The organism is Corynebacterium comes (assembly GCF_009734405.1).
Classification (GTDB): domain Bacteria; phylum Actinomycetota; class Actinomycetes; order Mycobacteriales; family Mycobacteriaceae; genus Corynebacterium; species Corynebacterium comes.
The window spans coordinates 1-57,222 of sequence record NZ_CP046454.1 but is presented as its reverse complement, the minus strand read 5'-3'; the positions used below and the strand labels follow the sequence as shown (position 1 = coordinate 57,222).

Sequence of the window (57,222 nt, the reverse complement as noted above, 5' to 3'; positions counted from 1 at the left end):
TCACCGAGGCCCAGGCGAAGAAGGCCCCGGTGCAGCGCCTGGTCGACCGGATCTCTGCGGTCTTCGTGCCCGTGGTCATCGTCATCTCGATCCTCACGCTGTTGACCCACGTCTTCCTCCTCGACGCCGGACTGGCGACGGCCTTCACCGCCGCGGTCGCGGTGCTGATCATCGCCTGCCCGTGTGCCCTGGGTCTGGCCACCCCGACCGCCCTGCTGGTGGGTACGGGCCGTGGTGCAGAACTGGGTCTACTGATCAAGGGCCCCGAGGTGCTGGAGTCGACCAAGAAGGTGGACACCATTGTCATGGACAAGACCGGCACCGTGACCACCGGCGTCATGTCTGTCACGGGCGTCACCGTTGCCGACGGATTTGACCGTAACGATGTTCTGACCAAGGCCGCCGCCGTCGAGTTCGCCTCCGAACACCCCATCGCCCAAGCCATCGCCCGGGAAGGCGGACGCACCCAAACCCTGCCCGAGGTGACCGACTTCGCCAACACCGCCGGCCGGGGAGTCACCGGCACGGTGGAAGGCCACAGTGTGACCGTCGGACGCCCCGCCGGTGAACTGACCGGCCCCCTGCAGGGTGCCTTCACTCACGCCCAAACCCTGGGTGGTACCCCGGTGGTCGTCCAGATCAACGGCCGCAACGCCGGGGTGATCACCGTGCGTGACACCGCCAAGCCGACCTCCGCCGCCGCGGTGGCCGGCCTGAAGGAGCTGGGTCTGACCCCGATGCTGCTCACCGGTGACAACGCCGGGGCCGCGCAAGCCGTGGCGGCCGAGGTCGGCATCGACCCGGCCCACGTCATCGCCGAGGTCATGCCGGAGGACAAGGTCCGGGTCATCGAGAGGCTGCAGAAGCAGGGCAAGAATGTCGCCATGGTCGGCGACGGCATCAACGACGCCGCCGCACTCGCCCAGGCTGACCTGGGCCTGGCTATGGGGGCGGGCACCGATGTGGCCATCGAGGCCTCTGACATCACCCTGATGAACAGCGACCTGCGCTCCGCGGTCGACGCGATCCGGCTGTCACGCCGCACACTCGGCACCATCAAAGGCAACCTGTTCTGGGCCTTCGCCTACAACGTTGCCCTCATTCCGGTGGCCGCCATCGGCCTGCTCAACCCCATCCTCGCCGGTATCGCGATGGCATTTTCCTCCGTGTTTGTCGTGTCCAACTCCCTGCGACTGCGTGGTTTCACGTCCAGTCACGGTGCGACAGCCCCCGCATCAAACACGACTGAGGCCAGCCCCCGACAGCCGGTCAATGCCTAATCCACCTTCCCTCACGCCTGCCATCCTGATCGAACTTCTCACTAACCCCACGACTTACCAGCCGGCCCCTTTTTAGCAAGGAGACCCCCATGAATGCCCTCACCCCTGATCAGACCGTCCCTAGTGACGAAGCGGCAGGCACCTGCCATACCACTCACGGCTACATCAACGATAAGGACCGCTACCTTGCCCGCCTCAAGCGCATCGAGGGCCAAGTCCGGGGCATACACCGCATGGTCGACGAGGAGCAGTACTGCATCGATATCCTCACCCAGGTCTCCGCGGTCAACTCCGCCCTGCGCAATGTCGCCCTGGGCCTGCTCGATGACCACATGAGGCACTGCGTGCGCGATGCCGCCCAGTCGGGAGGCGAGGCTGCAGACGCGAAATTTCAGGAAGTCACCGATGCCATCGCCCGCTTCGCCCGCTCCTAACCGAACGAACAAACTAGCTCACGAACCCCCGCATATCAGGGTGGCCCGCAGATCCGTGGATTCAGCGGAGAAGGTGGCGCGTCCCCGGTGACCGTCGCAACAGTTTTCGCCGCGAGACGGCAGAACACGCACGGCTGCGTGGGGCGCGAGGCGAACCCGGACCTTGACGGCCTGGGCACGGCGCATTCAGCGAACAGATCTTCGCCCCTGAGAAAGGAGTGAGATCTAGGGACAGTCAATGCGCATCACTGCCCGCCAGGGGTTCGACGTGGATGAAGGTCTCTGTCCCGGGCAGAGCCGCGGCGATGGCGTCCTCGAGATCGTGGGCCAGCTCGTGGGTCATATTCACGCTCCAGTCACCGGGGACCGCCATCACCACGAAAGCATGTCGGTGACGGCCTGACTGTACGGTCCGCGCGGATGGAAATGCCACGCCGCATTCCTCCCGGAAGTCAGCCAGGGCCGCATTGAGGGTGGTCAGCTCCTCCTCGGGGAGGGACCGGCTGAGCAGGTTGCTCAGTGGGCTGCGCAGCAGACGGTAGCCGGTGAACAAGATGTTGGCGCCGACCAGCAGGGCGATGATCGGGTCAAACCACAGCCAGCCGGTCAGCCAGACAGCGGCGATCCCGACGAGCACGCCGACTGAGGTCCACACATCCGTCATCAGGTGCTGGCCATCGGCCTGGAGGGTGACCGAGCGGTGCCTTTTACCCATCCGGATCAACACCATCCCAACGATGAGGTTGATGACGGGGGCGGCCGTGGTCAGAACCAGACCGATCCCGACCTCTTCCAGGGGTGCGGGGCCAGCAGTCGTTGCCCTGAGGTCCAGATGATCAGCACCGCCGCGAGGAGGATCATGGCACCTTCGACCAGTGCGGAGAAGTACTCGGCTTTCCCGTGGCCGAAGTTGTGGTTGGCATCCGCGGGACGGGCGGCGACAGTCAAGGCGATGACTGCAATGACCGCCGTCACGAGGTTGACCACCGATTCCAGAGCGTCGGATAAGAAGCCCACGGACCCGGTGACGGAGGCCGCAATCATCTTCAATCCGATGGTCACCACCGCCGCCGCCACGGAGAGATACATGAACCGGATGAGCAGCAGGTAGTCATTGTGATGATTACTGCCGAGAGACTTCATGGATGTCAGATCCTTCCAGGGGCTACCGCCTGGTTGTGATGGACGGGTGCGTGGGGGTGGGTCGGGGGTTCGGGCCCCAGGCCACGACGGCCCAGACTGTCCCGAGCAGTCCGAGGCCGGCCAGGATGAGTGCGGTGACGGACAGCCCCAGCCAGGCCCCGAGGGCTCCCGCGGCAGGATAGGTGAGCAGGAAACAGGCGTGGGACAGGGAGAACTGGGCGGCGAAGACCGCCGGACGGTTGTCCTCGGTGCTGGCACGGCGCAGCAGACGGGCCGACGGGGTGAGAACCAGGGAGGTCGCTGCCCCGAGCGCCAACCAGACGAGGAGCAGTCCCGCCCACTGTCCCGGGCCGGTGGGCAAAGCGATCGCAGCGGCGACTGACACGAGGCCCACCGGCAGGAGGATGGCCCCGGGGAGCATCACTGGCCGCTCATCAGCCACCTGGTCCAGGAGCCAAGGGACGACCAGGGCGATGATCATGGATCCGGCCCCGTAGGCGGCCAGCAGCAGCGCGACATCGGCCTCCGAACGCTGCAGATACCCCTGGACCAGAACGACGGTATTGACGATCACCATGGCGCTGGCGGCCGCCACGACCAGGTTCATGGCCAACAGACTGCGTAGCTGTGGGGTGCGCCAGAAAATTCGGGCCCCCAGCGTCAACCGGTCCATGAAGGGGACGGGCTCGGTCGGAGGCACAGCCGGGAAACGGGTGACCAGCACCAGCACAGTGGAGGTGAGAAACCCCAGGGCGGTGCCCAGGAAGAGATTGTTGTAGACCATCACCGTCAGCAGCGCCGCCGCGATCACCGGACTGAGCAGGGACTCGAGGTCATAGGCCAGCCGGGACAGCGACAAGGCACGGGTGTAGTGGCGTTCATCAGGCAGCACCTCAGGGATGACTGCCTGGAAGGCCGGAGTGAACGTCGCGGAGGCGGACTGCAGGATGAAGATCAGCACGTAGATCTGCCAGGCCTGATCCACCATCGGCAGGGCCAGGGCCACCACCATGCGCAGCAGGTCAGAGCTCACCAGCACCGGCTTGCGGCGCAGGCGGGCGGTCAGCGCGGACATGACCGGGGAGACGGTGACGTAGGCGATCATCTTGATGGTCAGCGCGGTACCGAGCACTACTCCGGCGTTGCCGCCGGCAATATCGAAGGCCAGCAGACCCAGGGCCACGGTCAGCAGCCCGGTGCCCACCAGGGCGATGATCTGGGCGGAAAACAGTTTCGCGTAGGAGGGGTTACGCAGTACCTCGATCATGATCCGGCCTGATCGCTGAGCCTGGTGGCCGGTGCCGGAAAACTCTGCCGGTGGTGGTGGGGTTCGGCTTCCACGGCGTGCTCGGCCTGGAAGATCGCATCGGTCACCAGTTGGCGGGCATGTTCATTGGCCAGGCGGTAGAACACCCGCTTGCCCTCCTGGCGGGTGGCCACCATCCTCGCCAGACGTAACTTGGCCAGATGCTGGGAAACCGCCGCCGGGGACTTGGCCACGATCTCGGCAAGCTCACCGACAGATAGTTCCGTCTCCTGCAGGGCCAGGATGATGCGCACCCGGGTCGGGTCGGCCAGCATGGCAAACATTTCCACGGCCAGCTCCACGTAGTCACTGTCCGCGGCGACACTCGGATGATCACCTGCATTCATATGCATATGATTTCATGATCTGGGAGGCAGGGCAAGGGTTTAACGACTCTTTACGATTTGGAGGGCGTGGCTGACTATGGGGCTGGATCCGGTGTGGCACACAAGGCTGACCACCTGGTGGCGGATACCCGGATAGACGACTCAGCCCCAGCAAGGGGAGCGGTCACTGGGAGAAGGTAAACCGGATCTCCTTCGGCATGATGTGGACAGCCTTAAACTCTGGATCTGCCATAATCTCGTGCCAAACCTCAGCAGGAATAACCAGACTGTTTCCCGCACTGATCCCATGATCGGTGTCAGGGAAATGAACAATACATCGCCCCTCGGTGACGACGAGCACTGATTCGACGGAGGCCCGGTGCCTGGGCCAGGAAATTCCCGCCGTCGCTTCCATCCGTTTGGTGACAAACAGCCTTCCTTCTTCCAACGGCGTCACTCTGGGTCGTCCTGCAGATTCCATCTTGATTCCTTTGTCACACGTCAACCACTGGAAGGGACCTCGTCCCCGACTTGCCATGCAACCACCCTGCCGGGCCGACCGACCCCAGTTTGCCGGATCGCAAGGCATATTCCAGAGGTGCTGGGAAGGGGTATTGCACCTCTTACCCGATGAGCCTGTCCAGACCCCTTAGCTAACGTCATCAGTTCTTGACCTGGCATTTTATAGCACATCCACGGATGTCTCAGTTCCTGGGGAACCGAAAAACCTAATCCGAGGCACTTTTGGAGGGCCCCGTTTTGCCCGCAACTGAGAAATGATCGCCCTATGGGGCGAAGGCGATCATTTCCCGGCTTGGCGGAGGTCAACTACAGGTTCTGGAGCATCTGCTCCATCTCGGTGATTTCGGCTTCCTGAGTGGTGATCATCTGCTCCGCCAGGGCGATGGCCTGGGGGTTGGCGCCGTTGTTGACCTGGTTGCGGGCCATGTCGATGGCCCCTTCGTGATGGGGGATCATGTGCTCGAGGTAGAGACGAACTGCCTCGGTGCCTTCCGCATTCTCCAGTGCGGTCATACCCTCCCGGTCCATCATCCCGCTCATCCCGTCCATGTTGCCGGGCCCCATCCCGTCCATGTTGCCGGGCCCCATCCCGTCCATGTTGCCGGGCCCCATCCCGTCCATGTTGCCGGGCCCCATCCCGTCCATGTTGCCGGGCCCCATCCCGTCCATGTTGCCGGGCCCCATCCCGTCCATGCTGCCCATGTTGCCGGAGCCTGGTTGCCGGTCCCAGGTCTCGAGCATGGCGTTCATCTGGTCGATTTCCGCGGTTTGGGTATCAAACACCCGCTGGGCGAAGGCGGCAACCTCACCGGGGATGTTGTCCTTGGCCAGGAGGATTTCGCTCATCTCCACGGCCTGCTGGTGATGAGGGATCATCATGCGGGTGAACATGACGTCCGCGTTGTTGTGCTCGGGGGTAATCTCTCCCGGGGCCTGGGCCGTGGTCGTTCCGGTGGTGGTCTCTGTGGAACGGGTAACCGTCTCGGCACTGGTGGTCAGGGTGCCAGTGTCCCCGGTCTCGGTCCCCTGGCTACAGGCGGCCAGGGTCAAGGCGGCGAGCAGGGGAAGGGTGGACAGTGTGATGGTGCGCTTCATCATGGTGCCTTTCGGGATCAGATATCAGGCGAGGACTACACGATTCATCGAACTAGGCCTTCTCACAGGCCCAACCACGGCCACATAACCACGCCTGCCCCGGGACCTGGCCCTCGGCCACGGGTCAGGGTGGCGAAGACCGGCTTAGGCATCACTGATGGCTTCCAGCGCTGCCTGCAGTCGGGCGTCAGCATCGTCGGCGACCTGGCGGACCTGGTCACTGTCGCTGAGTTTCACCATGGTCTGCGGGTCGATTGCCTCCACCGTGGTCCGCTCATCCCCCGGCCCCCGGCGGACTACGACGTTGCACGGTAGCAGGGCACCAAGCTCGGGCTCAGCGGCCAGCGCCTTACTGGCCAGGGCGGGATTGCAGGCACCGAGGATGACGTAGTCCCCCACAGCCTCCCCGGCCGCAGCCCCGAGCTTCTTGGTGAAGGTGGCCTTGATATCGACCTCGGTGAGCACGCCAAATCCCTGTTCGGCCAGCGCTTCCCGGGTGCGTGCGATGGCATCCTCGTAGGACAGTGCCACGGTGACAGTGTGGGTGTAGGACATGCTCTGACTCCTTAAAACGTGGCGGTGACTTCGCAATGACTCGACGCCTTCAGCCTGACAGCGTCGGGTGGATCAGGCAAGAGAGAAGAAGAGCTTTTCCTCTTCTTTTTCCCGTGAACTCCTCCGGGGTGGTCAAGCTGGAGGCGTGCCTTCGTCGTATACAGACTGGGGCATTTTCTATACCCCGGCCCGTATAGGGCCGGGCGAGAATGAGGGAGAGATACGGTCCTTCATCCGGGAAACCTACCCATCCCGCACAGGTACGACCGATCACTGCCTCCCGGGGGGCCGACCGGGAGACGAAGGAATGTCGAATCAGGGGCCTTTTCCGCCGAGGGCGCCTCGCTTCTGCCCTGGGATCAGGGGAGAAGCCTTAACCAAACAACGAGCCGACGCCATAGGTGATGGCCAGGCCGAGGGCGCCTCCGAGCACCAAACGAGCACACGACCGCATCCGCGAGGTGCCGGAGAGGACAGCGGAGATAAACCCGGTCAACGCCAACGCCACGAGGGTGACCACGGTGACCACGACAACCGCAGACCCCGCCGGGGCAAAAAACACCGACAGCAACGGCAGGAGTGCCCCGAGCACAAAGGAGATGGCCGACGAGACAGCAGCAGCAACCGGGCTGGTCAGTTCCTCACTGTCCATTCCCAGCTCCAGCTGGAGATGGGCCGCCAACGGGTCCTTCTGGCCAATCTCCCGGGCGGCCTGGTCGGCCGTCTCTGGCGAGATGCCGTACCCGGTGAGGATGCCAACAAGCTCCTGGCGCTCTTCTTCCGGCTGCTCCGCCAGTTCCCTGCGCTCCAGGGCCAAAAGTTTCTTCTCGGTGTCCCGCTGAGCAGAGACCGACACATACTCACCCAACGCCATGGACACCGCACCCGCGATGGTCGAGGCCACCCCGGCAAGAAAAATCGCCCCCTCCCCCATGCCTGTGGCGATAACACCGAGCAATAAGGCCGCAATGGAGACTATGCCGTCATTGGCGCCGAGAACACCGGCACGCAGCCAGTTCAACCGGGCATGATGGCCTGTTCCATGGGGTTCGTCACGGTGTCGAATGGGAGCAGACATCCAGTAGGTTCTCTCTGCCGGTGATCATCGTCGCGGGTAGGTCCGTTCTGAGGATCATCCTAAGCCTCAACCCACCGTCTGGTATCCCGAAAACTGCTACCACCGTGGTCACTATCGGAAACCTTCTCCCCGAGGGCATCACACCTGACCACAGCTCAGAGGCAGATATTTTGTCTCCGTCTGCTGGTTACGACCCCCTTCCTCCCGGGGTGGTCGCGACAACAGCACCGGCCGATCACCAGGATCAAAGAGTGATGAAATCCGAGTAGAAACTGAAAAACACCGAGGCTGCGACGGCGACGTAGATCACGGCGATCAGGGTGCCCGCCCATTGGGAGGAAAACCGCACCACAGCAGGGGAAGCGGGGAAGAGTCCATGAGCGAGGTTGCGCACGGTAAGCAGGATGAACAGCGGAACCATCATGGCCCACACCACCATGCAGTACAGGCAGAGAATATGGATGACGAACAGGGCCTGGTACCACAACCAGACGATGAACAGCAGGCCCACGGTCACCCCTGCCTGCAGAGCCCCCCAGTACCAGTCGGCGAAGCGGGCCCCGGATAGCATGGCCATCGCCGTGGTGATGACCACGGCGAAAGCGACGATGCCGATCAGGGGGTTGGGGAAGCCGAGCAGTTCGGACTGCCAGGTGCCCATCACCTTTCCACAGGAAACCAACGCGTTGATGTCGCAGGTGGTGACATGTTCGGCGTCCTCGTAGAGGGCCAGGCGTTCGAGCACCAGGATGCCCGAGGCCACCCATCCGATCACACCGGTGATCAACAGGATGAGGGCGAAAGGACGGTTCCGGGCGACGGCCGGCAAAGAGGGGTCAGTGTTCGTCTCGGTCACGAGAACCTCAGTTTCGTCTTCGGCGGTGGGTGAGTGCGTCATGGGTTCGGGTTAGTCGGCGGCAGCCGCGTCGACCTCGGCCCGGAACTGCTCCAGGGAGTCCGGAGTCAAAAGCTGGCCGTCGAGGAAAAAGGTCGGGGTGCCGGGCACACCCAAAGCCTTGCCGTCGGCCACATCGAGCTGGACCCGTTCCTCGGTGGCCGGATCGGCGACAGCGGCGTCATAGGCGGCCATGTCCAGTCCCAGATCCTCGGCGAAGCCGCGGAAGACCGCGCTGTTGTCCTCCGAGGACTCGCCCCACTCGGACTGAGTCTCGAACATCCGGTGATACATCGCTTCGTACTGGCCCTGCTGGCCGGCGGCCTCCACTGCCACAGCCGCCGGCAGGGAGTTGCGGTGACCCGGCAACGGGAAGTAACGATGGATGAAGGTGACGCTGTCGGAATACTCTGCGCGCAGGTCCTCCACGAAGGGGTACGCCGCCCGGCAGGCCTCGCACTCGAAGTCGAGGAACTCCACCAGCACAGCCTTCTCGTTCGGCGCCTGGGACAGCACCCGACTGTTGTCCCTCACCACCTGGCCCGCATCACTGGCCACAGTTTCGGGGGCGGGCGCAGAAGTGGAGTCCGCCCGGCCGAGGAGGAAGGCCACGATCCCGGCGATGACGACGACGGCCAACAATGCCCAGACAATGATCTGGGCTTTTCTCCAGTTTCCCGACGGCCGGGTGGAGGTGGTGGGGTTGGTGGGAGTGCTCACGAGGGTTCCGTTCTATCTTTCGTGGGAATCAGGAGTGTCAAGGCAGCAGGCCCAGGGTCGCCCGGCAACCTGCCGACGAAGTCTCTACCTGGGAGGGTCATGAACAGGTGCATCCATCCGGCGAGCAGCAGGCCGGATCAATGGTGACCACCAACTCAAGCAACTCGCCCAAGGCGTGACCCAGCCGAGGGTCAGCCAGCGAATACCAGACGTTGCGCCCCTGCGGGGTGGAGACCACTAGTCCGCATCCGCGCAGGCAGGCCAACTGATTCGACATCACCTGCTTGGAGACAGCCAACTGCCGGGCAAGCTCGGATGGTCGAGCCGGCCCGTGGCGCAGGGCCAGCAAAATTCCGGTCCGGGTGTCATCGGACAGGGCATGGCCCATCCGGGACAAGGCGGAGATGTGAGGCAGGGTCACCGTGCTCATAACGATAGACAGTACACAGTCCCCTGTACTAGGCCTCGAGGCACTCAGCGCACTAACCCACGATCAGCGGGGGGCTGTTCGACACCCCGGCCACAGACGCGGCCCTGAGGGCCAGGGCCGGGTTTTCTTGCCGGTGGGGTGGGGTTAGAAGGTGATGCCGTGCTGGGCGAACCAGGGGGCAGGGTCGACGGCGCCGCTGCCGGTGGGGTAGAGCTCAAAATGCAGGTGGGACCCGGTGGAAAAACCTCGGTTACCCATACCGGCGATCTTCTGGCCGGCGGTGACCTGCTCGCCGACGCTGACGTCGAGGGTTTCCATGTGGCCGTAGACGGCAATGGAGCCATCGTCGTGCTGGATGCGGATCCACTGGCCGAAACCGGAGGCCGGACCGGAGTCGATGACGGTGCCGCCCATGGCGGCGAGAATCGGGGTACCCACGACGTTGGCGATGTCGAGGCCGGCGTGAAGGCTGCCCCAGCGCATACCGAAACCGGAGGTGAAGGTGCCCTCGGTGGGCTTGACCACAGAGGCGGACGGGGCCTGCGCGGCGGCAGCCTCAGCAGCGGCGGCTTCGGTACGCTCAGCGGCGTACTCCACCGCCTTGTCCAGCTGCTCCTCGAGGTTGGCTACCGGCTTATACTCCGAGATCGCCAAGATCTGCGGTGCCACCTGCGTCGCATCTAAGGGCAGGGCGGTGTCAGTGGCGGCCAACTCCACATCGACGGCGGCGACCTCCGAAGATGCCGGGGCCTGATCCTGAGCCTGCAGCGTGGCAGCGGTGGCCCCACCGATCCCGGCGGTGGAGACCGCGCCGGCGGCCACGGCCACCAGGGCCACGCGCCCCGTGGTCTGCGAGGTGGTGATCTTGCGGTGTTTCCCTCGGGCCGGTCGCTGAGCCGTCAGTCGCATGAATCTTCTTCCGTCGTTGTCCGTTGGCCCGCACCCCAGCCCACCGCTATGCACGGTGGAGACCAGAATGTGACCGTTCCGTTATTTACGGACGTAACACTAGCGTCTCACTCCCCAAGAAATCCAGCCGGAAGACGAACTCTGTGCTTCTTCCACCTTCTTCACAGCCCGATCGCCGGGGATTGTCAGGGATTAGCGAGGACGACGCTAATGTGCCCGAAGAGCTCTTGCCTGCTCCTAGCTGACCTACCTAGAAATCGGGCACGGCCAGGGGCAATCCGGGCAGGACTGTAGCCACCGGCGGCGTCCCGGCCGCTCCTGGCGAAATCCCACCGGTACTACTTGGCGGGCGGGGACAGGGAGGGTGTACCGGTTCCTCCGGTGTCGGGGGTGGCCACCTCCTCGACACCCCGGGTGCTGTCGCCACTCCCCCGCACCTGGCGGCTGAGCAGAAAAACGACGAAGGCCAGCGGGATGACACCTGCGGCCCAGGCCAGGACGGCGGCGCGCTGGTCGGCGAGCAGATCCAGCTCCCAGGGCAGGAGCAGTGAGCGGTAGAACTCTTCACCCACGATGGTGTTGAGCTGGAGGAGATAGACGCCGAAGAGCAGGTGGACCGGCAGGGAGGCGATCAGCCATCCCAGGCGGACCGCGGCTGGGCGGCGGTGCGGAAGGGGATCAGGTCCACACATCCCCCAGAAGTAGAAGCAGCCGGAGACCAGGAGCACGGTGTTCATGATCAGATGTCCTGCGTACTTGGAGATCAGCAGCTCATAGAGCGGGATGAGCAGGTACATCACGTAGAAGAAGAACAGGAACTGCATGGTGTTGACCACCGGATGAGTGATTATTCCCACCCACCGGCTGCGAGTGAAGGCACACACCCAGTCATGGATGCCGGGGTGGCCGGCCGGGCCGGAGTCATAGGCGGTCATCAGCAGGGTCAGCGGGGCGCCGAGCACGAGGAAGATGGGGATGACCAGCGACAAGATCATATGGCCGAGCATGTGCACCGAGAAAGTAGCGGGCATGTTCATCCCGATCCCCGAGCTCATCGTCACCAGCAGGCTCACGCATCCGGCCAGCCACCAGACGGTGGAGGTGGTCGACCAGGTTCTGCCGGCCTGGCGGGTGCGCCACACCGCGTAGAGGTAGCCGGCGGCCAATAGCAGGGCGAGGGTGCCAAAGAGCAGGTCAAAGCGCCACATGCTCCACACGTTGAGGGCGGTGGGTTTCTCGGACAGCTCGTAGCCGAGCTTGGTGGCCATCTGCGAGAGGTTCGGGATGCGCGGTGGGGGCGGCGGGGTGCGCCCCATGGTGATGGCGATACCGGTGACCGCCGCCATGACAATCACCTCGACGATGGCGACCTGGCGGAACAGGCGGCGATCAGCGGGGTTGGCCTGCACCTTCGGAATGACCCACGCCCGGTGGATCCACCCGAAGACACCGAGGATGATCACGCCGATGGTCTTGGCCACGATGATCAACCCGTAACGGGTGATCAACAGATCCGTCAGCTCGATGCGGATGGCAGCGTTGACCAGCCCGGACACGGCCATGACGATGATGGAAACCAGGGCGATCATCGAGTAGCGGCGCAGCGCAATATCCAGGTCAGGTCCCAGGCGACGACCGTGGGCGAGCAGGGCCATGAGTCCGCCGACCCACAGGACTAAGAAGACCAGGTGCCACAGGTAGGAGTTGGTGCCGTGGTCATGGTTACCGCCCGAGGAGGAGTGCCCTGTCAGGCCCAGGGGGATGATCATGAGGATTGACCCGAGGAGCAACAGTGGTTGGGTGATCCACGCCCGGCTCATCAGGCCCGTACAACCGGTGACCAGGGCAATAAGGGCGACGATCAGCCACACCTGGGCCATGGCCACCTGCTCGACGGCCACCGTCAGGGTCTCCAGGCCCAGTGTCTGGGCCAGGGGGGTGCCGGAGACATCTGAGAGCACCAGCGGGATCATCAACAACGCGATCAGTCCGAAGCAGATGGCCGCGACCGCACCGGTACGCGAGGCCAGGTGCCCGTCCACACTCAACGAGGCCTGGTGCAGGCGGTCGTTATCACCGCCGGGCAACCGTGGGGAGATGAGGAAAGCGGAGAACAGGAAAGAACCGGCCGACAGGGCAGCGAGCATCCAACCGACCGCGCGGAAAAACGGCAACCCGAAGGTGGTCGCGATGCCCGGGTTGGGGATCCCCAAGGCCGCGAGGGATTCGCCGAGGAAGCTGTAGGCAACCGTCCCGCCGACTGCACCGGCGACGGCGAGAAAGAGCAAGTACAACGGCCACGTGGGGCGTACCCGCTCCTGAGGCCGGCTCCCGATGGTGGGGGTCTTCCCTGCGGTCGTATCCGTGGCAGTGGGGGTGTCATTTACCGGGTGGGTCATCTGTGTCCATTTCGCCGTCCATGCCGCCTCCGCTCTCCTGATGCGTTCGGAAGCTGGCGTGGGGTTCACCCTAATGGGGCCTGCTGGTGTTCTTGTAAATTGCCCAGGGACCAGTATCTTCCCCCGGTTCACCCCCTGCAGGGGTGCATCTACCTGTGAAGAACAACACCCGGTGAAGGCGGCGTGGCCGGGAACTTTCCCCCCGTCCGTTCCGACCACTCTCTTGGTACCTCCCGCAAGCAGGTGCCTTAGTCGCTCACATCCGGTTGAAGAGCCGGCCCAGTCCAGGAGGACTTTCGTGATCATCTCTCCCATGCTCCCTCGTCGTGTCATCGCCGCTGTGGTGGCGGTCGGTGCCCTGAGTGTCGTAGCCACCCCGGCTGCCCTTGCGCATGACTCGGTGATCGGTGGCAATCCCGCGGACGGTGAGGTGGTCGAGGAGTTCCCGCGCAGCATCGAACTGGAGTTCTCGGGGCTTCCCCAGGAGGGTTTCAGCACCGTGGCCATCACCGATCAGGATTCCGGTGACCTCCTGTTCAGTGGTGAGCCGACCATCAAGGATCGACTGGTGACCCTCGACCTGCCGGCGGATATCAGTGGTGGACCAGGCGACTACACCGTGGGCTTCCAGATCCTCTCCTCCGACGGCCACGCCACCCGCAGCTCAACCACCTTCACCGTCGCCGGCGACGCGGCCGCTGCCACCACGGGTGACGCCGAGCCGGTGGAGGAGACCCCCGCTGCCGAGAACACCGCCGAGGAAGACACCTCCGGATGGAGCGATCTGATAGTCCCGACCCTCGTGGGACTGGCCGTCTTCGGGGCCATCGCCGGTGCCGGTGTCCTGGTCGTCCGACGTCGTGACGCGCGTTAAAGAGTGAAAGAGGCACCCGGTACATCCTCCCGTGCAGATGTGCCATGCCACGGGCCCCTCTTCCTGCCTCCGGATATGTCTCAGGACCCCCACCTGATGCTGGCCAGGTACCCGAGGACGACCCCGCCAGGGGATGCTTGCAGATTAGTCATTCACCACTGTATGGTCAGCGCATGCTGACCATTGCTTCCCGTCTCGATGTGATGAACCGCCTGGGTCGTGCCATGGCCGATCCCACGCGGTCCCGGATTCTGTTGTCCCTGCTCGATGCCCCGAACTATCCGGCGCAACTGGCCCGGGAACTAGGGTTGACGCGCTCAAACGTCTCCAATCACCTGACGTGCCTGCGGGACTGCGGGATCGTGGTCGCCGAGCCAGAGGGGCGGCGCACCCGCTATGACATTGCTGATGCCCACCTGGCTCAGGCCTTGACCGCTCTGCTGGAGACCACCCTCGCCGTCGATGAGGACGCCGCCTGCCTGGACCCGCAGTGCCCGGTCGCCGGTTGCTGCGATACGGACGGAGGCCAGCAGTCATGACGTCTGCCTGTGGTTGTGAACCGTCCGCACCGATGACCGAAGAAGATGAGCACACCCCGTGGTGGCGTGACCGCGCCATCCTCCTCCCGGTGGCTTCCGGACTGACCCTGCTCCTCGGCCTGATCCTCGAGTGGTTTATCCCGGGGGCCGGACTGATGGCCACCACCTTGTTCTGGGTTTCCCTTCTGCTGGGTGCTTCCCAGTTCGTTCCCGGGGCACTCAAGGGGCTGTTCACCTCTCGCCGACTGGGCATCGGGTTACTGATGACCATCAGCGCCACCGGTGCGGTCCTGCTGGGATTCATTGAGGAGGCCGCCGCCCTGGCCTTCCTCTACTCCATCGCCGAGGCGCTGGAGGATAAGGCGATGGACAAGGCCCGTTCGGGCCTGCGCGCCCTGCTGACACTCATCCCCTCGACCGCCACGATCGTCGCTGCTCACGGGGGTGCCCGCACCGTACAGGTCGAAGACCTCGTCCCCGGGGACATTCTGCGCCTGGCCGCCGGGGAACGCCTGGCCACCGACGGGGTGGTCCGCTCAGGTCACAGCAGCCTGGATGTCTCGGCGATCACGGGTGAATCCATCCCCGTCGAAGTCGGGCCCGGCGATGCGGTGCTGGCCGGATCCATCAACACCTCCGGCGCCCTCGAGGTCAAGGCCACCGCCGCCGGCACGGACAACTCCCTGACCACCGTCGTCAAGCTGGTGGAGCAGGCCCAGAACGACAAGGGCCGACGGGCCCGGATCGCTGACCGTCTGGCCCGCCCCCTGGTGCCCGGGGTCCTCATCCTGGCCATCCTCGTGGCCGCCATCGGTTCCCTGCTCGGTGATCCCGGTGTGTGGATCGAGCGTGCCCTGGTCGTCTTGGTGGCCGCTTCCCCGTGCGCGTTGGCGATCTCGGTGCCGGTCACGGTGGTCTCGGCAATCGGGGCGGCCAGTAAATTCGGTGTGGTCATCAAATCCGGCGCCGCCTTTGAACGCCTCGGCGGCATCCGGCATCTGGCCCTGGACAAGACCGGCACCCTGACCCGCAACCGACCCACCGTCACGGAGGTGCTCACCACCGGGGGAGTCAACCGGGCCGAGGTCCTCGACTGGGCGGCGGCACTGGAGGCTCACTCCACCCATCCGCTGGCCGCGGCGATCACCGCCGCCGCACCCCACCCTCCGGTGGCCCAGCAGGTTTCGGAGGCCGCCGGCCAGGGCATTACCGGAGTCATCACCGGAACCCGGATTGCCGTGGGTAGCCCCCGCTGGCTTTCCCCTGGGCCTCTGGCCACCGAGGTGGAGTCCCTGGAAGAACAGGGCATGACCGTGGTCATCGTCCACCGCGACGACCAACCCGTCGGGATAGTCGGGGTCCGCGATGAACTACGCCCCGAAACCCCCGAGGTCATCAGGTCACTGACTGCCGAAGGCTTCGGGATCACCATGCTCACCGGCGATAACACCCGCACCGCCCAGGCCCTGGCCGTCGAGGCCGGCATCCAGGACGTCCGTGCGCAGCTGCGCCCGGAGGACAAGGCCCGGGCCGTGGCTGACCTGCATGAGCGGGGTCCGGTGGCGATGATCGGCGACGGCATCAACGACGCCCCCGCCCTGGCCTCGGCAGACATCGGCATCGCCATGGGTGCCAGGGGCTCGGACGCCGCCATCGAGTCCGCGGACGTGGCGTTTACCGGCGATGACCTGCGCCTGATCCCCCGTGCCTTGCACCATGCCCGCCGGGGACGGGCCATCATCAACCAGAACATCGTCCTGTCCCTGGCGATCATCATCGTTTTGCTCCCGCTGGCGATCACCGGCGTGCTGGGACTGGCGGCGGTGGTCCTGGTCCACGAGGTGGCCGAGGTCATCGTCATCACCAACGGCCTACGGGCCGCCCGCACCAAGCATCCTGACCTCAACCCGGTGGCGACGGCCACGGTTCCCACGGATGAGGATGCGCACGGAAAGACCCGGGTCTACTAGTGTTTTCACCCATCAGCACACTGGAAAAGAATGCATTTTCTCACCGGACGGGGAAGTAGAAGTCATGGCCGTGAGCAGCACACATGAACGCAGGTACGAGCGGGCCGCGCAGAAGAAGGGCTGGAGGACATTCCTCCGGCCCGGCTGGGTGTTCGGTGTCCTCGCCATCATCGCCTTCTCCTATTTCTCCTTTACCTTTCTGGCCCCATGGCAGCTGAGCAGGGACGGTGCCATCGTCGAGCGCAACGATCAGATCGAGGCCGCCTTCGAGGTCGAGCCCGTCCCCGCCGAGGAGGTCTTCGACGCCCAGGGCAGCATTGAGCCTGAGGAGGAATGGGCGCGGGTCATCCTTGAGGGCCACTATCTGCCCGAGGATGAGGTCTTGATGCGCAACCGTCCGGTCGACTCCTCCCCCGCCTTCCACGCCCTGACCCCCTTCCAGCTGAACTCCGGTGAGGTGATCCTGGTCAACCGTGGTTTTCAACCGCCGTTCGAGGGCGGTGTCCCCCCGATGGACACCCCGCCGACCGGTGAGCAGTCCATTCTCGGCCACGCCCGATTTGCCGAGCAGACACCGATGTCCCCGCCGATCGAGGACCAGGGCTACCGCCAGGTCTACGGCATCAACACCGAGCAGATCGCCGAGGTGACCGGCACAGATCTCGCACAGGACTATGTGCAGCTGGCCGAGGGACAGGCCGGGGAGATCAACGCCATCCCGGTGCCCATGCTCGACCGCGGCTCACACCTGTCCTACGCCTTCCAGTGGATCGCCTTTGGCATCATGGCCCCGCTCGGCCTGGGCTACTTCATCTGGGCGGAGTTAAAGGAACGCCGCCGCGTGCGCCGCGAGGAGGCCGAGCTTTCCGTCGACGCCGCATCCGCCGAGCAGACCACGGACCAACAGGACGGTGACACGGATTCCGGCACGATGGGCACCCTCCGCACCACTCATCCGGAGAACGACACCCCTGGCCCCGCCCCTACCGGAACCACCACGTCCGCATCCTCCGGTGACCGTTCACGCATGTTGCACGACCGCTACGGTGACAGTCGACCGGATCACTCCCGAAAATTCGCTCGTCGCCAGCGCGAACGGTTCTAACCGTGGCCTTCCCCGCAGCACCGTTCAACCCGCCTCACACTTGCGTGGGCCGTACCAGACCGGATGCCATCAAGCATTTTCAATAAGCTTTCAATAAGGGGTTTTCCCGGCTAGGCTACAGGCATGAGCACGCCCGACCACGGCCATGACCCCGGCCAGCCCCATGCCCCGAACGGATCCTCCACAACCCTGACACCGACAGCGCCGACCACCCCTACCGGCGATCATGCCCACGGCTCCGCACGCTGGGAGTTGGGGTTCTCGATCGCCGCCGGCGTCACTTACGCCGGTGGGATGATTGCGCAGTTCGCCTTGGGGCTGCCGATGGTCGGATGGCCGTTGGCGTTCTTTCTCGCCACCTACTTCTTCGGCGGGTTCTTCACCATCCGCACCGCGATCTCCTCCACGCTGCGGGGGAAGTTCGAGGTTGACTTCCTCATGCTTGTCGCCGCGGTCGGCGCTGCCCTCATCGGCCGGTGGGCGGAGGGAGCGGTGCTGCTGTTCTTGTTCAGCCTCGGCCACGCCCTCGAGGAGTACGCCCTCAGCCGCGCCAGCAAGTCCATTGAGGCCCTCGCCGAACTCGCCCCCCGCCACGCCCTGGTGCGCCGCGGTGATACCGAACCCGTGGAAGTGCCCGTGGAGGAACTCGTGGTCGGAGACATCGTGGTCATCCGCCCGAATTCCCGCATCCCCTCGGACGGGTTCGTGATCTCCGGGATGTCCGCCGTTGATCAATCAGCGGTCACGGGCGAGTCGATCCCCGTGGAGAAGGAACCGGTGGCCGACCCACAGCGGACGATGCACACGATTGACACCCTCCCCGCCGCCAATCGAGTGTTCGCCGGCACCGTGAACGGGTCCGGCGTGCTCGAGATCGAGGTCACCGCGACCGCCGCCGACTCAACGCTGAGCAAAGTCGTCGAGCTCGTTCGCACCGCCGACCAGGCCGCGTCCCCGACCCAGCAGTTCATCGACCGGTTCCAGCGCTGGTACGTGCCCGCCGTGATCCTCGGGGTCATCGCCACCTTGTTGGTGTCGATGTTCGTGTTCGCGCAACCGTTCTCCGACGCTTTCTACCTCGCCATGACCGTGCTCGTCGCCGCGAGTCCATGTGCTCTCGCGATCGCCACCCCAGCCGCGGTCCTGGCGGGTGTGGCTCGCGCTGCCCGGGCCGGCGTGCTCGTCAAGGGCGGTGCCCCGCTCGAGACACTGGGCCGAGTAAAGGCGATAGCGTTCGACAAGACCGGCACCCTCACGTGGGGCGCGCCCCGAGTGACCTCACTGGCCCCCGCCAACGATACGTCCGAAGCGGAACTGATCCCCACACTTGTGGCTGTCGAATCGCTCAGCGATCACCCCCTCGCTGCCGCGATCGTCCGCGACCTTGCCCCCCGCGTCCCGGAGACCGAGCGGTTGGTGGCCACCGATCTCTCTGCCCTCACTGGACGCGGCATCACTGCGACGATCGACGGAGAACGGGTGGAAGTGGGCAACCTCCGCATGTTCGACGAGCAGCAGCTTAAGCTGCCTCCTTCGCTGGCCGAGGCCTACACGAAGGCCCGCGACTCGGGGCAGACGTTGATGGTGGTCCGTCGTGGTGACCGCTTCCTTGGGGTCGTCGGAGTGATGGATGCCTCCCGCAACGAATCTGCCCAGGTGCTCAGCATGCTCCGGGACACAGGGGTGGGCCATCTGGTCATGATCTCCGGCGACAACCAGCGGGTGGCCGACGCGGTCGGCCGGGAAGTCGGCGTCGACACGGCGATCGGAGAGCTGCTCCCCGAGGATAAGGTCACCCACATCACGGGCCTGGCCAAGACATACCATCCGATCGCGATGGTCGGCGACGGTGTCAACGATGCCCCCGCCATGGCCCGCGCCGACGTCGGCATTGCGATGGGTGCCGCTGGGTCGACGGTCGCGCTGGAGACCTGTGACATCGCGTTGATGAGTGACGACCTCGGACGCGTCCCGTTCGCTGTCCGGCTGAGTCGGGCGACTGGCCAGATCATCCGGCAAAACCTCATCGCCAGCCTCGCAGTCGTCGTTGTCCTCATCATCGCGACCTTCCTCGGGTTGAATATCGGCGCCGTCGTGCTTATCCACGAGGGATCCACTCTCATCGTCGTCGCAAACGCGCTGCGCCTGCTCAACTTCCAGAAGGGCAAGGAACACGCTGGCATCGACCACGAAGATAAGCCCACGCACTGACGCTTCCCCCTGCCAGTCACCAGTGGGGGCAGTTTCGAGAACAGTCCGAAGCCGCGTTCACCCTCAGGCCAGCGAAACCGTCTCTGACCTACTATCGACTCCGCGTGACAGTGTCATACCTCGGCGCCTAGCCACACACATCCTCCGTGAGGTAAAGGCAGGCAAACGACTTCTGCCCCTGACAGCAAGCCTCGTCTGACGTGATCATTCAGCTGCCCTTCTCTGGAGATAAAGACAGCCACCCAGGATGAGTTCCTGCATGTCCTCTCTGATGAAGAATTCGTGAAGATTCTCGTCCCAGACTGGCTTTGTGACTGGGTTCTCCTCAATAGTCGAGGTAGGAGAGCATGCCACCTATTCTGGTGGCCACAGGCAGAAGAAGAGCTGCTGGCGGTACTGATCCGGAAAATGTGGAAGGCCTGGCGCTCCCCCGGCGACGATGGTCAGCTGCTCGGGAAACCCCGAAGGAGTGAAACATGCACTGGGATGGAGACCACATGGGGGGCTGGGGCATGGGAATGGGCTGGTTGGTCCTGGCCCTACTCGTGCTCGGTATCGTGGTCTTGATCATGATCATGGTCGGCATTTTCCGCGGCCGAATAGGACGAGGCCCAGGAGGCGATGACAGGGCTCAGGGACCGGAGCGCAATCGGGCACGAGACATGCTCGATGAGCGCTATGCCCGAGGGGAGATCGACGCCACTGAGTACGACGAGAAACGGCGGCGTCTTGAGAACCGTAAGGATAAAGATTAGGCCCTGACGCCACTCAGCCGAGGACAATGGGCCCGGGTGGAATCGGCGTCTCCAAGACCGGGTTGCCCTGGGCCCACCCATCCGCCTCTTCTCCCAGGTCTCTGGTGGCGACGACGCGGGCATCCTCGTGGGAGGAGACCTATGGCAGCCGGAAGTACTTCACAGCCAGGACGGGCTACTGCAGGTGAAGATAGTTGCCGCCCAGCAAGAGGTGGATATCCGCGGATGTCAGGCTCAGGTTCTGGCTTATAATGGCACGATTCCGGGATGGACCTGGCGGGTGAGCCCCGGGGACTAGTTCATCCCAAAGCGGTTCTTTTTTCGTGACTTACGCGGTGACGATGCTCCTCCGGGAAGCCTTGGTCGCTTCCCGCGGTTACGGCACCATGTACGCCGCGCTGGCTGGCGTCGCCATCATCACGGCCGTCTTCTATCACGGGTTCCACCGGCGTAGAGCTGTCTGACCCCCGCTTATCCACGCCACCCCCTCCCCACCTTTCCTTCAAGGCCACACGCTCCCGGGAGCGTGTGGTCTTTGTGATTCGGAGCGCATTTCTCCACTCAGAAACTGGGTCTGAGCTGGAAGAATCCTGACACCCTTCTCCCACTTGCGCGCTAACCTGGGCTTTTCCCCCTGCATACGGCCCGGGATTCTGACAGTCAAATTATAGGCTGACGGGGGGCTTGCATACCCCAAGGCCCGTATGTATGGTTCTGCGAATCAATAACGAAACGGTCACGATGTGCTCACGATTGAGTTATCGCCCAGGCCCGTGCAGCGGGCAGCATGACAGGAGTAGAACCATTTCCAGCCCGAATCAGCGGTCCACTAAGAACCGCATCGCCCTCATGGCCGCTGCCATCGGCGCAGTCTCCACCGCCGGCATCGGCGGCGCGGCCGCAGCGACTCTGCAGGCCGATTCCGTCCCCGCCCAGAAATCCTTCACCGCCGACTACCAGCTTGCCAACGACTCGCAGCAGGTGCTCTACCCCGAGACCGATTCCGCCCCGCAGATCCTGACCATCGCCGAGCACAAGCCGGTGAACAACCTCGACGAGCAGCTGAACAAGTCCATCGAACTCGCCGCCGAGCGTGCTGCCGCCGAGGCAGAGGCAATCGCCGCCGAGGCAGAGGCAATCGCCGCCGCTGAAGCAGAGGCTGCCGCTGCTGAGGCTGCCGCCGCGGAGGCAGAGCTGGCCGCGCAGGCCCCGTCCGCCTCTGTGGTCAAGCCCACCGAGGGCACCTTCACCTCCGGTTTCGGTATGCGCTGGGGCAGCCTTCACGCCGGCCTCGACATCGCCAACGTCGTGGGTACCCCGATTCTCGCCGCCATGGGCGGCACCGTCATCGACTCCGGTCCGGCCTCCGGTTTCGGCCAGTGGATCCGCATCCAGCACGACGATGGCTCCATTGCCGTCTACGGCCACATGGAAACCCTCGACGTCAGCGTCGGCGAGCAGGTCACCGCCGGCCAGAAGATCGCCGGTATGGGTAACCGAGGTTTTTCCACCGGGTCCCACCTGCATTTTGAGCTCTACCCCACCGGCAGCGGCGCCGTCGACCCTGCCCCCTGGTTCGCCCAGCACGGCATCACCTTCTAGTTGTACTGGCCAGCCTTTTCCAGCACCACCCGTGGAATCAGGCGGACGTAGACGACCATGCCGACCAGTTCGACCAGGGTTTGGGTAACCACGACGACTGCAACCAATGTGAGGCTGTCCGGCAGGGCCAGAGCCAGGGGTAACACGACCAATGAGTTGCGAGTGGCACCGGAAAAGACCGTCGCCCGGGTTGCGAAGGCGTCCTGGTAGAAGACCCGTCCGATGAAGATGCCCAGGGGGACCATCACAACCAGGAAGATGATGTAAATCGGGATCACCCGCAACAGCGAGGGGAGATCGATGCGTACGGCGTCGATCTGGGAGGCGACAACCACAGTGAGGGTGAGCATCAGGAGCGGCACCATCAATGCCTCCATCAGATCCATCACCTGTTGCGCAGGTCGAAACCGGGCGGCCAGGAACTGCGTGAGCGCAGCTACTGCCAGAGGCGTGACGATTAGCAGGAGGAATGCCTCGATGAACGGGGCGAGGTCGATGACCTCAAACAGTTCCGGGCCAACGAACATCCCCAAGTAGACCGGTAGCAACAGCATCTGGAGCAACATCAACAACGGGGCCGCGGCTAACAGCCGATCATGCGCGGCCCTGGCCAGCCCGGAAAAGACAATGACGTAGTCGATGCACGGGGTCAACAACACCAGCAGGACACCCAACAATAATGCTTGGTCGTCGGCGACGAGCCGGGAGAGGACATAGACCACGACGGGGACGATAAGGAAGTTCAACACGAGCAGACCCGCCAAGAAGCGGGCGTCGCGCAGCGCATGGCCGAGTTTGGTCAGCGGCACGCTTAAAAACGTGGCGTAAAGCAGTGCCATCAATACCGGATTGATGGCCACCTCAAAGGCCGCTGCGGTGGCGGGGACGGTCAGGCCGATGACGGCACCGGCCCCCAGCGCAATGAGATACAGCGGGATCTGCCACCGTTCCAACCAATCGATCACGAACATCCTCTCTGAGAAACAATGATAGGCACGTCAACAGCACAGTCCCCGGGTGCCAGCGGGCCTGTGCACAGACTAGCTTCCTCGGGAGCCCTCCCTTCCCTGGAGACCAGGCCCAACGGTGTCCACGGTGATAATTGTTCTAGAGGTACTGGCAGATCGCGGTGGGATCACAGGTCTCCGGGCTGATCGCATCCGCCCGGTCGCGCAGTTCGCGGACGGTATCGCGCAAGCCTTGTAGATCAGCGATTTGTTGCTTCAGGTCCGCCAGGCGGTCATCGAGCAGGTCGGACACATGCTGGCACGGTGGGATGCCCTGGTCGCGGATCTCCAGGACCTGGCGGATCTGCGCCAAGGTCAGACCGGCGGCCTGGCCGCGGCGAATGAAGTCGATCCGGGCGAGGGTATCGGCGGAACTGTCGTAATAGCGGTAACCGTTGGCGGTGCGCTCAGGTGTCGGGAGCAAGCCAACGTCCTCGTAGAAGCGCAGCGTCTTGGTGGTAGTACCACCGGCCTGCGCCAGTTCTCCAATGAGCATGAACTCCCCTCCAGCAGTTCGTGGGCCTGTGGCCTTGACCTTACTGTGCACTGGAAGGTGCATTCTGTATTCAGATATTGCTACGGGAAAGGTGATGGGTCATGAGGCAGGACCATGAGGTTGATCTGGCGGTGATCGGCTCAGGCGGTGCGGCGATGTCCGCGGCGATCGCTGCTCGCCAGGCGGGGCATACGGTGGTCCTCATCGAACGCCACACCCTCGGGGGGACGTGCGTGAATATCGGGTGCGTGCCCTCAAAGACCCTGCTGGCCGCGGCGGCCGCTCGTGACGACGCAGCCAGCAATCCGTTTGCCGGGGTGTCGACCACGGCCGGACCGGTCGACCTGGCCGCAATGGTGGGGCAGAAAGGCAATCTTGTTTCCCAGTTGCGGGAGACGAAGTACGCGGATGTGGCCACCGCCCATGGTTTCGAGATCCGGGAAGGACATGCCCGTTTCCTGGACTCCGAGACCTTGCTGGTCGATGGTCAGCCGCTTCGGGCTCGGGCGTATCTGGTGGCTACCGGGGCCCAGCCAGCTACCCCAGCCTTGCCGGGGTTGTCGGAGGTGAACTGGTTGACCTCGACCACGGCCATGGAACTGTCCGAGGTCCCGGACTCCCTGGTGATCATCGGTGCCGGTTATGTCGGTCTGGAGCAGGCTCAGCTCTTCGCCCACCTCGGTGCCCGGGTTTCACTGGTGGGGCGCCTGGCCCCGCGAGCGGAACCGGAGCTGGCTGACCGGTTGCGCGAGATCCTCATCGACGACGGCCTGTCGGTGGTCGAGGAGTACGCAGTAAGCGTCGGCGCGGATGCCGGGCAGGCGGTGGTGACCACCACCTCCGGACGGCTGGTCCGGGGGGACCGGCTGCTGGTGGCCACCGGACGGGCGGCTACCACCGGCGGGATGGACCTGGCCGTGGCCGGCGTCGAGGTCGACGAGCGAGGTTTTATTAACGTCGATAATCATCAGCGCACCTCTAATCCGCGGATCTGGGCGGCCGGGGACGTCTCCGGGGCCCCGCAGTTCGTCTACGTCGCCGCAGCCACCGGCAGAGTGGCCGCCCTCAACGCCCTGGGTAAGCGCTCGGCAGCACAGGTGGACTACACGGGCCTGCCCGCAGTGGTGTTCACCCGCCCCCAGCTAGCCTCCGCCGGGTTAAGCGAAGCCCAGGCCCACGCCCAGGGGGCGGCGTACGACTCCCGCGTGCTGGACCTGTCGGAGGTTCCCCGGGCACTGGTCAACCACGACACCCGCGGAGCGGTCAAGATCGTTGCCGATGCAGCCACCGGCACCGTTCTAGGGGTGCATGCCCTAGCCGACGGTGCCGGGGAGCTCATGCTGGCCGCCACCTACGCCATCAAGGCCGGTATGACCGTTGATGACCTGGCCGACACCTGGGCGCCCTACCTCACGATGGCCGAGAGTCTTCGGCTGACCGCCGGACTGTTTCGCAACCAGATGCTCACCTCCTGCTGCGCCTGACCACCTCCCTTTTCCCTCCGCAGTGAACACAGGGCCCATGGCAAGAACTCCCTTTCGCGCAGGCCACACTCACCCGTCGGCGTCGAAGGGAAAGCTCAGCTGTCGGGCATGGAAATCAAAGTGCAACGTCGGATAGGCATACACATCCGCCACCGTCATCACGGGGGTGAAAAACGGATCCCACCGGGTTGGAAACACCATCCGCAGGGCCAGGGAGTCCTCGGATTCCTTCTCCAGACTGGTGGCCAGGGTGGTGGTGAGGCGGCGAAGTTTCCGGGCCATGCGGTGGCGGTTGTAGACCCGGGCCGCAGCCCGTGAGCCGAAGTAGTTGACCCAGTCGAAAGGGCGGATACCCGCATCGAGCAGACGCGCAAAAGCGATATTGAGGGGGTCGGGTAGATGACCGAAGAACTTGACCAGGGGCAGGAGTCTGCGAACCACCATGTAGCCGAAGACCATGTGAAACAGTAGTTCCTCATTGGTCCAGCGGGTACCCGCACTGCGACTACGCAGCTCCACGTCCCCAGCTTGGGCGAGGAGGTTGTCCAGCTCCATGCAGGCCCGTCGGTAGCCGTCGATGATGTCGGCACGGTCCATTCTCATCACCTTCTGCCGGGCGGGGTCAAGGTTGTGTGTTCCCTTCGACCTCAATCCTCGCACCGCGCCCGTGTCCCAGACCAGGTGTGTTCCTTACGTGGGTACTGAGACACTCTTCCCACGCGGCTCAAAGGGTCGTGGGCGAAGGGTGTCCCGTCTCCGAACTACGCCCAGGAACCACCTAACGAAGTACTACTAGTCGGTGAGGGCCGGGATGAAGATCTGCCAGGTCTGCAGCATCCACATCATGGCGAAGGGAATGAGCACCCAGAACACACCCATCCACGGGCGCCAGCGGGTGAAGCTGTTCAACTTACGCACCATGATAATGGCGCAGCCGATGACACCCGCGGCGGGGACCAGGCTGGTGACAAGGGGCCACCAGATCTGCGAGGAACGGGAGCACAGCCAGAGGGCGTCGCCGGCGTCACAGACGGGACCACCCATCAGCCGGGCAACCCACGCAAGCACATAAGCGACCACGACGGTGGCGATGATGGTGCCGAACAACCAGGTGAAAGCCTGACGCGTCGACATCGTGTTGCGGTCGGCCTGCAGCACGGGATCCGTGGAGGAGGCGACTTCCTCGGCTGTCCGGGGAGCCGGCGGGCGGCGGTTGGCGAAGTCGGCGTCCGCGGTCAGATCGTTCTCCGGGTGATCGAGGAAGTAACGCCTGCGGCGGCCGTCACTCTGCGGGCGCTGGGGCGAATTCGTCTCCGGGTCACGTCCATTCATGCCCTCACCTTAGCCTTCGCGTCAGTACCGGGGTGAGGGGTGTCAGCAGAACGGGGACGTGGACGTGCCGGAGGAATTCGGTGGCGGAGAAACCGACGAAAACTCGTTCCCGCGGGCCGGGTGGGGTGGAGCCGAGGATGAGCAGATCACCCTTCTTCCACGTGAGTGCATCGATCGCACCCGACCAGCCTTGCCTGATCCGATGTCCGAGTCGCCCGAGAGATCCGGGAAGAATTCCCCCAGCACATCGTGAGAACGGTCCATGACGGCGAGGGAGTGCTCGCGCCACTCGTCGATGAGCTCGCTGGTGAAGTCGAATTTGTCGTGGAAGGACTGGTCCGCGAGGCCAGAGGGGGAGAACGCGAAGACCCGCAGATCCACCCCCCAGCTATCAGCGAGACGGGCGGCGCAGTGGAGTGAGGGGTCATTCTCGTCGATCTCGCTTGCCAGGAAAGCGTAGTTGACGCGGGTGACCCCTCGTTTAGCCAACCGGACCGCGCGTGGTGCCAGGCCCAGCGATGTGGGGAAGGAATGCAGCAGCGCCTCCGCGGCGGACCATTGCCGGTCGGATCCGGGCGGCAATGTCCTCCAGAGTCGATGATGTCATGAACCCGGTCCTAGACACTTTCGCCCGCCAAACCGATCGCTTCCCTAGTCCGCCATCGTGCTCAGGGACCACACGGTGGCGTAGGGGGTCTCCTCCCCGTCGGCGTCGAGACCGATCTGGGCAGAGGAGATCTCCACGACCATGAGGCGGGGGCGGGGGTCGCCCTCAGTGAGGGGGTCGACAGAGCCGGGGATCTCGACCTGCTCGGTGTCATAGGGGCCGTGCAGCTGCTGGTCGTTGGCCGCCGGATCGTCGTAGATCATCAGCAGCTGCCAGTCATGGTCGTGGATCGCCTCCGGGATCTCCAGCAGCAGGGTGTCGTCCGGGTCGACCGGCAGGTTGGGAACCTCACCCTCCGGGCACTCCAGCCCGGGCTCACACACCAGGTAGGGGGAGACCTCGATGGAGGTATCGCCCACCCGGGCGGTCACGGTGATGTCCTGCGGGGCGGGTCCGAGCCGGTTGTTCCACCAGTTCTGGGCGAGGACCGCGGCGAGGATGATGACCACCACGGCGACCAGGAGAGCGAGAAACTGCAGCAGCGACCTCTGCCGCGCCTTCTTGGGGGTGGACATGGCTCCTCATCCTACTGGGCGGGGAGGAGCTCGACCTCGTAGAGGTCGGGCCAGCGTTTCCCACCCGGGAGAAACCAGCCGGTGCCGAACACGTGCGCGGCCCCGTTCAGGGCATGATCAGGCGAGGCCTCGGTCGAACACAAACCCCTATATGTGCGTCTCCTGCGACCCGTTGACCATGCAGTCCGCGAAGACGGACAGGCGGTGAAAACCGCCGTGTTGCTCACCACCGGGGTCAACGCCGAAGGTTACCGCGAACTCCTGGGCACGCACGTCGCCACGAGTGAGTCGGTGGCCTCCTGGACCGGGTTCTTCCGCGATCTCGAAGCTGTGACTGTTAGCTTTGTGTGGCGGCTTTTTCGCAACTTTATTGGCGGTTGAGCTGATGCCGGTGACGAAATCTGGATAGGCCATATGGACGCTCGGGATGAGCTTGTTAGAGACCGAAGGCACCGCCGCTGACGAGGATGAAGATTCCCAGGCTGATCAGAACGATCGGGAACAGCACGTGCTCCCAGCGTTCGAGGACTTCTGCGATGGGTGGGCGAGTGGCCACGAACTTTGCCAGCAGGACCAGGCCTGCCACCAGGATGAGGAAAACGATGCAGTAGATGATGACGGTGGCGTTCTCCACGTTGAGGAAGACCGGGACGTAGACGCCGATGTTGTCGCCACCGTTGGCAAACGTCACGCCGGCAACGGTCAGCACGCCCACCTTCTTTCCGGCGACCTTCGCGTCATCATCGTCGTCATCATCGCCCCGCCAGGCATGCCAGGCCGCCCACAGCCCCAGGGCCAGGGGAATCAGCCCGAAGTACGGAATGGCCTGCTCGGGCAGGAAGGCATCCGCCCCCAGCATCACCAGGATCACGGCCGCAAGGATGCCCACGAAACCGAGGTACTGACCAACCAGAATCCGAAGCGTGGTCCCCTTTTGTCCCGCCCCGCGGGCAAAAAACAGCGAGAGCACGATGATGTCGTCGATATTGGTGGCGATGAACAGGCCGATCGCCGACAGCAGGCCGGTTACCATTACGCACTCTCCTGTTCGGTGGCACACCCAGGCACGGCGCATCCGGCGTCGATGCATTCGGCGTTGTCATCAACGGCCAAGGTGATATCCAGCAACGCGTTCAACGCCTGCGCCAGATGGGCGTCGACGATCTCGTAGCGGGTCTGCCGCCCCTGCGGTTCGGCGACAACAATTCCGCAGTCCCTCAGGCAGGCAAGATGGTTCGACACGTTCGAGCGCGTCAGTTCCAGCTCCTGGGCGAGAGCGGCCGGGTAGGCAGGCCCCTCCAGCAGCGCCAGAAGAATGCGGGAACGAGTCGGATCCGCCATGGCCCGACCCGACCGGTTCATCACATCGAGACGAGAAGCAATAGTCAACATGCACTGAACTATACAGCCAACACTGAACAGTATATGCCCGTACGTCCTCCCCCAAGGAACGGGCCAGGCACCATGCGAACCAGCCCGGATCGTCATGCATCGGAAAGGGTCGCCTTGGACGCAGGACTTCAGAAAATAACCACGATGGATGAAGAGAGAGGTTCCACTGCTGTCTCCTCTCACCAGTTACAAGGGAGTGCTGCCCCCGACGCCGGGAGAGGGCGCCACCCAGATGACACCGGCTTGCTCGGGGGTGAGGACGATCGTTTTCCCGTCGGCGTCTGTGAGGAGAACTCTGTCTTGGTGTGGGCCCGCGCCAGCGACGTTCACTATGGCGCCCGGAACTATTTCCTGCCTCCTGAAGCCGGCTAACTGGCTGGAGTCAGCATCAGAGATGCGGATGATTTCGTAGTCACCCGGAGTGGCGTGGGTGAGCCGGGTGGCATTGATGGAGCGGGAGATCTGCCCGGTAGCGGTGGGGATGGGGTCGCCGTGTGGATCGGTGGCGGGGTTCCCGAGGAGAGCCTCGATACGCTCGATCATGGTTTCTGAGGCGGCGTGTTCGAGCCGTTCGGCCTCGTCGTGGACCTCCTCCCACGGGTAGCCCAGGGTGGTGGCAAGGAAGGTCTCGAGTAGTCGGTGCCTGCGTACCATCGCGATGGCGTACTTCTCGCCCCGCTCGGTAAGCATGACCGGTTTGTAAGGTTGATACTCCACAAGTCCCTGGGCCGCCAGCCGCTTGACCGTATCCGAGACGTTGGGCGTGGTCGTGCCCATCCGTGCCGCCAAGGCCGTGGCGGTGATGGGTGGGCCTCCCCACTCGGTGGCCGCCCAGATCACCTTGAGGTAGTCCTGGGCTACCGGCGTGATCTCACTCAGGTCCATGGCCTCACGCTACCGAAGACCACAGCCGGTCAGCCCCGACCGGTGACCAGCAGTCCGATCAAGGCGAGATTCAACGACACAATCAACGCGACCACCACCCAGGACGCCACCTGCAGAGGAACCCGGATGGCGAAACCGCCCATGAGGGTTTGATCGCTGCTCAACACCACCAGCGGGATCAGGGCGAAGGGGATACCCAGGCTGAGGACCACCTGGGAGAGCACCAGCGCCCACGTCGGCTCCACCCCGGCGGCGATCACGATTAAGGCGGGGATCAGGGTGACCGCTCGCCGCACCACCTGCGGGATCTGCCGGTGCAGCAATCCGCCCATGATCGTGGATCCGGCGTAGCAGCCCACCGAGGTGGACGCCAGCCCGGAAGCTAGCAAACCGACACCGAAGGCCACTCCGACTACCGGTCCCAGCGTGTCGGTGATCACCCCGTGGGCCCCTTCGATGCTGTCGGTGCCCTCAATCCCGTTCAAGTTGCCGGCCGCCAACAACAGCATTGCGATATTGACCGACCCGGCCACCAGCAGCGACAGGAGAACATCCCACCGGGTGACACGGAGCAGGCGCGGCAATGCCTCGGGCGCGATGATGTCACCGTGGCGGTCTCGGGCGAGGGAGGAGTGGGCATAGATGGCATGGGGCATCACGGTGGCTCCGAGCATGCTCGCGGCCAGCACCACCGTCGGGGTCCCCTCAAAGCGCGGGATAATCCCAGCCAAGGCCTCGCCCCAGGAGACAGTGCCGATGAACATGCCTGTGAGAAAGCCAGCGGTGATGATTACCAGCAGACCTACTATGACGAACTCGAAGGGACGCTGACCGTGCCTGGATTGGATGGCCAGCAGCAGCATTGATACCAACCCGATGAGCAGGCCCCCCATCAACAAGGGGAGGCCGAAGAGAATGTGGAGGGCGATCGCCCCGCCGATCACCTCGGCCAGGTCCGTGGCCGCGGCGACCGTCTCTGCCTGCACCCAGAACGTCAAGCGTCGTCCCCGAGGTAGCCGTTGCCCCAGCAACTCCGGCAGGGAATAGCCGGTGACCAGCCCGAGCTTGGCTGAAAGGTACTGCACGAGCATCGCCATGACGTTGGCGACCACCAGCACCCACACCAGCAGGTACCCGTACTGTGCCCCGGCGGTGATGTTCGCCGCGACGTTGCCCGGGTCCACATAGGCCACCGCAGCCACGAAGGCCGGGCCTAGTAACCAGGCCAAGGGCTGACGGCCCACCCGTCGCCTACTCAACATCCTTTGCACCGCTTCGCCTGGGTCTCCCCGGACTCTACTGAGCCTCATAAAAGTTAAGTTACACGAACTTTCAGTGACGGAGGGTAAATTTTAGGGATCCTGCTGCACTCGTGAGATGCGCGGCCCTCCTCCTGGCACGATGAAGATCATGGGCATTTTCCCGGGCCGACTTTTCCTGCCATGAGATCATCCTGGGATGTGACCCACAGATTCGTTTGGCGGCTGCGGTGATGGGGAAGTCAGTGCGACCGGATTCTCTCCCTCAATTTTTTGCCCCTATACCTCTATATATAGGACACCTCGAGACGACCTCAGAGCACCCTGGCCCACCCATGCCTCACCGCCGGTGGTCAGCTGCCGGAAAGCAGTTTCTGCCCGTCCTCGCGCAGCTCCCCCGTCGGCGAGACATGGCGGTAGAGGGTCTGGCGGGTGATGTCGAGTTCCTCGCACAGTGCGGCGACGTTGGTTTCCGGCTGGCCCATCGACGCCATCGCCAACCGCACCTTCGCCGGGGTCATTTTGAAGGGGCGGCCCCCCTTGCGCCCGCGGGCCCGGGCAGACTCCAGGCCGGCCTTCGTCCGCTCGGAGATCAACTCACGCTCAAACTCAGCCAAAGCGGCGAAGATCCCGAACACGAGCTTGCCCTGGGCTGAGGTCGTATCGATCGCCGCCCCCTGACCGGTGAGCACTTTCAGTCCCACCCCGCGGGCGGTGAGGTCATGGACGATGTTGACCAGATGCCGCAGATTACGGCCCAACCGGTCGAGCTTCCACACCAGCAAGGTGTCCCCGGAGCGCAGCGCCTTGAGGCAGGCTTCCAAATGCGGACGGTCCTCCTTCTTGCCCGACGCCATGTCCTCGTAGAGATGGCCCGGATCCACCCCGGCCGCGATGAGGGCGTCGCGCTGCAGATCGGTGGTCTGCGACCCATCCGACTTCGAGACCCGCATATAACCAATCAGAGCCATAGGATTCTCCCATCACTTATACGATCGTTTACGTGACACCCCCGACCAAAGTGTCCACGTCCACGAAAATTGTCACTTAACCCGTTATTTTACCTAAGTCACGTGAACGGTACCAAAAATAGATAATGTGACAGATTTGTCGATGTGCAGCGGGCGTTGCGTGATTCATCTCATCGTGCCCGGGGGTCATGGCCCTCCGAGAAGGTAAGGGGGCAGGCGTCAGCACCGAGGTCTTCTGAAAAGTAACGGACAGTTCAGGCAGATACTGAAAACGAGATGACCGAAGGCATTAACGCAGCCCCTACTCACGCATGATCGTTGCGTTGCTGCACACGGTAGGGCACAGGCCACGAACAGACTGTCATTTTCCCTGGACGAGGCCGTTCCCCTTGACATACGAGAGAAGCACGGCTGTTATTTCTCCAACGTTATTGAACACGAGATTGAAATCTTTGAGCAGCTTCTTTCGCTTCGACTCATCGGCGAAGTCGTTTAATAGTTTCATTACCGTTCCTCCAGGGCGGGCTGTACCAGATATGGCAGGACATTATTCCTGCTGGAACCCATCTTGCCCTGCGACAGAAACAAAATCAAGCCCAGTCTGTAAGAGCCTGTTCCGACCGTGTAGGGTGAGGGCCATGAGCGATAGAAAATGGCTAGAAGCTGAGCCAAAAGAAAAGCGGCTCGTCGCCAACGAGGATGAGCCTGGCCGGAAGTGGTTTGGTCAGACGGTGCAGACCACCCGCCAAGATCGAGGACTTTCTGTAGCCGAACTAGCTTCCCGAGTGAATTTGGCTGAGGGCACGATAAGGGCAATCGAGCGTGGTGGCCGAGCACCTTCCGAGGCATCGGGGCTCCGGATTTTAACGGAGCTCTTCACCAGAAATGGATGGTCAAAAAATCACTTTGGTCCGAGTCTTCACGCGGTGAAAGACCCAAAAACTGAAGCCCCTGTAGTCGTTGAGTTTGGCGCAAAAGTTCAGGGCGATAATGGAAGTTGGTCGAGAGACCGCACAAGCGATAGAGACGATGAAATTCTTCATAAGGTAGAAACATACGTGTCCGAGAACCCTGAAAAGTGGCAGAAATTCAGGGGCACCTTGGCAGGCTTCGGTGAATTCATAAATACGTATGCCACTCACCTCAAAGAACCAATTAATGATGTGAACCTAGGTAAGGCAATTCGTCGACTGCCAGAAATAACCAACTTGCAGGCGGATCATTTGGATAAGTTATTGTGGCTTTGGGGTCGGATCAACGCAGGTACGGCAAGTGTTGAGGTGATTGACGAGGTGAAGAAAATCGAAAGAATACTTGATTCTTTTCTTTCTGAGGATGAGATCGAGGAGCTCTCGGAAGCGACGGACTAATAGGGCTCTTCACGTTTCATTTTCGTGCCGCAGCAGGTGAATGGCCGGCCGAGGAAAACTCGGGGGTACCGCACGCCGGCGGGGTATTTCGTGATCTCATCGATGCTACTTAACCGGCTCTTCACGATTTAGAGTGCGTTGATCCTGGTGGTTACCCTGACTGATTGGCTGGTCAGCGCGTTCCTTATTCACTAGCACTACGGCTAGATATAGTTCTCTGGTGAAGCCAGATGGCATGATCAAAATGGTGAAGCTTAATGTTGGGGTAGGCCGCTACCTGTACGGCTTCCACGAGTCGGCGGGCAGCGTGGGCGTCCACAGGGGCCAGTCCCGCTTCGGCTAAAGCGGTGTCCACGAAGCGGCAGATCATGGTGTCGGCTTTGATGCCAGGTTGCCCTAAGAGCATCGTGAGGTACTCGTAGGTCACCCATCCCAGCCCCTTCACTGCGGTGTAGGCACGTTTGTGATCCGGATTGAGTTCCTCAAGGTGGCTCGCGGTCTGGACGGGTGGATCCAGCGCCAGAAAGTTCTCGGCAGCTTCGACAACACACACACTCTTATAACGGCCAGCACTCTTGCCGTTGCCCATGACTTCTCGAATCGCCTGCTCGCCTAGCGAGCAAAGCCGTTCAAGGTCATTGGCCGCCTCTGGATACGCACTACGGAAAGCTCGCACCCTGTTCAGGACGCCTTTGGTCGGATCCTTTGCAAGGTAATCGGCCTGAATGGAATAAACCGCGTCTAGCAGGGCTATTCCAATCTGATCTGGCCATCCATCCGGTAACGTTGCGAAATGAATTTCGTCAATCTTTTTGACTGCGTTCGTAACTGCTAGAACGGACTGCTGATCCATCACATTTCCCTTTCTATCAACATAACGTTGCCCGATTCCGGGTTGTATTAAGCAGCAGTATCACCGCCTAACAGCAGGGTGTTCTAAGAGGAGAAGACAGCATCTCGCCGGTCTTTCAACCTAAGTGGAAAAGTTGACAGACAAAGACTTAAGAGGCGTGAGCCTCGTTGTAGGCCTCGACGATGTGCTTGGGGATAACGCCCCGATCAGACACTTCGATGTTCTGGCTCTGCGCCCATTCGCGGATCCGGCGGGAGTTCGAACGCTTCGCCCCACCCGCAGCCCGGGCACGGGTCTTGCGCGCCACCGGGGCAGGTTGAGCAGCCTTGACGTAAGGGGCGAGCAGCTCGAGGAATTGGGTGGCATTGTCCTCGGAGAGGTCAATGACGTAATCGGAGCCGTCGACGCTGAATCGGACGGTGTTCACCTGCTCATCGGTCAGGGGAGTGGCGTCGATGTCATCAAAGTACTGGGTGATTTCGCGGCGTGCCACGGGGTGCTCCTCGGTATAGAAGGTAATTCTTGGTGAAGTACCCGGGAGGAAACTCCACTGCTGTTTCTGGTTCCGGCACGAGTGTACTGTTTCGTACTCCTTCAGCGTTCTTACTCCCGGAGAAAGCCGCACAGAACGGACAAAACTCGGTTCTCCAACCTTCAGCGTATGCAGTACCAAGGACTCCTGGGATACGTCCCCTCAGGCCATCGTCACTGCCATTGGTTTAGCTTCGTCTGTCACCTGCTTACGACAGCGCCATCCCCCACGCCTTCAGTCCAAACAGCACCGTGACAAGACCCGCACCTTAAGCTGTATCCATGAAACGAACACTTGCCACGTGGGGCGTCGCTTTTTCTCTCACCGCGGGGACAATCCAGGCAGCACCCGCATCAGCCCAGACAATGGAAGAGGCCGATACCTCTTCCCGGTCCTCGAGCTCATCCAGCGACGACGGAAGCTCCGCGGGAGGCGCCATTGCGCTCGCTGCAGTAACCGCAGCGATGGGCGGGGGTGCTTTGTGGGCGGTCCAGCAGGGCCTGATCCCCAACCCCTTGCCCGGTGTGATTCCCGGCCCAACCCCTCCCGCACCGGCGCCGGCTCTGGTGCCTCCGCGTGGCGACTGCTCCCCCCAGGCATTCAACGACGCACTGTGGGAGTGGCGTGATTCGAATCGGACCGTTGTTGAATACTGCGACGGCCGTTTCGCCTGGGTATCGCAAAGCCAGACGGATTGGCGTGTGCCCTTTGAGTTCGATGGCCAGCGATGGGGGATCATCCGGTCTTCGGGAACGACCAAAACTGGTATGACACAGGGCTGCTACAACGGAATCGAGTTGCGGAACAAGGGTGCCTCGGACAATTTCCTCTCCCGGCTTCCCATCTGCACCCCTGATGAGATCGGGTACTCCCCCTGGTGATCTAAGCCCAGGCGAGCACCGGATAACCTTTGACCTCTACTAAGACGGAGCGGGTGCAGCATGAATAAGATCCTTAGCGCACTGGCGGGCGCGATTTTAACGCTAGGACTGGCAGGGTGTGGCGCGAGTGAAACCACGACACCTGTTCCTGCTAGCAGTGAGGTCACGAGTACGACCTCAGAGGCGGCATCGACGACGGCCAGTAGTGAGGCGCCCACCACTAGCAGTGAGGCAACGACACAGCCTGTCGTAGAGGAGCCGATCGTCGAGGAAACCTACGTAGAACCCGCGCCAGTCGTCGAGGAGACCTATGTCGCGCCCCAGAGGCCGCCCTTTATGGATCCTGAAGACTTTGACCCCTACGGACCTCCGAAGTTCGTTCAGTGCTGGGAGAACAATGCTGCGGTCATGTCGGACGGTTCAATTGTCACCGACACGGTGAATTGCGCACTGGACCCTGCCCCGTCAGAAGTTGGGCCTTATGGTGGTCCCCCGCGTGCGGACGGGTGTGTCGGCCCCGCTGCTGTGTGTGGCTACTACGACGAGTACGGCAACCCGATCTGGTTCGACAAGATGACCGGCGAGACCTCCCCGCGCTACTACGACGAGTACGGCAACCCCACGATGGAGAGCTACTAACCGGCGATGTTGCGCTCGCCGCGCTCTACTGAACTGACGTAGGTGCGGTGCAGTCTCGCGGCATGAGCCAGCGCTTCCCGAGACACGCCAACGGCTTGTCGGACTTCCTTCATTCTCGAGCCAAATTCGCGGAGAAGTCCATCATCAGTACTCACCCTCCTCACCCCTGCTGGGCCAGGGCTCGGTAGAGGGTGGCTCGCCCAACGCCGAGGTCTTCGGCGATAGACACCTTCGACTCGCCGGCGGCCACCCGCCGGCGGGCTTTCTCCAGGCCCTCGGGACTGATGGCACGTTTACGCCCCTTGTACTTACCGGCCTTCTTCGCCAGGGCAATCCCCTCGGCCTGGCGCTCACGGATGATGGAGCGTTCGAACTCCGCAAACGATCCCAGGATGCTGAGCATGAGAGTGTCTCTCGGGTCGGTGGTCTCCTTCGAGAACGTCAGGTTCTCCTTGAAAAAGTGCACGCTCGCGCCCTTGGCGGTGATCTGGTCGATGATCCCGCGCAGATCCACCAGGGAACGAGCCAGCCGGTCGATGGAGGCCACATACAACTCATCGTGGTCGCGCAGGTAGTCGATGCAGTTGTCCAGGCCGGGCCGGTTAGCCCTCGAGCGGGCGGAGAGCTCGTCGATGAACTCCTTGTCGACTGCGCCGATCATGGCGCGTTGCCGGGCGAGGTTCTGGTCCGTGCTCGAGACCCGCAAGTAGGCGAATCGTTGCCCCTTGGGCGTCGGTACCAGGGCAGCAGGGGTCGGGACCGCAAGCTGCGTGGTGGGGGTCGTGGCCGGCGCCAGCGCGGGCTCGCCCTCCTCCTGCTGCTTCTCCCCTATACCTTCGGCCGGCTCCGAGTTCTTCTCATCGGTGGTGTCGGCGGGGTGGTGCCAGGTGGGGATGGCCCAGCCGATGCTCGCACCACCGTCGAAGCAGATGTCCCTGGTGGGAAAGTCCTGGACATCGGACCAGGTGTTGTTCCCGAGGTAGACCTGGGCCTTGGTGATCACCGCGTAGACCCGCTGGATCTTCAGCCGGGCCTGCGGCACACCCGCCAGGCCGAGGTAGGTCGCATGCCCCGGATTCTGGGCGTGCTGGTCGAAGCGGGCGCCGCCGTCGTCAAGGATCAGCTCGGTGGCCACGAGCTCTTCGGTAGGTGACCAGGAGCGGCCGTTGTTGGTGGAGCGGCGGATCCGGGTGGTTTTCTTCGACTTGCGGATGATCTCCACCCGACCCTCGGGCCGGCCGACGGCGTCGAGCAGTGTGCCGATTCTGGACATCCCCGCCTCCAATGTCTCACAGAGTTATTGATCTCATAGAGAAGTGTATCAGAACGGCCCCGTAGGGCTTGGTGATACAGGGGATATTCCTGCCGGCCACCCGTCCCCCTGGGGTATACCCCAACGACACTTCTCCGGAGCTCTTCTGGCCTTTGCGATGGCTGACGTGAATATATGATGAGGCCATGATGGGCAGCGATCATTCCGGTGATCCGAACCAACGGATCACGACGCTTACCTGCTGGAACTAGGACGCTCCACCTACACTGCTGCAAGTCTGGCAGGTATCGCTTTCAATACGTTGCGCGTCCAAAGTGGTTTTGACCAGATCGTTGACAGGCCCGACAGTTGATTTCTGCCCGACTTCACTGTCTTCGCCAAAGTCGGATTTTCCTTCGATGATCCCCTACGTGCCAGCTCCTCGGGGGGAGAATCCGGACATAAATTGCCCCAGGTAGAGTACACGATCTAGGCCTTCTAATGCGGGCCGAAGCGTTTCCACGAGCCGATACCCTCGCTACAGTTAAGCTTCATCGCCAGCAGGTGGCCATCAAGAGTATCCGTTCTGAGGCCCAGGAGCTCTCACGTCGCAAGGGAAATCTGAAGCTCAAAACCTGCCGATAATCTTCCCTCGACCTGCGGGCATCTCCTCGTTAGATTGTTTGGACCCTCGACTTGAAGTAAAATTAAAAAACCAGGAAGGTCGAATCTGCCCGTTCAGAATCAGCCTCCCCACCTGGAAAGGAAAAGTACTATGAACTCCCAAGACCGGCGATCCATCTGGGTCGATCAAGCTAATCACTCTTTATACCTTGAAGGCCTCCTGACAAGCAATGAATATAACGGCGATGCAAATTCTTACGTCGCTGGGAAAATCAGCGCTGACCAGCTCGTTGAAAAAACGCGCGCACGATTCGGACTTGTTTAGAACCCTTGTCAGTTCAGGACCCCTATTTAATACCAGGCACATCCGTGCTAAAGAATCTTATTGGACTAGATTCTGCAGAATCCCTCTCTATAGCAGAGGCCGACCTAGTCAATGCTCGCATTATCCAGCTAATGGATTCGGCAAATAATTACTTACCTACTAGTCGAGATTTTAAAGAACTCAGCGCTATACATTTTCATCTGTTCCAAGATATCTACGATTGGGCGGGAAAGTTACGAACGATTGATATGAGGCGCGGTGATGGAGATTTTTTTGCCCCGTGCCTACACATCGAAACGAACTTAAGTTACCTCTCAGACCAACTAGCAGAGAAAAACTTTCTCCAAATTAGGGACCGCTCTACGTTTATTAGAGAATTGACACATTTTTACGATGACCTCAATTGGATCCACCCTTTCAGGGAGGGAAATGGGAGGACCCAGAGGCATTTCTGGTCGAGGGTTTCAGCTGATGCTGGATGGATCCTCGACTGGCGTCCGATTCATAATGAGCTAGATGAAGCCAGCCGGCGCGCCCGTGAAGATAAAGACTTTGAAATGCTCCGCAATGTTTTTGAAAAGGTCGTCGCAAAAACTATGACCTAGAGCACGGGGAAGAGCCCCTTTACTCATTGTTCACTAGACGCAGGACTGGACGTTGATCAGCTTCTCCCAGCAAGTTACGTACCTGTTTAGGGTTGATTTTGAGGGCTTCGGCGAGTGCAGGAATACCGGCCCCATGGTCTCTAGCCAGATCCGCAGCTCTTTTTAGCAGTGTCGGCACCTCTCCCGGGTACGCGCTGGTTGGATCGTCAGCTGGGTCCTCAAGCATGGCCAGACGTTGGTAGGCTCGCCGCGCCGATGATTCTGTGGTGCGGCCGCGCTCAACCATTCGGCGGACCAGCGAGTGCGGAGAAACACCCCACGTTCTACCGATCTTGTCCAAAGCGGTCAGGTTAAGGCGCTGTGGTAACGCTGCGTCCATGGACGAGGCGGGAGTCAGAAATGAGGCGGCGAACTCATCCGCCTCCTTCTCGAGAGTCGCGCTGTACTCGCCTGAGTCGGCGTGAAGGAGAAGGTGACCGATCTCGTGTGCGATTGAAAACCGGTGACGAAAGACGTTTTCACTCCGACGTGGCGTCGTGATAACGATGGGGCGGTCAACAATCACAGTTGAAAACGCGTCGACCGCATCTATTTCCCCGAGCGGGCGGACCGCAACCACGATGCCGTGCGACTCAGCCACCGCCACTAAGTGCTTAACCGGTCCGTCCGATAGATTCCAGTGCTTCCGCAGGAGCATAGCTGCGTCCGGCGGAGCGGTCCCGGGCTCCACCTCGGGGAAATCTGGCTCCGGGAACTTGACGTACCGCTCGAGTGCGAACGTCAGCTCCCATATCAGAGTCGCCGTGGCCAGGGCCTTCTTCCGGTCACTCACACGTGCAGACCGCAAGCTACGAAAGTGCGCGTTCACAGTCTCGAGCCGCGCCAACGGACGTCCTACGCTGAAAAACTCAGGCCGTACACCCAACACACGCGATAGGCGATCGAGTACATCCGGGCGCGGCGAGTTTACTCCCGCCTCATACTGACCTATCGCTGCCGGCGAGACTCCTACTTGAGCTGCCAGATCCGTCTTTTTTATACCGAGGCGCACACGTGCTTGAGTCAAACGCGCAGGCTCGAAGAGACCGTATGCCGGACTAGAACCGGATAGGTCGAACAGGCCCGGAGAGTCCTCACGCATCTGGGTCCAACCCTTCCTGCTCTCGCGGTGCAATCGCAGGCATAACAGGGGCTCCGCTGTCGAAGGATTCCACATCCGACGTCATAGTCTCGACAACAGGCTCAGGCCGCCATATGGTTTGCCGACCGTGCAGATTGACTTTTCCGGTTTCCTCGATGAGCTCGGCGACCGCCCACTCAATCGACTGCAGCTGCAGATGGGACGAATGCACCATGACAAGCACCAAGGGCATTGTGCCACCGGCCGCTTGTACTACGCGCTCGAGTTCGCCCTCCTCAGGGATGTCGTCGATCGTCTCGAAAAGCATCGGATCGGGCGGCCTCACCCCGAAACCATTCTTCTTCGTCTGGCTCGATGCAAAGCTGGAGGGATCCGAGGAATCCGAAACACGCCACAGGTAGACCAGGCAATCATTGACTACAGGGAGCTTATAACCAGCCGGGGGAAGTTTGGATGATGAGAAACCGCGATCTTTCATTGCGTCGTGGGCGCCGGACAAGAGGTCACGCCACTGTGCGCCGAACCCCATCGCATACCGCGACCTTGAGACCTCATGCGCCTCAGCGAAGTGGTTGTGCGTAGATCGAGCAACCTCAATAAGCACGTCGCGAACGCCTGGAGCGTGGGAGCCGAGAGCATCAGCCGGTGAGCTCGGAATCATAGGTTAACCTCCTGAACCATCGTCCAGGACACCTGTTCGCCCGAGACTATACTTTATTACTGTACACCATACGCGCAAGTGGACTTTATTCACGCGCTGAAATCTTACTTCTTATAGATCAAAGTCCTATGCGACGAGGTGCAACAGTGGCCGGGGACCTGCTTCTTAGGGGTAAAGCGCAGGGTACTAGTGAGCGTGGCCCTTCCGCCAGAGTTCATTGACCCAGTGAGTGGTGGCCTCCCCGAGTTCCCTGCTCAGCCTGGCGAGTTCGGCCGTGGCTTCCTGAAAAACCTCCGCCTGCTGGGCGAGTTCTTGTTGCTGGTCGAGCGAGACCACCGGGACCTCGAAGTCCTTGATGGCGTTGCGTGGGATCGTCGTCCCGGTGTTGAAACGGCTGTTCCAGGAGCCGTTGACCATCAGGGCCAGGTAGTGGGGGTCGAGGGTCTCCGGGTTGGCGACTCTCAGTACCGCCACGCCGGTTCCAGGCTTGATGTCGGCACGCTGTGACACGCTCGCGCGCGGATCACCGATACGGGCCAGCAATACGTCCCCGGGCTGGCTGAGTTCTGCAGGGGCTGTGCCTTCGTCCGCCGCGGGCCAGGAGGCCCCGGTCGGATCACTCCCCAGCATGGCGGGGGTGATCACGGTGTTGTCGGAGTCGCGTCCTCGCGAGATGTTCTTGAGAGCGACGACGCCCTGGCTGATGAGCTCACCGATGGTGCTAACCCGGATGATGTTGGTGGTCGGTCGGGCGGGGAGCTTTTCGACAGCCCCGGTGAGCTTCTCTGCGGAGTCGCGAAGGGTGGGGTAAGACCAATCGACGTCGGCGTTCAGAATGTCGTCGAAAAGCTCAGTGGCGCCCGCCCACCGGCTGGGTTGCAGGTTGGCGTCGTTGCTCAGGATCATTGTCCTGTCGATCCGGGCGTGCGGAATATCCGCTAGATCCGCTTGGGGCGCGAGCCACCCGGCGATCTTGTCTTCGAGCTGGTCGATTCCTGCACCGTCGATAAACAGTACCGACCCGCTATCCAGGGCCTTTTTTCTCTTAGAGAGAACGAGTAGGTTGACGTTGATCGACGAGTAAGGGCGCAACAAGTCGCCGAGGGAGATTACGGCTTCAAGGAGGTCATCGTTAAGCAGTCCCTGCCGGACAATCTTGGCGTCACGCCGCTGCTGAAAGAGGAAAGCATCGGACATGATCAGAAACGCCGTTCCCTCCTCGTTGAGGTGTGACAGCACGATCTGTGGCCAGGCCGAATCGGCGTTGCTCTTACCTGGGACAGCGAAGGACAGGCGCGGGTCATCGAATGACAGCGGTTCTGGCGTCTGCGCACTGAATGGAGGTTCGGCGATGACCACATCGAATTTCTCGATGGTGTCGGGAACGTCGAAAAGCGTGTCTGCGACAGTGATGTCGAGCGCAACGGAATAGAGCAGCCCGCGGAGACGGGCGATCTCGGCCACGGCGGGGTCAACCTCGACGCCCGCGGTACGGAGGTTGGCATCACCGATGAGGCGTTTCGCCCGGATCAGCGCTTGGCCGATGCCGCAGGCAGGATCGAGGACAGAGTCGGGCTTTCTGGACGCAGCCAGGTTCGCGAGAATTTCCGAGGTACGCGAATCGGGCGATCCTGCACTGAGGATACGTCGAGAAGCGAAACGGGACAGTCGGTTGAGCACCTCATCGGTGGCGTTGGGCAGGTCTGCCCTGTCGATGCCAGCGAACCCGCCGAGCAGCAGAGCCTGCTGGGCGCCGTTCAGAGAGGAGCGTTCTGGCCAGTCGACATCTTCACCGTGGGCCTTGAGCGCTGCGGTGAGCAGCAGCACCATAGTCTCGGGGGAGGAGAGGTCGAGGGCGTTCCGTAGCTGGTCGAGGATACCGATCAGCTCCTGGGTGGCATCGGGACGGGTGTAGGCGATCCCGTTGGCCTCGAACCAGGCGAACACCTCCTCCTGGTCGAAGAGCGGGCGTCGCGGCTGATCCGGGTTAATGGGCTCGGGGAAACCTTTGCCACGGTTGCGCCAGTTAGACACGGCGGACCGGGAGACATGCGCGATATCGGCGATGTCGGCGGAGGCCAGGGTCTTGCGGGGGGCGGAGTTCATGATGGGTTCTTTCTCAGTCGTAGACAAATATTGATTAGCGTATGGGCGCAGGGGTGGGTTAAGCCGCGCGGCGCTGAGGCCACGTTGCTTCCGGGAGGTAGATGACGTTGTCGGCGATAAACCGCAGCCGCTTGGACAGCGCCTCCGGGCGAGAAACCACCGTCACCTTCATGCCTGCGGCGGCTAGGGCGTCGAGAGCCTCGACGAAGAAGTGGTCGCCAGAAACCAGCACGACTTCGTTAAAGCACCGGTGAGGGAGTTCGTCGCGCAGGATCGCGTCGAGGGCCATGTCAGCACCATCGAGACCGCTACGGACCTTGACCCGCCAATTATCAGGAACCTCTCCCGGCAGGTGCGGGGAGGAGGTCTTGCCGGTAGCGACGATGACCTGGTCGAGCGGCGTGATGCCGAGAATCTCGCTGACCAGGGCCACGCAGTAGCGGGTGTCATCAGGGGTTCGCAGGCTGCCGTCGTTGACGTTTTCGATGTCGGTCACAATGACGCGATTCGAGTGGGTGGGGGTGAAGCTGTTCATAATTCTTCCATCCTGTGTCTGTTCTGCTGCTATCGACATTCGTGAACCGATGCAATAATGAAACCACAGCACCATGCCCGTGTCAATGTTAATCGCAGTTTAAATGTTCACATTCTGGAGCGGAAGCTCTTTACCTGGGAAAACGTTAGAAAACTTCTGACGAACCGGGCCGCATACGAAGCAGGCCGACTCGTGAGCCAGCGTGGCTAGAAGCTTGAACAGAGTCGGATTACCCATCTCCAAGGCCCCTTAGAGCAAGGTGGCCCGGGTGCGCCGTCCGGCAAAGAGACCCAACAGTGCACGATCCTGTGCGCAGCCACCGCCCTGGACAATCGGAATATTTCGAGGTCTGGGGTGGACTGGCCGAGCGTCAACGCCGAGCCCTGCTGCACAACAACCCTCAAGTCGACAACTGGGCGGACTTCCTCACCACCGGAGACAAGCTGACCTGCACCTAACTCGGCCCTTCCGGTTTTAGAGTGCGTTGATCCTCCCCTGCAGCTGGCCGGAGTGGATCAGACACCGCAAGATGTAGTGGTTGAGATTCCTGAACCCCAGGGCGATGCCGCGTAGGTGCTCAAGCCTGCCGTTGATGGCTTCGACTGGGCCGTTGGACGCCCCGATATCGAAGTACGCGAGCACGTCCTCACGCCGGCGCCACAAGGTCCGTCCCAGCTGGGCCAGCTCCGCCAGACCTTCGGGTAGGCCCTTACGAATGCTGTTGATCACCCTGCTCATGAGCTTCTTTCCCTCCGATTTCTTCGGATGCCCGTACGCCGCAATCATGTCCTGGTAGAACAGCCACGTCACTTCCAGGGCCACGTAGTCGTCATCGGTGGCCCACAACATCTCCAGGCGCTGTTTCTGCCGCTCGGTGAGGTAGTTCGTCCTGGTCAACAGCGTGCGACGGTGCTTGTACAACGGGTCGTCCTTGCGCCCACGACGCCCGGAGGTCTCCCGCTGGAGACGCTGCCGGCAGCGGGTGAGTTTGTCGGCTGCCAGATGCACCACGTGGAACGGATCCATCACCTTGGTGGCATCCGGGAGCATCTGATCGACGGCTGAGGCGTAACCGGTGAAACCATCCATCGTCACCACCTGCACCTGCTCCCGGAAAGCAGGGTCGCGTTCCTGCAGCCACCCGCGCAGCACCTGTGCACTGCGTCCGGGGCGGATGTCCAGCAGTCGGGCAGGCCCGCGTCCGTCCACCAGGGGTGTGAGGTCGACGAGGATGGTCACCAGACTGGATGGCTGACCTGGCTTTCGGGTGTGCTTCCATACGTGCTCATCCACCCCGAGGATCCGGACGCCGTCCAGGTGGGAGGGGTTGTCGTAGACGAGCTGTCGGCACGCGTCCACGGCGACCTGATTGACCAGCTCCCAACCGACACCGAGGACCTTGGCGGTGGCCGACACGCTCATCCGGTCAACCGCGAGGCGTTGGAGGATCCAGCGGGTGACCCGGTGGGTGAGTTTCGCGCCGTCATCGGCGCAGCTCAGGCAGGCCTGGAAGATCTTTCTGTTACAGGAGGCGTTCGCGCAGGTGAAGCGGGGAACGCGGACGTGCAGACGGGTGGGGAAACCGACGACGGGCAGGTCGACGAGACGGCGAAGGACGTGGTCGCGAAGCTTCCCGGGTCGGGAACATTCAGGACAGGCGTTGCTCACGGCCACCGGTGTGGCGTCGATGACGGTGATGTTGCCGGCGTCGGCGGCACCGGTGATCGTCAGTCCGATCTCGGCTGTCCGGCAGATGGTGTCGGCGACGAGGTTGCCAGTAGTAGGCTGCACAGTAGGGTCCTGGTTCGGTTGGATGGAAGCGTCGTAACTCTCATCTTGTACCGGCCAGGACCCCTATATGTTGTGCCACCCCGAACCCCGCCCCGCGGTCAACTACGCACTCTAAATCGTGAAGAGGCCCATTACCGGCAGCATCGCTTGAATCGCTGCCTTGAGGTAGAACCCCCTACTACGCGAGGTGCGCTCGGCGAGCCGGTCGAGGCGGGCGATGGTTGCGGTGTCCAGGCGGACGGAGACCACCCTGCTCGGCTGCTGTGGGGAGTGGGTGGTGTCTGTCATCGTGGCTGGTCCTCCTGGTGGTGTTCTTCCAGGCTGGTACACGGTGTGCACCCCCTGCCCACCACAGTGGGCACGAGGGACACCATGGTTGGAGCAGCTCAGCAGAAGCCCCTGGTTCCATGTCGACAGGCGTTCTCGCTTGCCCAGCTCACCTCGATGTACTCCCTCCCCGAGCTTGCGAGGTCCTGCTTTCAACGACCAGGACCTCCAGGACGATCCCCAGCTCCATGCTTGCTGGCACGTCCTAGGGACAAACCGACTCACTCCCCCACCGTCATGCTGCGGAGCATAACTCCCCCTCATCTCCAGAGACACCGTGTCCTCCGCGAGGATGGCCCTTCTCCTCAACGCATCTCGGATGAGGTTTCCGTGATGGAAGAGATGCCCCACGACGTTTGGGGGCAAGGCGTCGCGCAGCGGCGCCGCGCCAGCCTCGATCCAGGCCGTTATTTCCACCTTCAGTAGCGATAAAAGATGACCTTTTACCCTGGAACATATTGTTTTACTGGATACTGTTATAGAAGACGGGGTGAATAAAAAATAACCGCAGGTCAAAGCCTGTGGATAACTATTTTACCGAGGGTAAATGTACGCACGACCGAGGGTAAATGTACGCACGACCGAGGGTAAATGTACGCACGACCGAGGGTAAATGTACGCACGAGAATATCGACCGAGGGTAAATGTACGCAGTGTGACCTGCGGAAATAGAAAACCCCAGTCGAGCAGAGCTGCGACCGAGGGTAAATGTACGCAGTGTGACCTGCGGAAATAGAAAACCCCACAGGAGTGGGGTCAGTGGCTACCTGAATTCGAGTTTGCGTCTCGGCTTCGGTGGGATCGGCGTAGGCCCCTGATGGACAAGGAGGCCCTCGGCCGTGACTTCGGCTCCTACCTCGGGCCAGAGCTCTGCAATGGAGGCGACACATTTTTTAATCTCGGTCCGGAAATCCCGCCGCTGCACCCAGGTAGTCAGTTCCACCGGAGAGAAATGACCTTCGAGGGTCTCCCAGGTAAAAGTAAAAGAGCGTTCGTTGCGCTTAGATAACCAGAACTTCTTGAGGGCAAGCCATGTGTAGATATCCATCGCTCGGGGCTTTCCGAGTTGCTGGAGGACGGAAATATCTATCGGGATTGGTGCCCGGTTGATCTCACCGTAGAACTCTTCAGTGAGTTCGATGAACGATTCGCTCATGGCCGGCTGATCCGGGTCTGGCGACAGCCAAAGCTCGTGGTAGTTACTGATATCCACGGTGGGATTAGCTGCTCTACGGGTAGAGAGTGCGGTCTGCGCGACATTTTCGACCCTGATTGAGCAAGCCGCAATGCGGTCGACTTGATCACGAATCCGGGCAATAACAGTTCCACTCCCCCGCGTCGTCAGCCCGATCGCACGCAAGAAGGCGTTGAGAGAGTTTCCGAGGGGAATTCGCCGGGCTTCCTCCACGCTCATCGAACCAGTTTTAACCTGCCCCTCACGCTCTACTGCCTTGGTGATGACGTAAGCCATGACCAGCCGGGGATACTTGCCATAGGGCAACCCAGCGGTAGCGGTGACTGTGATTTTTGTCGGGCCTTGTTGGACCTGGCGGATTAGGTCGGTGGAGCTGCGATACGGGAAGAGGGCTTGTACAAAAACTCGACTGGTATAGCCCACGTCTCGATGGTCTGCAGGTTCGATCAGGTCACCAATAGTATTGGCAGCCGTGGTGTCCGCAGGGGTATGATTATCCATAAATCCTCACAACCGGGTTCTAATTCTTCTGTGGGGTCACGTCCGGGGCTGTTGGCGCAGCGCCCGGACTTTTATTGCGTTAGGTTCCAAACTACATGCTGGCGGGGGCCAGCTGGGCTGACTTGGCCGATGACTCGCGGGCGTCGACGGTACCTACCTTGGCCGCCCGGACCACTCAGGAAAGCTGAAGTAATGGACCGCCGAATACGGGTTGCCTGTATTTACAGCATTACAGTTACCGTAAGGCCGTAAATACGGGTTGCCTGTATTTACAGCATTACAGTTACCGTAAGGCCGTAAATACGGGTTGCCTGTATTTACAGCATTACAGTTACCGTAAGGCCGTAAATACGGGATTGCGGCAGAAATGGGGTGGACGTAGTGTTCGAGCACTTTACAGTTTTACGGTAACCGTGAAACTGTAAAGCCATATTTACAGATTTACGGTTGGCGAGAACTTTACTTCTTGGAGGTGACGTAAACGGTCAGCTGTTCCTCCACGATTTCCCGCATGGTCTTGCCTTCCTGGGCGGCGATCGCCTTGAGCCGGCGGTGGAGGTCGACATCGATCTGAATGGTCAACTTCTTCAGTGTTCCGGGGTCGTCTTTCGGCTGGAAGGTGTCTTCCACGCTCTTCCCTGCAAGGTGGGTTCGATTACTCTCGCTAGCCTTCTTAGGGCCGACCTGGCCGGAAACTCTGTTTCTCGTGCTGCTCATTCGACAACCTCCAGGATCTGTTTGGCCACCCCGTCGTACCCATGGGATTCGGGCCCGGGAGTGTAGCCAAAGGTTGAGTGGATATTCTCGCGCAAAGGAATAAGTTCATCGAAGACGGGGACTGCATTGTCCGCGAGGGCTTGAAGGACAATATCGAGCGAGCTAGTGCCGGTACGGGCGAACGTGATCAAAACGCCGTACGCTTTCCCCTCCAGCGAGGGCTGTAGCTCCCAGACCCGAGATAGATCCGCATTCGTGGCGCGCGTGGGAACCACGACGAAATCTGCGGCAGCGATGGCCGCGTCAATTGCTTCAGGATCGCCGGGGGGCGTGTCCACCACGATGAGCTCTTCCGGTTCTGCCAGTCGAGCAATTCTCTCTAGGCGGCGGGGAATGGTGTTTTCCACCCTGAAGGGCAAGGGTTCCCCGGCGTCCTGTGCCCGCTCGGCCCAATCAATGGCCGTGCCCTGACGATCAAGGTCGATCACTCTGACGTCTTTGCCCTGTGCGGCAAAGGCTGCGGCAAGATACATTGACGTCGTCGTTTTTCCGACGCCGCCTTTGGCGTTAACCACGCTGATGAGCATGTAAAACCTCCTCCTATGTGTGTGCCCCCTAGGATACAGGAGTACGGCTTTACGGCAACTGTAAAGCCGTAAAGCTGGAAAAGCGGTTGCCAACCACCGGCCCGAAGCGAGACGACCCTCCTGGCGGGAAACGAAACCGCATTGCCGGAAATACGGCAACCGTAAAGCCGTAAAGCTGGAAAAGCGGTTGCCAACCACCGGCCCGAAGCGAGACGACCCTCCTGGCGGGAAACGAAACCGCATTGCCGGAAATACGGCAACCGTAAAGCCGTAAAGCTGGAAAAGCGGTTGCCAACCACCGGCCCGAAGCGAGACGGGGCGTGGCCGGGGATAGATTTTTAACCCAATTCTGGAAGGGGGCTGGATGGGTACTTCAATTCTGGGCCAGGCTGCAGCCAGGGGTGGGGGAGTTGCCGGCTATTTGTCTTTGGATTTTGGTGGCCGGGCCATCCCGGCGATCAGTGTTCCGGCGTCGACGTCGAGCACGGTGGCGAGGGTGACCATGTTGAGCAGTGCGATGTTGCGCTCGCCGCGTTCCACCGAGCTGACGTAGGTGCGGTGCAGCCCCGCGAGGTGGGCCAGTGCTTCCTGGGAGAGGCCCGCTGCCTGGCGGGCGGCTTTCATTCTCAGGCCGAATTCGCGAAGGAGGTCATCATCAGTGCTCACTCCTCCCGTTCCTTCCTGCCGGGCTGAGCTGTCTCCTCGCCGGTGCTGGCGTGGCTACAGTTCGAGACCACCTTGGGTGTGATCGACGACCTGCTGCTGGTGGTGGGTGGGTGCGGTGGGGGTGTCCTGCGCGGCGAGGTCATCTCTCATCCGGTTCTGGCGGGCGCGCTCGCGGTCGGCGACTGTCTCGCCCTGGGCTTCGTGCAGGGCTTCTGGGGCGTGCTCGTCGAGGACACAGTCCGCGACGCTGATGCGAGTGCTGACCTGAGCGTCGGTGAAATCCACGCCGGTGAAATCCACACTCTGGAGATATCCGGCGATCTGTGCACCCGTGAAGCGGGCACCGGCCAGCGAGCACATGGTGAACCGGGTGCGGACCAGCTGCGCCCCGCTGAAATCCGCCCCCTCAAGATCACACTTGTGTAGGGGAATCACCTGGAAGGGGCCATCACCCACCCCGAAGCGCGCTGAGGTGAAGCTCGCGCCCTGCATCTGGCAGGACCGGAAGCTGACCTGGTGGAAGTCGGTGTCGTCGAAGGCAGCACCACGCAAGTCACAGTCGATGAACTTCACGCCCGTCAGCTCCATCCCGCGCAGATCCGTGTTGCTCAAGTCCCGGCCGTGGATCTCCCCGCGCTCCGGCAGGGGAGTATCCAGCGGTCGCAGGTCGCGGACAGTGTCGCCCGCCAGCTCTGCGTGGGTGGTGGTGGCCCAGTTGTAGAGTTCGGCGTCCTGGCCAATATGGCGCGGGGGCAGGGCGGCCAGCTCCGGGGCAGAAGAGGGGAGGTGTGACTCGAGGCGGTGGGCGATGACCGCTCCGACGTCACGTGAGCCCTCCAGGTCCTGTGTCGCTTCACCGATCAGGTCGCGGTAGTCGATACCGTGACGAGCCAAACGCACCGCCGAGGTGGCAATGCGCTCGACGGCACGCTCCTCATCCACCGGTGCGGTGAGTGTGACCGGTAGGGCGTCGAGCAGGTCGCGGACCTCGGGTTCGAGCTGGGTGCGACGCCACGAGGTGGTGAGCATATCGGTGGCGGTGGCCAGGAGCTCGTTCTTGCGCTCGGGGCTGGTGGCGTGGGTGAGTTCTGCGCGGGCAAGGTCATGGGCACTGACGTGACCGTCATCGGTGGCGACGATGGAGCCCAAGATCTCGTGGTGGTCGGGGGCGTGGTGTTCGCCGGACATGTGCCAGTGGGCGTCCTCAGAGTCCAGATCAATCCGGGTGTCCTCGGCAACATAGATATGGTTCTGCTTCTTGCCGCGTGTGGCGGCCACATACAGGCCGCGTCGGTCGGTCTCAGATCCGACGACCGCACGGGTGACATCAACGGTGACCCCCTGGGCGCGATGCACCGTCGCGGCGTAGCCGAGCTGGACATGCTCAGCCACATACTGAGCCGGCAGGATCAGCGGACGGCGGCGCTCTTGTGAGGTCACCTCGAGGGAGCCGTCCTGGCGGATGTGGGTGATGGTGAAGCGGTGGCCGTTGAGCACCCGCTGCCCACCAATGGTCTGATTCCTCCGGGTGAGGATCACATCCCCTGCCGCTGCCTGATGCCCGGTCCCCAGGGTGACGTGCGGCCCATCGGTGTCGACGAGCCCGCGCTGACAGCGGGCGTCCCGGATGATCTGGTTCGCGGCGTCGACATCGGCTCGGGTGGAGGCGATGAGGATGCCGGTGCGCCCGGCCTGCTCATCAGCGAGGTGCGCGTGTGCGGCGGCGGTGACCATATCGCTACGTGCCCCGTGGTGGACCCAGCCACGGGAGTGGTAGAGCTTAAGGCCGGTTGCGTCACCGTGGCGTATGGCCAGGCCGGCGTTGGCTTGGTCGGTGTCTGCTCCCATGCGCATGACCTGGTCGAGTTCGATCGACTGGTCTCGTTTGACCAGGGTGCGGAAGAGTCCGCCGGTTTCCACGGCGTCGAGCTGGTGGGGGTCACCGACCATACGGACTACGGCACCGGAGGCCTGGGCGATTTCCACCAGGGCTGCGAGATCGGCGGTGGTGGCCATGCCGGCTTCATCGAGCAGGAGCATGTCCCCGGGTTTGAGGGTGATGCCGAGGTGGTCGAGGCTGCGGGGGTGGTCGCCGACCATGCCGCGCCAGCGGTAGGTCAGTGAGGCCAGGGTATGACCGGGCGTGCCGATGTCCTCAGCCAGGTTCTGGGCGGCGGTCGCCGAGGGGGCCAGGGCGATGACCTGGTGGCCGTGGGCTTGCCAGATGCGGGCGACGACGGCCATGGATGCGGTTTTGCCGGTACCGGCAGGACCGACTCCGGCGGTGAGCTGCGCCCCGGATTCCGTCAGGTGGGAGACCAGCAGCTTCTGGCCCTCGTTGAGCTCGAACCCGGACGTGGTGGCATGCTCCGACAGTGCCTTGGTGACGCTGGTGCGGGTGGCGATGTGTGCGGTCGGTTCCGCCACCGCGTCGAGCACAATTGCCTCCTCAGTCAGCGTCGCCTTGGCGGTGAGCATCACCGCATCGTGGTCCTGGTCGATGACCCGGCCATCGGCGTGCAGCAGCGCGGACGGGAGCATCTGATCAGCCGGTGGGGTGAGCGAGACGATGAGGTGGTCCAGCGCGAAACGGGTGGCGTCCTGGCGCACCTGCTCGGCCGTCTCCTCGTCAGCAAAGCGCCACTGGTTCATGCGCATGGTGACCGAGGTGGTGAGGTGGCGTTGGTAGAATTCCGCGCGTCTGCTGCGGGTGTCCTCGGTCGCCTGATGGGCCAACAACTCCACCGCTTCCTCATAGGCGGACGTGCCAGCAGGAGGGAACACGTCCCGGGCCTGAGCCTGGGCGGCAAGCCGGGCAGCGGAGAGCACCTTACCGCCGGCCATGGCGGCCCACTGGGCGCGGTGATCTTCCAGGGACTGGGCGGGTTTTTTCGCATCCCGGGTATCCAGGATGGCCTGCTGCCACAACTGGTAGCGCACCCGATCCGAGGGGGCATGCCCATGGGTGGTCGCGTACGCCGCGGCATAAGACTCGTAGACCGGGCGGGCCATGGTGCGCCGCGAGGAGAAGCGTTCGATGAGCTCATCATCAATGCCGGCGATCTCCCACACCGGCTGCTTGTCATCGGCGGTGATGCGCGGGCGAAACTCCAGGCCAAGGCGCTGCGTGAGGCGCTGGTTGAGCAGCTGCTGGTAACGCTGACCCACCAGGGCGGAGTTCTTCAACAGGTGCGAAGCGTCGATGCTTCTCCACTTGTCTGCATCCGCCTTGGTCATGCCCGGAGTCTCAGGATCGGCCTGGACTTTATTGGAGATCAGACAGTGGGTGTGCAGGTCCGGATCCCCGGCCCTCGTGTCGTAGTGGACGAAGGTCGCGGCGATCATGCCGCGGGCCCGGATCTGGCGTTCCCCGCGCGCACCGGTGCGGGTGAACAGCGCATGGTCCTCAATCCACGCCAGGCAGTCGTTGACGGTCTCCTGGTGGATGTCTTCGATCGCCTGGCGGGTGTCATCATCACCCAGGGCCCAGAGGACGGAGACGGATTTCTGCGGCGAAAACGTCAGGTCCACCCCCGAGGTGGCCTGTTTGACCTTGTTCTTCTCGTCATTGAGCCAGGCCAACACTTCCCGCGGGGAACTGCCCGCGACACCCTGCTCTTCTTCGTAGTAGGGGCGGGCGATCTCGAGACCAATGACGTTGCGTTCCTCCGTGCTGGGCCGGCGCCCATGGGCCGTGAGAAACTCCGCTTCCGCCTGTTTGATGGCCTCGAGGACTGGCACGCCTTTGGTGTAGATGGGGAAGCGCCTGCCCAGCTGCACATCCTTGATCGTGGCGCCCTCGTGGAGCATGCGGTGGTCGGCGTCCGGGTGCAGGCCTTCGCCGTAGAGCGCGGCCATCTGCGCCTCACCTACCACCACCCCGGAGCCGATGGTGGTTTCCCCGAGGCCGTCAATGCCTCGGCCGAACCAGCGGCCGGGTGGGGTGCCGGTGGCCTGGTAGTAATCCGACAGGGAAGTACCGGCACTGGTCGTGTCGTCGTGGGCGGCCACCGAATCCAGGAGATAGGCGTAGCCGTCTCCTGCGTTGACCACCCTCACCGACATCATGTCCCCGATCATACGGAGCCTTGTCGGCGTGGGGGAGCAGATCATGCGGGCGGGTCTGTGAGCGGGAGAAACCGGAATTCAGATCATCTGCAAAAGGTGTGTGGTGGTTCATGTGGCTGCAGCAGCGCGGAAGGCACGAGGTTGGTCGACGACAGGACGACGGGCGGGTGTCAGCGAGACAGGAGCAGCGGCGTGTGTCGGATGGGTGCGCTAGGGTCGAGGCAAAGAAGACGAACGACGCGTGTGAGATGTAGGGGAATGGTTGATGATGGCGGTGGCCAGAAAAGGATCGCTTAATGCCCGCCAGCGGGCACGCCTGGCAGTCCAGGTGGATCAGGAGAAACTCAAGCGCCAGGTCGACCTGTTCACCGAAGCACTGATGGCTGTGGATGCGAGGGATCAGGCAGAAGTCCGCCTCGGCCGGGCCCTCAATGAGCTTCGCGGGATGGGGTTGAACCGCGCGGATATTGCCGAGCGCACCGGCCTGGCTCCCCGGGAAGTCTCATCAGCGATGCGGGCGGCGAAGGACGCCGACATCCTCGAGCCCAGCGACGAGACTGAGACCGCAGAAGGCGAGGAACTGACGACGTCTACTGGGGGCGTTGATGACCCGAAAGGCTCGCAGATTCCTGGTGACTCAGGCGACGACCAGGCCGCGAGTGACGACGCGGAGCGCGACGAGATGTCGGCGCGCTCCGGCGATTATGTTGCCGCTCATTAGCTCCATGAAGCGTCGGTGACGGGTGGTTGAAGACGGTCTGTTTCCCGCACCCATGAGGGCAATGACACCTGCGGTCAGAACCTCACGGGTCCCGGTCATTCCCGACCCCGATTTGCCGCTCACCCAGCGGGCCCAACAACGCTTCTGGCGCCAGGTTGTCCGCGGTACGGGTGAGCGGTGTTGGATCTGGGTAGGGGCGATTTCCTCCCCCGACGGCTACGGCCGATTCACCTGGCAACAAAACCGCCATCGTCGCACAGTTTCCGCCCACCGCGTGGCCCTCATGATCGCCCACGGTGGGGAGCTGCCCGCCGACCTTGTCGGTGAACATTTCTGCTGCGAACCCCTGTGCGTCCGGGTCGGCGATGGGCACCTGCGGCTGACCACCCAGGCCACCAACCTTGCCCGGGCCGTGGCCCTCGGCCGGCACTCCTCCAACCGCGAAGTCGTCGCCAGCCACCACCGCGCACAGCGCTCCTACCGGGTACGTCAAGCAGTCCTTGACGGCTGGAACGACGACGCTGTGCGATCGGCGCAGGGTGGTTCCCACACACCGAATGAGCAACCCGGGTTATGGTGACAAACAGCAGAAAAACGTGAGCCACGACCAAGAGATTGTGGCTCGTTGTTTGTGTTGGGTTCTGATCACTGATCTTGGTGGGTGCTTCCGGCCGTCGCACCCACTAGAACGTCCAGGACGATCTCGCACGCCCGTAGAGGCCGTGGAGATACTAGGGTGATTTTCTCACCGCATGCACCGCCTTGCACTCGCATCCGTGTCGAAGCGAGAACGATCCGACCCGTGAATTTTCCCACGGCCTTCCTGACCCCCGGTTCACACGGAACCAGGGAGGTTGCTGGACACCTGGCGACCCACGCAGCCACCACCTGATGCTCAACTACCCAGGGCCAGCGGAGGTGCCTTACTCCGGACGGGTCGGGAAACCTGGCCGCTCGCGCGGCGATGCGAGCTGCTGCGCCGATTGCCATCGGCGACACGGTGTCCCGTTGAGAGAGCCAGGGCAGCCGAGTGCGATGTGGTGTTGCCGCTCGGAAAACTGGTTCGTGCTCAGCCCGCCCCGTAGATACGAGGAAGCCATGCCCCGGATGTCAACTGTAGAAGCTTTGTTCTGCCGCAGTGCGCTGTGGCGTCTTCTGTCCCCAAAGATGGTTCCCTGGTCGACGCAGGGCTGGTCCCTCACTGGAGGCGTTCTGGAGATCGGGGGCGGCAGCGGAGCGATGGCTGAAGCAATCATCCACTCCCACGGTCAGGTGAACCTCACGACGACCGACGTGGATCCCGCCATGGTCCAGGCTGCCCAGCGATCCCTCGCAGAACTCCCCATTGAGACACGTCAGGCCGATGCCACTGCCCTGCCCTTTGCCGACGAATCCTTCGACATGGTGTTGAGCTTTCTCATGCTCCATCACGTGGTCGAATGGGAGCAGGCGGTGGCTGAGGTGACTCGGGTCCTGCGCCCGGGCGGGTTGTTTGTGGGATACGACTTGCTCTCCTCGCGCGTGGCGAATTGGCTTCACCGGGTCGACGGCTCCCCGCACCGCCTCTTCGAGGCCGCCGCCTTCGAATCCGCCCTGAAACAAGTTGGTCTGGAACCGCTTCGACTTCGCTCCACGCGCGGGGGCCTGGTCCTGCGGTTCGTAGTGCAGAAGCCGAGTATCGCCGACCACAACCCCGGTAACTCTGGGCACAGTACCTAGCTGTTCCGAGAAGAAGAGATGTAACTAATAAGTCCAGGTCATCAGCGGTAACGATGACCGGTGCGGGATCTGGTGCGAGGCCATCTCGCCTCCCGATGTCTATGGCTGGCCAGCAAATCAGAGAACATCCGCCACGCCGTGAAGATCGGCCGCCACCAAGCAAACACCCCCGCCACCGGCAGAGTCACCGGTGGGAACGCTCCCGACTCGTCGGTGACGTCGTCCGCCAGGGAGGCAACGCCCACGCCTACCGGCTGGCCCGGAAGATGCTCACCCACGACAAGGACCACCTCACCCTAGGGGAGAAACCCAAGACACAAACACCCAGGGACCTCAACTAGATAGTTGAGGCCCCTGGGTGTTTAGGTTGCGGTTGGTGGGTCTTACTCCGCCGGGGAGATCTCGCTTTCGGTGACCCACTTGTGGTTGGTCATGGTCATCCCGTCGACGGTGAGATCCACCATGTACACCGTCTCATCAGTGGAATAGTCGATGGTGGCCTCCGCCCCATGCATCCCCGTCATGTGCTCGGCGTCGAGGATGACCGCGGCCCCCTCCGGCAGCGGAGCCGCACCCGGGTCGACGAGCTCCTCGTGGACCACCCACCGGTGGTCGGTGATCGGGCCGCCACCGGTGGTGGGGGTGTAGCTGACGGAGTAGGTGGTGGTGTCAAACGCCCCGGAGACCGTCGCGGTGGCCCCCTCCATGCCCGGCATGTGATCGGCGGTGAGGATGACCTCGGTGCCCACCGGGTAGGTCGGATTCTCCTCCGCTACGATCCCTGCCGGGGGTTGCCCACCATCAGCCGGATGGTCATGACCTTCTGCGTCCATGCCAGCCTCCGCGGAGGACTGGGTGGTTGGGGTCTCGGGTGCGTCGGATGCGGTGTCGTCCGCGCAGGCGGCCAGTACCAGGGTAGAGGTGAGGGTGAGGGCGGCTAGAGCAATGGTGCGTTTCACGATAATGCTTTCTAGGTTTCTTGGTTGGTGCAGAAGCTGAGAGTCAGAAAGGGATGGTGCTGTTCACTAGCGTCGTGGCTTGTCACTCCTCCGGCTCGATAGGTGCCACTGGGGTAAGGCCTGGGGTAGGACAGCGTCCGGCTCTGGGGAGCCTGTGGCCGGCCCACTCGACGCAGCTACTGCCCGGGCACTGGCCACGTTACCCAGGGACTTCCTAGCGGCTTTAAGCCGCGGGGCGGAGAAGGGGTTTCTTCATGAAATCTTCATGATTTAACCCCGTGATTCCCACCG

Annotated in this window: 56 protein-coding genes and 3 pseudogenes (1 of these 59 only partly in view); 19 read left to right on the top strand and 40 right to left on the bottom strand. The window is 62.4% G+C overall.

Features of this window, described 5'->3' with window-relative positions; genetic code table 11:
- Positions 1–1,280, top strand: partial view of a heavy metal translocating P-type ATPase gene (locus tag CETAM_RS13570; protein ID WP_156229572.1) — the 3' portion only. It extends 1,075 nt beyond the left edge of the window; the window shows 1,280 of its 2,355 coding nt (coding positions 1,076–2,355); its start codon lies off the left edge, out of view; it ends in the stop codon at positions 1,278–1,280.
- Between the two features lie 89 nt (positions 1,281–1,369).
- Entirely contained in the window at positions 1,370–1,714 is a 345-nt protein-coding gene (locus CETAM_RS13565) for a metal-sensitive transcriptional regulator (protein WP_126122024.1), read from the top strand.
- Between the two features lie 235 nt (positions 1,715–1,949).
- Here the strand turns inward: CETAM_RS13565 and CETAM_RS13560 are convergent.
- The 12 genes and pseudogenes from CETAM_RS13560 to CETAM_RS13505 form a co-directional block, all read right to left on the bottom strand.
- Positions 1,950–2,857: pseudogene (locus CETAM_RS13560) on the bottom strand (cation diffusion facilitator family transporter).
- Between the two features lie 22 nt (positions 2,858–2,879).
- Positions 2,880–4,124, bottom strand: coding sequence for an MFS transporter (locus CETAM_RS13555; RefSeq protein WP_156229571.1), 1,245 nt, complete (start codon positions 4,122–4,124; stop codon positions 2,880–2,882).
- Positions 4,121–4,516 carry an ArsR/SmtB family transcription factor gene (locus CETAM_RS13550; protein ID WP_407923979.1) on the bottom strand — a complete coding sequence of 132 codons (396 nt, stop codon included), beginning with the start codon at positions 4,514–4,516 and terminating at the stop codon, positions 4,121–4,123. The genes CETAM_RS13555 and CETAM_RS13550 overlap by 4 nt, the downstream gene beginning before the upstream one ends.
- A 157-nt stretch (positions 4,517–4,673) precedes the next feature.
- On the bottom strand, positions 4,674–4,970 hold the full coding sequence (locus CETAM_RS13545; RefSeq protein ID WP_156229569.1) for a cupin domain-containing protein: 297 nt from the start codon (positions 4,968–4,970) through the stop codon (positions 4,674–4,676).
- 347 nt (positions 4,971–5,317) lie between these two features.
- On the bottom strand, positions 5,318–6,106 hold the full coding sequence (locus CETAM_RS13540; RefSeq protein ID WP_156229589.1) for a DUF305 domain-containing protein: 789 nt from the start codon (positions 6,104–6,106) through the stop codon (positions 5,318–5,320).
- A gap of 144 nt (positions 6,107–6,250) precedes the next feature.
- A complete protein-coding gene (locus tag CETAM_RS13535; protein WP_156229568.1) occupies positions 6,251–6,661 on the bottom strand; it encodes a DUF302 domain-containing protein in 411 nt (136 codons plus the stop codon).
- Between the two features lie 373 nt (positions 6,662–7,034).
- Complete coding sequence (locus CETAM_RS13530) at positions 7,035–7,739, bottom strand: VIT1/CCC1 transporter family protein (protein WP_156229567.1); 705 nt, start codon at positions 7,737–7,739, stop codon at positions 7,035–7,037.
- Positions 7,740–7,983: 244 nt separating this feature from the next.
- Entirely contained in the window at positions 7,984–8,637 is a 654-nt protein-coding gene (locus CETAM_RS13525) for a vitamin K epoxide reductase family protein (protein WP_066791994.1), read from the bottom strand.
- Between the two features lie 9 nt (positions 8,638–8,646).
- Positions 8,647–9,354: a DsbA family protein gene (locus tag CETAM_RS13520; protein ID WP_156229566.1), complete on the bottom strand. Its 708-nt coding sequence runs from the start codon at positions 9,352–9,354 to the stop codon at positions 8,647–8,649.
- Positions 9,355–9,451: 97 nt separating this feature from the next.
- A complete protein-coding gene (locus tag CETAM_RS13515; protein ID WP_156229565.1) occupies positions 9,452–9,784 on the bottom strand; it encodes an ArsR/SmtB family transcription factor in 333 nt (110 codons plus the stop codon).
- A gap of 144 nt (positions 9,785–9,928) precedes the next feature.
- Complete coding sequence (locus tag CETAM_RS13510; RefSeq protein WP_042622809.1) at positions 9,929–10,693, bottom strand: M23 family metallopeptidase; 765 nt, start codon at positions 10,691–10,693, stop codon at positions 9,929–9,931.
- A gap of 338 nt (positions 10,694–11,031) precedes the next feature.
- On the bottom strand, positions 11,032–13,092 hold the full coding sequence (locus CETAM_RS13505) for a bifunctional copper resistance protein CopD/cytochrome c oxidase assembly protein (RefSeq protein ID WP_231587681.1): 2,061 nt from the start codon (positions 13,090–13,092) through the stop codon (positions 11,032–11,034).
- A 298-nt stretch (positions 13,093–13,390) separates the two neighbouring features.
- Between CETAM_RS13505 and CETAM_RS13500 the strand changes: the two genes are divergently transcribed.
- The 8 genes from CETAM_RS13500 to CETAM_RS13465 all read left to right on the top strand — a co-directional run bounded on the left by CETAM_RS13500 (position 13,391) and on the right by CETAM_RS13465 (position 22,148).
- The gene (locus CETAM_RS13500) at positions 13,391–13,966 is read left to right on the top strand and encodes a copper resistance CopC family protein (protein WP_035120001.1); all 576 of its coding nucleotides are present in this window, start codon (positions 13,391–13,393) and stop codon (positions 13,964–13,966) included.
- A gap of 173 nt (positions 13,967–14,139) precedes the next feature.
- On the top strand, positions 14,140–14,505 hold the full coding sequence (cmtR, locus tag CETAM_RS13495; RefSeq protein WP_035120002.1) for a Cd(II)/Pb(II)-sensing metalloregulatory transcriptional regulator CmtR: 366 nt from the start codon (positions 14,140–14,142) through the stop codon (positions 14,503–14,505).
- Entirely contained in the window at positions 14,502–16,475 is a 1,974-nt protein-coding gene (locus CETAM_RS13490; RefSeq protein WP_172808030.1) for a heavy metal translocating P-type ATPase, read from the top strand. Before cmtR (CETAM_RS13495) ends, CETAM_RS13490 begins: the two co-directional genes overlap by 4 nt.
- 64 nt (positions 16,476–16,539) lie before the next feature.
- Complete coding sequence (locus CETAM_RS13485; protein ID WP_156229564.1) at positions 16,540–17,580, top strand: SURF1 family cytochrome oxidase biogenesis protein; 1,041 nt, start codon at positions 16,540–16,542, stop codon at positions 17,578–17,580.
- A 123-nt stretch (positions 17,581–17,703) separates the two neighbouring features.
- Positions 17,704–19,791: a heavy metal translocating P-type ATPase gene (locus CETAM_RS13480; RefSeq protein ID WP_156229563.1), complete on the top strand. Its 2,088-nt coding sequence runs from the start codon at positions 17,704–17,706 to the stop codon at positions 19,789–19,791.
- A gap of 476 nt (positions 19,792–20,267) precedes the next feature.
- The gene (locus tag CETAM_RS14005; protein WP_003847971.1) at positions 20,268–20,546 is read left to right on the top strand and encodes an SHOCT domain-containing protein; all 279 of its coding nucleotides are present in this window, start codon (positions 20,268–20,270) and stop codon (positions 20,544–20,546) included.
- Between the two features lie 323 nt (positions 20,547–20,869).
- Positions 20,870–21,010, top strand: coding sequence for a hypothetical protein (locus CETAM_RS13470; protein ID WP_155803959.1), 141 nt, complete (start codon positions 20,870–20,872; stop codon positions 21,008–21,010).
- Between the two features lie 385 nt (positions 21,011–21,395).
- Positions 21,396–22,148 carry a M23 family metallopeptidase gene (locus CETAM_RS13465; RefSeq protein WP_156229562.1) on the top strand — a complete coding sequence of 251 codons (753 nt, stop codon included), beginning with the start codon at positions 21,396–21,398 and terminating at the stop codon, positions 22,146–22,148.
- Here CETAM_RS13465 and CETAM_RS13460 read toward each other — a convergent pair.
- Positions 22,145–23,113 carry an arsenic resistance protein gene (locus CETAM_RS13460; RefSeq protein WP_156229561.1) on the bottom strand — a complete coding sequence of 323 codons (969 nt, stop codon included), beginning with the start codon at positions 23,111–23,113 and terminating at the stop codon, positions 22,145–22,147. The genes CETAM_RS13465 and CETAM_RS13460 overlap by 4 nt on opposite strands.
- Before the next feature lie 142 nt (positions 23,114–23,255).
- Positions 23,256–23,651 carry a heavy metal-responsive transcriptional regulator gene (locus CETAM_RS13455; RefSeq protein WP_156229560.1) on the bottom strand — a complete coding sequence of 132 codons (396 nt, stop codon included), beginning with the start codon at positions 23,649–23,651 and terminating at the stop codon, positions 23,256–23,258.
- Positions 23,652–23,752: 101 nt separating this feature from the next.
- Between CETAM_RS13455 and merA the strand changes: the two genes are divergently transcribed.
- Positions 23,753–25,135 (top strand): mercury(II) reductase, encoded by a 1,383-nt coding sequence (gene merA / locus CETAM_RS13450; RefSeq protein WP_156229559.1) that lies wholly within the window; start codon positions 23,753–23,755, stop codon positions 25,133–25,135.
- Positions 25,136–25,204: 69 nt separating this feature from the next.
- Here merA and CETAM_RS13445 read toward each other — a convergent pair whose 3' ends face one another.
- The 4 genes from CETAM_RS13445 to CETAM_RS13430 all read right to left on the bottom strand — a co-directional run bounded on the left by CETAM_RS13445 (position 25,205) and on the right by CETAM_RS13430 (position 27,649).
- Positions 25,205–25,738, bottom strand: coding sequence for a DinB family protein (locus tag CETAM_RS13445; RefSeq protein WP_156229558.1), 534 nt, complete (start codon positions 25,736–25,738; stop codon positions 25,205–25,207).
- A gap of 189 nt (positions 25,739–25,927) precedes the next feature.
- Entirely contained in the window at positions 25,928–26,467 is a 540-nt protein-coding gene (locus CETAM_RS13440; RefSeq protein WP_229676667.1) for a hypothetical protein, read from the bottom strand.
- Between the two features lie 42 nt (positions 26,468–26,509).
- Positions 26,510–27,049: a hypothetical protein gene (locus CETAM_RS13435; protein WP_156229557.1), complete on the bottom strand. Its 540-nt coding sequence runs from the start codon at positions 27,047–27,049 to the stop codon at positions 26,510–26,512.
- 69 nt (positions 27,050–27,118) lie between these two features.
- Positions 27,119–27,649 (bottom strand): DUF2771 domain-containing protein, encoded by a 531-nt coding sequence (locus tag CETAM_RS13430; protein WP_156229556.1) that lies wholly within the window; start codon positions 27,647–27,649, stop codon positions 27,119–27,121.
- A 136-nt stretch (positions 27,650–27,785) separates the two neighbouring features.
- On the opposite strand from CETAM_RS13430, the pseudogene CETAM_RS13425 reads away from it, so the two are divergent.
- A pseudogene (locus CETAM_RS13425) lies at positions 27,786–27,979 on the top strand (transposase); the annotation flags it as partial.
- A gap of 106 nt (positions 27,980–28,085) precedes the next feature.
- Here the strand turns inward: CETAM_RS13425 and CETAM_RS13420 are convergent.
- The 5 genes from CETAM_RS13420 to CETAM_RS13400 form a co-directional block, all read right to left on the bottom strand.
- Complete coding sequence (locus tag CETAM_RS13420; protein WP_156229555.1) at positions 28,086–28,682, bottom strand: cadmium resistance transporter; 597 nt, start codon at positions 28,680–28,682, stop codon at positions 28,086–28,088.
- Positions 28,682–29,041, bottom strand: coding sequence for a Cd(II)/Pb(II)-sensing metalloregulatory transcriptional regulator CmtR (gene cmtR, locus CETAM_RS13415; RefSeq protein WP_156229554.1), 360 nt, complete (start codon positions 29,039–29,041; stop codon positions 28,682–28,684). The genes CETAM_RS13420 and cmtR (CETAM_RS13415) overlap by 1 nt, the downstream gene beginning before the upstream one ends.
- A gap of 186 nt (positions 29,042–29,227) precedes the next feature.
- Positions 29,228–29,926, bottom strand: a complete 699-nt coding sequence (locus CETAM_RS13410; RefSeq protein WP_156229553.1) for a metal-dependent transcriptional regulator — start codon at positions 29,924–29,926, stop codon at positions 29,228–29,230.
- A gap of 29 nt (positions 29,927–29,955) precedes the next feature.
- A complete protein-coding gene (locus tag CETAM_RS13405) occupies positions 29,956–31,188 on the bottom strand; it encodes an Nramp family divalent metal transporter (protein ID WP_231587687.1) in 1,233 nt (410 codons plus the stop codon).
- Positions 31,189–31,538: 350 nt separating this feature from the next.
- On the bottom strand, positions 31,539–32,156 hold the full coding sequence (locus CETAM_RS13400) for a recombinase family protein (protein ID WP_156229551.1): 618 nt from the start codon (positions 32,154–32,156) through the stop codon (positions 31,539–31,541).
- A 638-nt stretch (positions 32,157–32,794) separates the two neighbouring features.
- Between CETAM_RS13400 and CETAM_RS13395 the strand changes: the two genes are divergently transcribed.
- On the top strand, positions 32,795–33,526 hold the full coding sequence (locus CETAM_RS13395) for a helix-turn-helix domain-containing protein (RefSeq protein WP_197085873.1): 732 nt from the start codon (positions 32,795–32,797) through the stop codon (positions 33,524–33,526).
- Between the two features lie 184 nt (positions 33,527–33,710).
- On the opposite strand, the gene CETAM_RS13390 is transcribed toward CETAM_RS13395, so the two are convergent.
- The 4 genes from CETAM_RS13390 to CETAM_RS13375 form a co-directional block, all read right to left on the bottom strand.
- Positions 33,711–34,379, bottom strand: a complete 669-nt coding sequence (locus CETAM_RS13390) for a hypothetical protein (RefSeq protein ID WP_156229549.1) — start codon at positions 34,377–34,379, stop codon at positions 33,711–33,713.
- A 148-nt stretch (positions 34,380–34,527) separates the two neighbouring features.
- Complete coding sequence (locus tag CETAM_RS13385; RefSeq protein WP_156229548.1) at positions 34,528–34,872, bottom strand: histone-like nucleoid-structuring protein Lsr2; 345 nt, start codon at positions 34,870–34,872, stop codon at positions 34,528–34,530.
- Positions 34,873–36,427: 1,555 nt separating this feature from the next.
- Positions 36,428–36,586: a helix-turn-helix domain-containing protein gene (locus CETAM_RS13380; RefSeq protein ID WP_407923980.1), complete on the bottom strand. Its 159-nt coding sequence runs from the start codon at positions 36,584–36,586 to the stop codon at positions 36,428–36,430.
- 5 nt (positions 36,587–36,591) lie between these two features.
- The gene (locus tag CETAM_RS13375; protein ID WP_156229547.1) at positions 36,592–37,704 is read right to left on the bottom strand and encodes a recombinase family protein; all 1,113 of its coding nucleotides are present in this window, start codon (positions 37,702–37,704) and stop codon (positions 36,592–36,594) included.
- A gap of 754 nt (positions 37,705–38,458) precedes the next feature.
- Here CETAM_RS13375 and CETAM_RS13765 point away from each other — a divergent pair.
- On the top strand, positions 38,459–38,632 hold the full coding sequence (locus CETAM_RS13765; protein WP_197085872.1) for an antitoxin VbhA family protein: 174 nt from the start codon (positions 38,459–38,461) through the stop codon (positions 38,630–38,632).
- A gap of 44 nt (positions 38,633–38,676) precedes the next feature.
- Positions 38,677–39,237 carry a Fic/DOC family protein gene (locus tag CETAM_RS13370; protein WP_156229546.1) on the top strand — a complete coding sequence of 187 codons (561 nt, stop codon included), beginning with the start codon at positions 38,677–38,679 and terminating at the stop codon, positions 39,235–39,237.
- Between the two features lie 19 nt (positions 39,238–39,256).
- Here the strand turns inward: CETAM_RS13370 and CETAM_RS13365 are convergent, their stop codons facing one another.
- The 5 genes and pseudogenes from CETAM_RS13365 to CETAM_RS13350 all read right to left on the bottom strand — a co-directional run bounded on the left by CETAM_RS13365 (position 39,257) and on the right by CETAM_RS13350 (position 43,680).
- Positions 39,257–40,069 carry an ImmA/IrrE family metallo-endopeptidase gene (locus tag CETAM_RS13365; RefSeq protein ID WP_231587688.1) on the bottom strand — a complete coding sequence of 271 codons (813 nt, stop codon included), beginning with the start codon at positions 40,067–40,069 and terminating at the stop codon, positions 39,257–39,259.
- Positions 40,070–40,150: 81 nt separating this feature from the next.
- Positions 40,151–40,378 (bottom strand): annotated as a pseudogene (locus CETAM_RS13880) (helix-turn-helix domain-containing protein); the annotation flags it as partial.
- A complete protein-coding gene (locus CETAM_RS13360) occupies positions 40,371–40,907 on the bottom strand; it encodes a hypothetical protein (RefSeq protein ID WP_231587686.1) in 537 nt (178 codons plus the stop codon). The gene CETAM_RS13360 and the pseudogene CETAM_RS13880, both read right to left, overlap by 8 nt.
- A gap of 318 nt (positions 40,908–41,225) precedes the next feature.
- A complete protein-coding gene (locus CETAM_RS13355) occupies positions 41,226–43,145 on the bottom strand; it encodes an N-6 DNA methylase (protein WP_156229543.1) in 1,920 nt (639 codons plus the stop codon).
- 58 nt (positions 43,146–43,203) lie between these two features.
- Positions 43,204–43,680, bottom strand: a complete 477-nt coding sequence (locus CETAM_RS13350) for an NYN domain-containing protein (protein ID WP_197085871.1) — start codon at positions 43,678–43,680, stop codon at positions 43,204–43,206.
- A gap of 296 nt (positions 43,681–43,976) precedes the next feature.
- Here CETAM_RS13350 and CETAM_RS13345 point away from each other — a divergent pair, with 296 nt between their 5' ends.
- A complete protein-coding gene (locus CETAM_RS13345) occupies positions 43,977–44,138 on the top strand; it encodes a hypothetical protein (RefSeq protein ID WP_156229541.1) in 162 nt (53 codons plus the stop codon).
- A 16-nt stretch (positions 44,139–44,154) separates the two neighbouring features.
- On the opposite strand, the gene CETAM_RS13340 is transcribed toward CETAM_RS13345, so the two are convergent.
- From CETAM_RS13340 to mobF, 7 genes are all read right to left on the bottom strand, one after another.
- Positions 44,155–45,471, bottom strand: coding sequence for an ISL3 family transposase (locus CETAM_RS13340; protein ID WP_156229540.1), 1,317 nt, complete (start codon positions 45,469–45,471; stop codon positions 44,155–44,157).
- 111 nt (positions 45,472–45,582) lie between these two features.
- On the bottom strand, positions 45,583–45,759 hold the full coding sequence (locus CETAM_RS13335) for a ribbon-helix-helix domain-containing protein (protein ID WP_156229539.1): 177 nt from the start codon (positions 45,757–45,759) through the stop codon (positions 45,583–45,585).
- An 802-nt stretch (positions 45,760–46,561) separates the two neighbouring features.
- Positions 46,562–47,494, bottom strand: a complete 933-nt coding sequence (locus CETAM_RS13330) for a replication protein RepA (RefSeq protein WP_156229538.1) — start codon at positions 47,492–47,494, stop codon at positions 46,562–46,564.
- Positions 47,495–47,953: 459 nt separating this feature from the next.
- A complete protein-coding gene (locus tag CETAM_RS13985; RefSeq protein ID WP_259428668.1) occupies positions 47,954–48,076 on the bottom strand; it encodes a hypothetical protein in 123 nt (40 codons plus the stop codon).
- A 131-nt stretch (positions 48,077–48,207) separates the two neighbouring features.
- On the bottom strand, positions 48,208–48,798 hold the full coding sequence (locus CETAM_RS13325) for a ParA family protein (RefSeq protein WP_156229537.1): 591 nt from the start codon (positions 48,796–48,798) through the stop codon (positions 48,208–48,210).
- A 417-nt stretch (positions 48,799–49,215) separates the two neighbouring features.
- Complete coding sequence (locus tag CETAM_RS13320; protein WP_156229536.1) at positions 49,216–49,464, bottom strand: helix-turn-helix domain-containing protein; 249 nt, start codon at positions 49,462–49,464, stop codon at positions 49,216–49,218.
- Between the two features lie 54 nt (positions 49,465–49,518).
- Positions 49,519–53,532, bottom strand: coding sequence for a MobF family relaxase (gene mobF / locus CETAM_RS13315; RefSeq protein ID WP_156229535.1), 4,014 nt, complete (start codon positions 53,530–53,532; stop codon positions 49,519–49,521).
- A gap of 265 nt (positions 53,533–53,797) precedes the next feature.
- Between mobF and CETAM_RS13310 the strand changes: the two genes are divergently transcribed.
- The 3 genes from CETAM_RS13310 (at position 53,798) to CETAM_RS13300 (ending at position 55,972) form a co-directional block, all read left to right on the top strand.
- Positions 53,798–54,253, top strand: coding sequence for a hypothetical protein (locus CETAM_RS13310; protein WP_156229534.1), 456 nt, complete (start codon positions 53,798–53,800; stop codon positions 54,251–54,253).
- A gap of 274 nt (positions 54,254–54,527) precedes the next feature.
- A complete protein-coding gene (locus tag CETAM_RS13305) occupies positions 54,528–54,833 on the top strand; it encodes a hypothetical protein (RefSeq protein ID WP_156229533.1) in 306 nt (101 codons plus the stop codon).
- Between the two features lie 311 nt (positions 54,834–55,144).
- Positions 55,145–55,972: a class I SAM-dependent methyltransferase gene (locus tag CETAM_RS13300; RefSeq protein ID WP_330221215.1), complete on the top strand. Its 828-nt coding sequence runs from the start codon at positions 55,145–55,147 to the stop codon at positions 55,970–55,972.
- Positions 55,973–56,355: 383 nt separating this feature from the next.
- Here CETAM_RS13300 and CETAM_RS13295 read toward each other — a convergent pair whose 3' ends face one another.
- A complete protein-coding gene (locus CETAM_RS13295; protein ID WP_156229531.1) occupies positions 56,356–56,931 on the bottom strand; it encodes a YdhK family protein in 576 nt (191 codons plus the stop codon).
- Positions 56,932–57,222: the final 291 nt, after the last annotated feature.

Bases quoted from the DNA above. Each gene is read 5' to 3' on its own strand.
- CETAM_RS13480 (WP_156229563.1), top strand. From the start codon at position 17,704: ATGAGCACGCCCGACCACGGCCATGACCCCGGCCAGCCCCATGCCCCG.
- CETAM_RS13555 (WP_156229571.1), bottom strand. From the start codon at position 4,124: ATGATCGAGGTACTGCGTAACCCCTCCTACGCGAAACTGTTTTCCGCC.
- CETAM_RS13545 (WP_156229569.1), bottom strand. From the start codon at position 4,970: ATGGAATCTGCAGGACGACCCAGAGTGACGCCGTTGGAAGAAGGAAGG.
- CETAM_RS13300 (WP_330221215.1), top strand. From the start codon at position 55,145: ATGCTCAACTACCCAGGGCCAGCGGAGGTGCCTTACTCCGGACGGGTC.
- cmtR (WP_156229554.1), bottom strand. From the start codon at position 29,041: ATGTTGACTATTGCTTCTCGTCTCGATGTGATGAACCGGTCGGGTCGG.
- CETAM_RS13505 (WP_231587681.1), bottom strand. From the start codon at position 13,092: ATGACCCACCCGGTAAATGACACCCCCACTGCCACGGATACGACCGCA.
- CETAM_RS13465 (WP_156229562.1), top strand. From the start codon at position 21,396: ATGGCCGCTGCCATCGGCGCAGTCTCCACCGCCGGCATCGGCGGCGCG.
- CETAM_RS14005 (WP_003847971.1), top strand. From the start codon at position 20,268: ATGCACTGGGATGGAGACCACATGGGGGGCTGGGGCATGGGAATGGGC.
- CETAM_RS13530 (WP_156229567.1), bottom strand. From the start codon at position 7,739: ATGTCTGCTCCCATTCGACACCGTGACGAACCCCATGGAACAGGCCAT.
- CETAM_RS13395 (WP_197085873.1), top strand. From the start codon at position 32,795: ATGAGCGATAGAAAATGGCTAGAAGCTGAGCCAAAAGAAAAGCGGCTC.
- CETAM_RS13375 (WP_156229547.1), bottom strand. From the start codon at position 37,704: ATGTCCAGAATCGGCACACTGCTCGACGCCGTCGGCCGGCCCGAGGGT.
- CETAM_RS13565 (WP_126122024.1), top strand. From the start codon at position 1,370: ATGAATGCCCTCACCCCTGATCAGACCGTCCCTAGTGACGAAGCGGCA.
- CETAM_RS13550 (WP_407923979.1), bottom strand. From the start codon at position 4,516: ATGCATATGAATGCAGGTGATCATCCGAGTGTCGCCGCGGACAGTGAC.
- CETAM_RS13360 (WP_231587686.1), bottom strand. From the start codon at position 40,907: ATGGGGTTCGGCGCACAGTGGCGTGACCTCTTGTCCGGCGCCCACGAC.
- CETAM_RS13490 (WP_172808030.1), top strand. From the start codon at position 14,502: ATGACGTCTGCCTGTGGTTGTGAACCGTCCGCACCGATGACCGAAGAA.
- CETAM_RS13485 (WP_156229564.1), top strand. From the start codon at position 16,540: ATGGCCGTGAGCAGCACACATGAACGCAGGTACGAGCGGGCCGCGCAG.
- CETAM_RS13355 (WP_156229543.1), bottom strand. From the start codon at position 43,145: ATGAACTCCGCCCCCCGCAAGACCCTGGCCTCCGCCGACATCGCCGAT.
- CETAM_RS13390 (WP_156229549.1), bottom strand. From the start codon at position 34,379: ATGGATCAGCAGTCCGTTCTAGCAGTTACGAACGCAGTCAAAAAGATT.
- CETAM_RS13350 (WP_197085871.1), bottom strand. From the start codon at position 43,680: ATGAACAGCTTCACCCCCACCCACTCGAATCGCGTCATTGTGACCGAC.
- CETAM_RS13400 (WP_156229551.1), bottom strand. From the start codon at position 32,156: ATGGCTCTGATTGGTTATATGCGGGTCTCGAAGTCGGATGGGTCGCAG.
- CETAM_RS13525 (WP_066791994.1), bottom strand. From the start codon at position 8,637: ATGACGCACTCACCCACCGCCGAAGACGAAACTGAGGTTCTCGTGACC.
- CETAM_RS13765 (WP_197085872.1), top strand. From the start codon at position 38,459: ATGAACTCCCAAGACCGGCGATCCATCTGGGTCGATCAAGCTAATCAC.
- merA (WP_156229559.1), top strand. From the start codon at position 23,753: ATGAGGCAGGACCATGAGGTTGATCTGGCGGTGATCGGCTCAGGCGGT.
- mobF (WP_156229535.1), bottom strand. From the start codon at position 53,532: ATGATGTCGGTGAGGGTGGTCAACGCAGGAGACGGCTACGCCTATCTC.
- CETAM_RS13440 (WP_229676667.1), bottom strand. From the start codon at position 26,467: ATGAATGGACGTGACCCGGAGACGAATTCGCCCCAGCGCCCGCAGAGT.
- CETAM_RS13335 (WP_156229539.1), bottom strand. From the start codon at position 45,759: ATGACAGACACCACCCACTCCCCACAGCAGCCGAGCAGGGTGGTCTCC.
- CETAM_RS13325 (WP_156229537.1), bottom strand. From the start codon at position 48,798: ATGCTCATCAGCGTGGTTAACGCCAAAGGCGGCGTCGGAAAAACGACG.
- CETAM_RS13535 (WP_156229568.1), bottom strand. From the start codon at position 6,661: ATGTCCTACACCCACACTGTCACCGTGGCACTGTCCTACGAGGATGCC.
- CETAM_RS13510 (WP_042622809.1), bottom strand. From the start codon at position 10,693: ATGCGACTGACGGCTCAGCGACCGGCCCGAGGGAAACACCGCAAGATC.
- CETAM_RS13405 (WP_231587687.1), bottom strand. From the start codon at position 31,188: ATGTTGAGTAGGCGACGGGTGGGCCGTCAGCCCTTGGCCTGGTTACTA.
- CETAM_RS13445 (WP_156229558.1), bottom strand. From the start codon at position 25,738: ATGAGAATGGACCGTGCCGACATCATCGACGGCTACCGACGGGCCTGC.
- CETAM_RS13310 (WP_156229534.1), top strand. From the start codon at position 53,798: ATGATGGCGGTGGCCAGAAAAGGATCGCTTAATGCCCGCCAGCGGGCA.
- CETAM_RS13330 (WP_156229538.1), bottom strand. From the start codon at position 47,494: ATGGATAATCATACCCCTGCGGACACCACGGCTGCCAATACTATTGGT.
- CETAM_RS13455 (WP_156229560.1), bottom strand. From the start codon at position 23,651: ATGCTCATTGGAGAACTGGCGCAGGCCGGTGGTACTACCACCAAGACG.
- CETAM_RS13515 (WP_156229565.1), bottom strand. From the start codon at position 9,784: ATGAGCACGGTGACCCTGCCTCACATCTCCGCCTTGTCCCGGATGGGC.
- CETAM_RS13540 (WP_156229589.1), bottom strand. From the start codon at position 6,106: ATGAAGCGCACCATCACACTGTCCACCCTTCCCCTGCTCGCCGCCTTG.
- CETAM_RS13420 (WP_156229555.1), bottom strand. From the start codon at position 28,682: ATGGTAACCGGCCTGCTGTCGGCGATCGGCCTGTTCATCGCCACCAAT.
- CETAM_RS13430 (WP_156229556.1), bottom strand. From the start codon at position 27,649: ATGTCCACCCCCAAGAAGGCGCGGCAGAGGTCGCTGCTGCAGTTTCTC.
- CETAM_RS13410 (WP_156229553.1), bottom strand. From the start codon at position 29,926: ATGGACCTGAGTGAGATCACGCCGGTAGCCCAGGACTACCTCAAGGTG.
- cmtR (WP_035120002.1), top strand. From the start codon at position 14,140: ATGCTGACCATTGCTTCCCGTCTCGATGTGATGAACCGCCTGGGTCGT.